General features: G+C 36.0%; 46 protein-coding genes, 2 tRNA genes, 2 rRNA genes and 1 riboswitch. Of the genes, 18 read left to right on the top strand and 32 right to left on the bottom strand.

All coding sequences use genetic code 11. The features are described 5' to 3' along the window. Positions 1-136: 136 nt before the first annotated feature. From J3U16_RS05050 to rrf, 4 genes are all read left to right on the top strand, one after another. Positions 137-213, top strand: a tRNA-Ile gene (locus J3U16_RS05050). A 48-nt stretch (positions 214-261) separates the two neighbouring features. Then, a tRNA-Ala gene (locus tag J3U16_RS05055) sits at positions 262-337 on the top strand. 210 nt (positions 338-547) lie between these two features. Continuing rightward, positions 548-3,446: ribosomal RNA gene (locus tag J3U16_RS05060) — 23S ribosomal RNA — on the top strand. Positions 3,447-3,597: 151 nt separating this feature from the next. After that, a 5S ribosomal RNA gene (gene rrf / locus J3U16_RS05065) occupies positions 3,598-3,713 on the top strand. Positions 3,714-4,255: 542 nt separating this feature from the next. Here rrf and J3U16_RS05070 read toward each other — a convergent pair. The 9 genes from J3U16_RS05070 to plsB form a co-directional block, all read right to left on the bottom strand. Continuing rightward, the gene (locus J3U16_RS05070) at positions 4,256-5,050 is read right to left on the bottom strand and encodes an ABC transporter ATP-binding protein (protein WP_065561755.1); all 795 of its coding nucleotides are present in this window, start codon (positions 5,048-5,050) and stop codon (positions 4,256-4,258) included. Positions 5,051-5,052: 2 nt separating this feature from the next. Next, a complete protein-coding gene (locus J3U16_RS05075; protein WP_065561756.1) occupies positions 5,053-5,997 on the bottom strand; it encodes an ABC transporter permease in 945 nt (314 codons plus the stop codon). 66 nt (positions 5,998-6,063) lie between these two features. Continuing rightward, entirely contained in the window at positions 6,064-7,041 is a 978-nt protein-coding gene (locus J3U16_RS05080) for an ABC transporter substrate-binding protein (RefSeq protein WP_065561757.1), read from the bottom strand. Between the two features lie 251 nt (positions 7,042-7,292). Continuing rightward, positions 7,293-8,258 (bottom strand): ABC transporter substrate-binding protein, encoded by a 966-nt coding sequence (locus tag J3U16_RS05085; protein WP_267330982.1) that lies wholly within the window; start codon positions 8,256-8,258, stop codon positions 7,293-7,295. An 85-nt stretch (positions 8,259-8,343) separates the two neighbouring features. Next, positions 8,344-9,237 (bottom strand): formate dehydrogenase accessory protein FdhE, encoded by an 894-nt coding sequence (gene fdhE, locus J3U16_RS05090; RefSeq protein ID WP_267342580.1) that lies wholly within the window; start codon positions 9,235-9,237, stop codon positions 8,344-8,346. 88 nt (positions 9,238-9,325) lie between these two features. Then, positions 9,326-10,024, bottom strand: a complete 699-nt coding sequence (locus J3U16_RS05095; RefSeq protein ID WP_065561760.1) for a formate dehydrogenase subunit gamma — start codon at positions 10,022-10,024, stop codon at positions 9,326-9,328. Next, the gene (fdxH, locus tag J3U16_RS05100) at positions 10,017-10,991 is read right to left on the bottom strand and encodes a formate dehydrogenase subunit beta (RefSeq protein WP_081303434.1); all 975 of its coding nucleotides are present in this window, start codon (positions 10,989-10,991) and stop codon (positions 10,017-10,019) included. The genes J3U16_RS05095 and fdxH overlap by 8 nt, the downstream gene beginning before the upstream one ends. A gap of 15 nt (positions 10,992-11,006) precedes the next feature. Next, positions 11,007-14,075 carry a formate dehydrogenase-N subunit alpha gene (gene fdnG / locus J3U16_RS05105; RefSeq protein ID WP_267342582.1) on the bottom strand — a complete coding sequence of 1,023 codons (3,069 nt, stop codon included), beginning with the start codon at positions 14,073-14,075 and terminating at the stop codon, positions 11,007-11,009. A 298-nt stretch (positions 14,076-14,373) separates the two neighbouring features. After that, positions 14,374-16,806 (bottom strand): glycerol-3-phosphate 1-O-acyltransferase PlsB, encoded by a 2,433-nt coding sequence (plsB, locus tag J3U16_RS05110; RefSeq protein WP_267342583.1) that lies wholly within the window; start codon positions 16,804-16,806, stop codon positions 14,374-14,376. A gap of 444 nt (positions 16,807-17,250) precedes the next feature. Here plsB and J3U16_RS05115 point away from each other — a divergent pair, with 444 nt between their 5' ends. Beyond that, positions 17,251-18,594 (top strand): Na+/H+ antiporter family protein, encoded by a 1,344-nt coding sequence (locus J3U16_RS05115; RefSeq protein WP_065561762.1) that lies wholly within the window; start codon positions 17,251-17,253, stop codon positions 18,592-18,594. Positions 18,595-18,629: 35 nt separating this feature from the next. Then, positions 18,630-19,916, top strand: coding sequence for a 16S rRNA (cytosine(967)-C(5))-methyltransferase RsmB (gene rsmB / locus J3U16_RS05120; protein WP_267342584.1), 1,287 nt, complete (start codon positions 18,630-18,632; stop codon positions 19,914-19,916). A gap of 54 nt (positions 19,917-19,970) precedes the next feature. Here rsmB and J3U16_RS05125 read toward each other — a convergent pair whose 3' ends face one another. Continuing rightward, positions 19,971-20,513 (bottom strand): NAD(P)H-dependent oxidoreductase, encoded by a 543-nt coding sequence (locus tag J3U16_RS05125; RefSeq protein WP_267342585.1) that lies wholly within the window; start codon positions 20,511-20,513, stop codon positions 19,971-19,973. Positions 20,514-20,618: 105 nt separating this feature from the next. Between J3U16_RS05125 and J3U16_RS05130 the strand changes: the two genes are divergently transcribed. From J3U16_RS05130 to radA, 3 genes are all read left to right on the top strand, one after another. Further along, positions 20,619-20,960 (top strand): winged helix-turn-helix transcriptional regulator, encoded by a 342-nt coding sequence (locus J3U16_RS05130; protein WP_065735253.1) that lies wholly within the window; start codon positions 20,619-20,621, stop codon positions 20,958-20,960. Between the two features lie 192 nt (positions 20,961-21,152). Further along, positions 21,153-22,127, top strand: a complete 975-nt coding sequence (serB, locus tag J3U16_RS05135) for a phosphoserine phosphatase (RefSeq protein WP_065561764.1) — start codon at positions 21,153-21,155, stop codon at positions 22,125-22,127. A gap of 9 nt (positions 22,128-22,136) precedes the next feature. Continuing rightward, positions 22,137-23,513, top strand: coding sequence for a DNA repair protein RadA (gene radA, locus J3U16_RS05140; RefSeq protein WP_065735252.1), 1,377 nt, complete (start codon positions 22,137-22,139; stop codon positions 23,511-23,513). Positions 23,514-23,586: 73 nt separating this feature from the next. Here radA and ppnN read toward each other — a convergent pair whose 3' ends face one another. Then, the gene (gene ppnN / locus J3U16_RS05145; RefSeq protein WP_220225506.1) at positions 23,587-24,963 is read right to left on the bottom strand and encodes a nucleotide 5'-monophosphate nucleosidase PpnN; all 1,377 of its coding nucleotides are present in this window, start codon (positions 24,961-24,963) and stop codon (positions 23,587-23,589) included. Between the two features lie 405 nt (positions 24,964-25,368). Here ppnN and J3U16_RS05150 point away from each other — a divergent pair, with 405 nt between their 5' ends. Beyond that, the gene (locus J3U16_RS05150; protein WP_267330988.1) at positions 25,369-26,376 is read left to right on the top strand and encodes a hypothetical protein; all 1,008 of its coding nucleotides are present in this window, start codon (positions 25,369-25,371) and stop codon (positions 26,374-26,376) included. A 22-nt stretch (positions 26,377-26,398) separates the two neighbouring features. Further along, positions 26,399-26,518: riboswitch (molybdenum cofactor riboswitch) on the top strand. Then, entirely contained in the window at positions 26,511-27,485 is a 975-nt protein-coding gene (gene moaA, locus J3U16_RS05155; RefSeq protein WP_220225508.1) for a GTP 3',8-cyclase MoaA, read from the top strand. It overlaps the preceding riboswitch by 8 nt. Here the strand turns inward: moaA and gluQRS are convergent. The 3 genes from gluQRS to folK all read right to left on the bottom strand — a co-directional run bounded on the left by gluQRS (position 27,465) and on the right by folK (position 29,458). Next, positions 27,465-28,346: a tRNA glutamyl-Q(34) synthetase GluQRS gene (gluQRS, locus tag J3U16_RS05160; protein WP_267342586.1), complete on the bottom strand. Its 882-nt coding sequence runs from the start codon at positions 28,344-28,346 to the stop codon at positions 27,465-27,467. The genes moaA and gluQRS overlap by 21 nt on opposite strands. A 35-nt stretch (positions 28,347-28,381) precedes the next feature. After that, a complete protein-coding gene (gene dksA / locus J3U16_RS05165; RefSeq protein ID WP_065561769.1) occupies positions 28,382-28,837 on the bottom strand; it encodes an RNA polymerase-binding protein DksA in 456 nt (151 codons plus the stop codon). Between the two features lie 135 nt (positions 28,838-28,972). Beyond that, on the bottom strand, positions 28,973-29,458 hold the full coding sequence (gene folK, locus J3U16_RS05170) for a 2-amino-4-hydroxy-6-hydroxymethyldihydropteridine diphosphokinase (protein WP_065561770.1): 486 nt from the start codon (positions 29,456-29,458) through the stop codon (positions 28,973-28,975). A 186-nt stretch (positions 29,459-29,644) separates the two neighbouring features. Between folK and J3U16_RS05175 the strand changes: the two genes are divergently transcribed. Then, positions 29,645-31,003 (top strand): MmgE/PrpD family protein, encoded by a 1,359-nt coding sequence (locus J3U16_RS05175; protein ID WP_267342587.1) that lies wholly within the window; start codon positions 29,645-29,647, stop codon positions 31,001-31,003. Positions 31,004-31,042: 39 nt separating this feature from the next. Here the strand turns inward: J3U16_RS05175 and J3U16_RS05180 are convergent, their stop codons facing one another. The 8 genes from J3U16_RS05180 to syd form a co-directional block, all read right to left on the bottom strand. Next, entirely contained in the window at positions 31,043-31,795 is a 753-nt protein-coding gene (locus J3U16_RS05180) for an amino acid ABC transporter ATP-binding protein (protein WP_065735247.1), read from the bottom strand. A gap of 10 nt (positions 31,796-31,805) precedes the next feature. After that, positions 31,806-32,477 carry an amino acid ABC transporter permease gene (locus J3U16_RS05185; RefSeq protein ID WP_065735246.1) on the bottom strand — a complete coding sequence of 224 codons (672 nt, stop codon included), beginning with the start codon at positions 32,475-32,477 and terminating at the stop codon, positions 31,806-31,808. Then, positions 32,474-33,250, bottom strand: a complete 777-nt coding sequence (locus tag J3U16_RS05190) for an amino acid ABC transporter substrate-binding protein (RefSeq protein WP_141673889.1) — start codon at positions 33,248-33,250, stop codon at positions 32,474-32,476. Before J3U16_RS05190 ends, J3U16_RS05185 begins: the two co-directional genes overlap by 4 nt. After that, the gene (locus J3U16_RS05195) at positions 33,250-33,771 is read right to left on the bottom strand and encodes a GNAT family N-acetyltransferase (RefSeq protein ID WP_267342588.1); all 522 of its coding nucleotides are present in this window, start codon (positions 33,769-33,771) and stop codon (positions 33,250-33,252) included. Before J3U16_RS05195 ends, J3U16_RS05190 begins: the two co-directional genes overlap by 1 nt. Then, positions 33,768-35,129, bottom strand: a complete 1,362-nt coding sequence (purB, locus tag J3U16_RS05200) for an adenylosuccinate lyase (RefSeq protein ID WP_267342589.1) — start codon at positions 35,127-35,129, stop codon at positions 33,768-33,770. The genes J3U16_RS05195 and purB overlap by 4 nt, the downstream gene beginning before the upstream one ends. 482 nt (positions 35,130-35,611) lie before the next feature. Continuing rightward, positions 35,612-36,199 carry a hypothetical protein gene (locus J3U16_RS05205; protein WP_267330995.1) on the bottom strand — a complete coding sequence of 196 codons (588 nt, stop codon included), beginning with the start codon at positions 36,197-36,199 and terminating at the stop codon, positions 35,612-35,614. Positions 36,200-36,298: 99 nt separating this feature from the next. Continuing rightward, positions 36,299-37,474: an aromatic amino acid transaminase gene (locus J3U16_RS05210; RefSeq protein WP_267337678.1), complete on the bottom strand. Its 1,176-nt coding sequence runs from the start codon at positions 37,472-37,474 to the stop codon at positions 36,299-36,301. Between the two features lie 128 nt (positions 37,475-37,602). Further along, the gene (gene syd / locus J3U16_RS05215) at positions 37,603-38,154 is read right to left on the bottom strand and encodes a SecY-interacting protein (protein ID WP_267337677.1); all 552 of its coding nucleotides are present in this window, start codon (positions 38,152-38,154) and stop codon (positions 37,603-37,605) included. A gap of 700 nt (positions 38,155-38,854) precedes the next feature. On the opposite strand from syd, the gene rne reads away from it, so the two are divergent. The 6 genes from rne to metA all read left to right on the top strand — a co-directional run bounded on the left by rne (position 38,855) and on the right by metA (position 46,297). After that, the gene (rne, locus tag J3U16_RS05220) at positions 38,855-41,491 is read left to right on the top strand and encodes a ribonuclease E (RefSeq protein ID WP_267342590.1); all 2,637 of its coding nucleotides are present in this window, start codon (positions 38,855-38,857) and stop codon (positions 41,489-41,491) included. Between the two features lie 62 nt (positions 41,492-41,553). Continuing rightward, positions 41,554-42,483, top strand: coding sequence for an ABC transporter permease subunit (locus tag J3U16_RS05225; protein ID WP_267342591.1), 930 nt, complete (start codon positions 41,554-41,556; stop codon positions 42,481-42,483). Positions 42,484-42,544: 61 nt separating this feature from the next. Next, on the top strand, positions 42,545-43,336 hold the full coding sequence (locus J3U16_RS05230; RefSeq protein ID WP_267342592.1) for an ABC transporter permease subunit: 792 nt from the start codon (positions 42,545-42,547) through the stop codon (positions 43,334-43,336). Positions 43,337-43,338: 2 nt separating this feature from the next. Then, positions 43,339-44,328 (top strand): putrescine export ABC transporter ATP-binding protein SapD, encoded by a 990-nt coding sequence (gene sapD / locus J3U16_RS05235; protein ID WP_065561781.1) that lies wholly within the window; start codon positions 43,339-43,341, stop codon positions 44,326-44,328. 15 nt (positions 44,329-44,343) lie between these two features. Further along, positions 44,344-45,156: an ATP-binding cassette domain-containing protein gene (locus J3U16_RS05240; RefSeq protein WP_065561782.1), complete on the top strand. Its 813-nt coding sequence runs from the start codon at positions 44,344-44,346 to the stop codon at positions 45,154-45,156. A gap of 208 nt (positions 45,157-45,364) precedes the next feature. Continuing rightward, positions 45,365-46,297 carry a homoserine O-acetyltransferase MetA gene (metA, locus tag J3U16_RS05245; RefSeq protein ID WP_065735239.1) on the top strand — a complete coding sequence of 311 codons (933 nt, stop codon included), beginning with the start codon at positions 45,365-45,367 and terminating at the stop codon, positions 46,295-46,297. A 626-nt stretch (positions 46,298-46,923) separates the two neighbouring features. Here the strand turns inward: metA and J3U16_RS05250 are convergent. From J3U16_RS05250 to J3U16_RS05295, 10 genes are all read right to left on the bottom strand, one after another. Continuing rightward, on the bottom strand, positions 46,924-47,124 hold the full coding sequence (locus tag J3U16_RS05250) for a hypothetical protein (RefSeq protein ID WP_065735238.1): 201 nt from the start codon (positions 47,122-47,124) through the stop codon (positions 46,924-46,926). A 46-nt stretch (positions 47,125-47,170) separates the two neighbouring features. Then, complete coding sequence (locus tag J3U16_RS05255; RefSeq protein ID WP_065735237.1) at positions 47,171-47,950, bottom strand: class I SAM-dependent methyltransferase; 780 nt, start codon at positions 47,948-47,950, stop codon at positions 47,171-47,173. A 15-nt stretch (positions 47,951-47,965) separates the two neighbouring features. Further along, a complete protein-coding gene (larB, locus tag J3U16_RS05260) occupies positions 47,966-48,643 on the bottom strand; it encodes a nickel pincer cofactor biosynthesis protein LarB (protein ID WP_065735236.1) in 678 nt (225 codons plus the stop codon). A 25-nt stretch (positions 48,644-48,668) separates the two neighbouring features. Then, on the bottom strand, positions 48,669-49,490 hold the full coding sequence (locus tag J3U16_RS05265) for a hypothetical protein (RefSeq protein WP_267331001.1): 822 nt from the start codon (positions 49,488-49,490) through the stop codon (positions 48,669-48,671). Beyond that, positions 49,487-50,806 (bottom strand): LarC family nickel insertion protein, encoded by a 1,320-nt coding sequence (locus J3U16_RS05270; RefSeq protein ID WP_267331002.1) that lies wholly within the window; start codon positions 50,804-50,806, stop codon positions 49,487-49,489. The genes J3U16_RS05265 and J3U16_RS05270 overlap by 4 nt, the downstream gene beginning before the upstream one ends. A 126-nt stretch (positions 50,807-50,932) precedes the next feature. Then, positions 50,933-52,210, bottom strand: a complete 1,278-nt coding sequence (locus tag J3U16_RS05275; RefSeq protein WP_065735234.1) for an MFS transporter — start codon at positions 52,208-52,210, stop codon at positions 50,933-50,935. Positions 52,211-52,289: 79 nt separating this feature from the next. Then, positions 52,290-53,588, bottom strand: coding sequence for a lactate racemase domain-containing protein (locus J3U16_RS05280; RefSeq protein WP_065735233.1), 1,299 nt, complete (start codon positions 53,586-53,588; stop codon positions 52,290-52,292). Positions 53,589-53,633: 45 nt separating this feature from the next. Continuing rightward, positions 53,634-55,151, bottom strand: a complete 1,518-nt coding sequence (locus J3U16_RS05285) for a UxaA family hydrolase (RefSeq protein ID WP_267331003.1) — start codon at positions 55,149-55,151, stop codon at positions 53,634-53,636. Positions 55,152-55,202: 51 nt separating this feature from the next. Further along, positions 55,203-56,723: a UxaA family hydrolase gene (locus J3U16_RS05290; protein ID WP_065735232.1), complete on the bottom strand. Its 1,521-nt coding sequence runs from the start codon at positions 56,721-56,723 to the stop codon at positions 55,203-55,205. 33 nt (positions 56,724-56,756) lie between these two features. Then, positions 56,757-57,662 (bottom strand): dihydrodipicolinate synthase family protein, encoded by a 906-nt coding sequence (locus tag J3U16_RS05295; RefSeq protein ID WP_065735231.1) that lies wholly within the window; start codon positions 57,660-57,662, stop codon positions 56,757-56,759. Between the last annotated feature and the right edge of the window lie 9 nt (positions 57,663-57,671).

Raw genomic sequence — 57,671 nt, forward strand, 5'->3', positions numbered from 1 at the left:
TTTACCACGGTGTGATTCATGACTGGGGTGAAGTCGTAACAAGGTAACCGTAGGGGAACCTGCGGTTGGATCACCTCCTTACGAAGTGCTCGTAAGTGTTCACACAGATTGTTTGTTTAGAAAGAGTCACTTTATTGGGTCTGTAGCTCAGGTGGTTAGAGCGCACCCCTGATAAGGGTGAGGTCGGTGGTTCAAGTCCACTCAGACCCACCAATTCGACAATTAAGCTAATGGCTTGATTAGTTGATGAAGTGAAACAATGGGGCTATAGCTCAGCTGGGAGAGCGCCTGCCTTGCACGCAGGAGGCCAGCGGTTCGATCCCGCTTAGCTCCACCATTAAAGATACCTCTTTTAAAAATCATAAAATTATTTTTGTATTTATTTGATATTCGAATGAATAGAAAGATAAAGCTCTTTAACAATTAGGAACAAGCTGAAAGAAACGAGTTCTCGTTTTTATGGAAGGCATTGATATGAAAGTATGAATGTGAAGAAGTAAAAAAGAGAAAAAAGCGTAATTGAAACCAAGACAACTGTGAGTTGTAAGGTTAAGAAATTAAGCGTACACGGTGGATGCCTAGGCAATCAGAGGCGATGAAGGACGTGTTAATCTGCGAAAAGCGACGGTGAGCCGATAAAAGGCGCTATAGCCGTTGATGTCCGAATGGGGAAACCCAGTGCAGGTGACTGCACTATCATCTGATGAATACATAGTCAGATGAGGCGAACCGGGAGAACTGAAACATCTAAGTACCCCGAGGAAAAGAAATCAACCGAGATTCCCAAAGTAGCGGCGAGCGAAATGGGAGTAGCCCAAGCGGGTAGCATAATGTATTAGTGGAAGCGTCTGGAAAGTCGCACGATAGAGGGTGAAAGTCCCGTACATGAAAGTGCATTATGTGGAAGCTTATAGAGTAGGGCGGGACACGTGATATCCTGTCTGAAGATGGGGGGACCATCCTCCAAGGCTAAATACTCCTGATTGACCGATAGTGAACCAGTACCGTGAGGGAAAGGCGAAAAGAACCCCGGGAGGGGAGTGAAATAGACCCTGAAACCGTGTACGTACAATCAGTGGGAGCATGTACCGTTGGGTATGTGTGACTGCGTACCTTTTGTATAATGGGTCAGCGACTTATATTCTGTAGCAAGGTTAACCGAATAGGGGAGCCGAAGGGAAACCGAGTATTAACTGTGCGTTAAGTTGCAGGGTATAGACCCGAAACCCGGTGATCTAGCCATGGGCAGGTTGAAGGTTGGTTAACACTAACTGGAGGACCGAACCGACTAATGTTGAAAAATTAGCGGATGACCTGTGGCTGGGGGTGAAAGGCCAATCAAACCGGGAGATAGCTGGTTCTCCCCGAAAGCTATTTAGGTAGCGCCTCATGTATAACTGTTGGGGGTAGAGCACTGTTTCGGCTAGGGGGCCATCCCGGCTTACCAACCCGATGCAAACTCCGAATACTGACAAGTTTAATCATGGGAGACACACGGCGGGTGCTAACGTTCGTCGTGAAGAGGGAAACAACCCAGACCGCCAGCTAAGGTCCCCAAGTCATAGTTAAGTGGGAAACGAAGTGGGAAGGCTTAGACAGCTAGGATGTTGGCTTAGAAGCAGCCATCATTTAAAGAAAGCGTAATAGCTCACTAGTCGAGTCGGCCTGCGCGGAAGATGTAACGGGGCTAAAACTATGCACCGAAGCTGCGGCAGTGCACGTAAGTGTATTGGGTAGGGGAGCGTTCTGTAAGCCGTAGAAGGTGTGTTGTGAGGCATGCTGGAGGTATCAGAAGTGCGAATGCTGACATAAGTAACGATAAAGCGGGTGAAAAGCCCGCTCGCCGGAAGACCAAGGGTTCCTGTCCAACGTTAATCGGGGCAGGGTGAGTCGACCCCTAAGGAGAGGCCGAAGGGCGTATCTGATGGGAAACGGGTTAATATTCCCGTACTGGCTATAACTGCGATGGGGGGACGAAGAAGGCTAGGTTTACCACCTATTGGATGGTGGGTTAAGCGTGTAGGGGTGTGATTAGGCAAATCCGGTCACTGAGACCCTGAGGCGTGATGACGAGCTACTAAGGTAGTGAAGTAATTGATGCCCTGCTTCCAGGAAAATCCTCTAAGCTTCAGGTTATAGTTAATCGTACCCGAAACCGACACAGGTGGTCAGGTAGAGAATACTCAGGCGCTTGAGAGAACTCGGGTGAAGGAACTAGGCAAAATGGTGCCGTAACTTCGGGAGAAGGCACGCTGACGGTAATTGAAGTCCCACGCGGATGGAGGTGAAATCAGTCGAAGATACCAGCTGGCTGCAACTGTTTAATAAAAACACAGCACTGTGCAAACACGAAAGTGGACGTATACGGTGTGACGCCTGCCCGGTGCTGGAAGGTTAATTGATGGGGTTATGCGTAAGCAGAAGCTCTTGATCGAAGCCCCAGTAAACGGCGGCCGTAACTATAACGGTCCTAAGGTAGCGAAATTCCTTGTCGGGTAAGTTCCGACCTGCACGAATGGCGTAATGATGGCCAGGCTGTCTCCACCCGAGACTCAGTGAAATTGAAATTGCCGTGAAGATGCGGTGTACCCGTGGCAAGACGGAAAGACCCCGTGAACCTTTACTATAGCTTGACAGTGAACATTGAGCCTTAATGTGTAGGATAGGTGGGAGACTTTGAAGTGTGTACGCCAGTATGCATGGAGTCGACCTTGAAATACCACCCTTTAATGTTTGATGTTCTAACCTATACTTCTGAATCGAGGTAAGGGACACTGTCTGGTGGGTAGTTTGACTGGGGCGGTCTCCTCCCAAAGAGTAACGGAGGAGCACGAAGGTTAGCTAATCCTGGTCGGACATCAGGAGGTTAGTGCAATGGCAAAAGCTAGCTTGACTGCGAGAGTGACGGCTCGAGCAGGTACGAAAGTAGGTCATAGTGATCCGGTGGTTCTGAATGGAAGGGCCATCGCTCAACGGATAAAAGGTACTCCGGGGATAACAGGCTGATACCGCCCAAGAGTTCATATCGACGGCGGTGTTTGGCACCTCGATGTCGGCTCATCACATCCTGGGGCTGAAGTAGGTCCCAAGGGTACGGCTGTTCGCCGTTTAAAGTGGTACGCGAGCTGGGTTTAGAACGTCGTGAGACAGTTCGGTCCCTATCTGCCATGGGCGTAGGAAAATTGAGAGGGTTTGCTTCTAGTACGAGAGGACCGAAGTGAACGCACCGCTGGTGTTCGGGTTGTGATGCCAATTGCATTGCCCGGTAGCTACGTGCGGAATAGATAAGTGCTGAAAGCATCTAAGCACGAAACTAGCCTCGAGATGAGTTTTCCCTGAAGAGATTCAGTAAGGTCCGTTTGAGACTAAGACGTAGATAGGTCAGGTGTGTAAGTGTAGTGATACATTGAGCTAACTGATACTAATGAACCGAGAGTCTTAACCTTACAACTCGGAGTTGTTTTGGGTTACGCGAAGTTGAGATTAAGAAATCATCGAAAGATGGTGAAAGATTAATAAAACAGTTTGTTCCGGATTGAGCGATTGGTGTAAAGATGAGATAATGTACATCAATTGAAAAAGAGAAGACAGAATATGTCTGGCGGTAATAGCGCGGTGGTCCCACCTGACCCCATGCCGAACTCAGAAGTGAAACGCCGTAGTGCCGATGGTAGTGTGGGTATTACCCATGTGAGAGTAGGGTGCCGCCAGACTTTTAAATTAGAGCGAAAGCCCAGCAGCAATGCTGGGCTTTTTTGCATTTAGGGATCAGTATTTTTAATACTATTGAGCAAATAAACTCCTATCTCTCTCTAATATTTTAAGCAACTTAATAATCAACGAAAATAAAAGAATAGAACAAAGCACTTTTTTTAAATGATTAATACGTTAAATGCTACTTGCCTATAACTTAAAAACATCATAATTTCTTTCATATTATCTTTAGTAACAAGATAATTTGGGGAAAAAGTAATTTTTTCTAAAATACTAAATACATCCAAATTAACAAAATTATTAAATTAATAATTGAAGGGTTTAATGACTTCATGATTGGATGAATAACGCTTAAATGAAACGAAAGTTAATTTAGTAGATAAAATATGGATTTTGAGATGAGAATGCTCACAAAATCAATAACCATTAATAGTGAGTGATAAAAGCTTGTTAGATTTTGTGTTAATGGAGATTGAATAAATGAACAATAGATTGAAAAAAGCAATATTCATTAAATAAATATTGCTTTAAATTTTTATTATTAGCCTAAAAGTAGGGCATCATCTGTTACTTTTTCACCGCGAGTTTTTTCGAACATCTCTAATAAATCATTGACGGTTAATTTATCTCGCTTTTCCCCTGAAACATCAAGCACCACTTGCCCTTGATGAAGCATGACTGTTCTTGTGCCGTATTCTAAAGCTTGTTTCATTGAATGGGTAACCATCATTGTGGTTAACTTATTTTTTAAAACAATTTCATTAGTGAGATCCAAAACGAATTGTGCTGTTTTGGGATCAAGTGCAGCAGTGTGTTCATCAAGTAATAAAATCTTAGATGGTTGTAATGTCGACATTAATAGACTTACTGCTTGTCTTTGTCCTCCTGATAATAATCCCATCATATCTGATAAGCGATTCTCAAGGCCTAAATTGAGTGTTGCTAGTTTTTCTTTAAATAAGGCCCTCAGCTTGCGATTTAATGCTGGTAGTAAAGTGAAACTATTACCTCGGTTATAAGCAATCGCTAAGTTTTCTTCAATAGTAAGATTTTCACATGTCCCTACCATAGGATCTTGGAATACTCGTGCAACCATACCGGCTCTTTTCCAAGCAGGCCAACGAGTCACATCTTTATTATTAATAATCACATGTCCCGAATCAGCAATCAAATCACCACTAATCACATTAAGTAAAGAACTCTTTCCTGCGCCATTACTACCGATTATAGTAACAAACTCACCTTCACTGATATTGAGATTTAAACCTCGTAATACATGATTTTCAATTGGTGTTCCTTGATTAAACGTCAATTGCAATTGCCCAACATTGATCATGCTTACTTCCCTCTTCTTTTTGAGTATTTTTTCAGTTGTTTTGGTAAGACTAAAGCTAAAACAACCAATATTGCCGTGATAAGATTTAAATCTTCTGTACCGACACCGATCTCTTGTAAAAATTCATTGCTAAGTGCAAAGGCAATAAATAAACGGTATAAGATAGCGCCGAAAATAACAGCAATCATAACCGCCCAAATGCGTTTTGTTGGGAAAATACTTTCACCTATAATGATTGATGCAAGGCCGATAACAATAGTCCCCACCCCAATAGTAATGTCAGCACCGCCTTGAGTTTGAACAAATAATGAACCACCAAGTGCGATTAATCCGTTTGAAATTGCCATACCTAAAATAGTGATACCACCTGTTGGAATTCCTTGGGATTTAGCCATTCGTTGGTTAGTACCAGTCGCTCTTAAAGCCAATCCGATTTGGGTATTTAAAAATAGGTTAAGTAGCAACCAAAATACAACAACAAAAGCTAAAACCATAAGTGGTTGTACTAAATATTGATTACTATAATCTTCATTAATAAATGGAGAGAAAATAGTTTTTGCATCGAGTAAAGATAGATTAGGCGAACCAGCCATTCTTGGTGTTTCATCCATGAGATAAGGTCCTAAACCTAAAATTCTTAGATTAATTGAATAAAGGCCTATCATCACGATAATACTTGATAGTAATTGTAATATGTTAAGTTTAACATATAACAGTCCAGTCATTGCACCGGCAATACAACCTGCAAACATACCTAGAAAAGTTGCAATCCATGGATCAATACCGACATACATACACAAACCACATACTGCCCCACCAAGTGGGAAACTCGCATCAGCGGTTAGATCGGGGAAGTCAAGTAGTCGAAACGATATAAACACGCCTAAGCTAACTAATGCGTAAATAAGTCCTATTCCAACTGAGCCTAATAAAAATTCAAATGACATGAAAATATCCACTAAAAAAAGCAACCGCCAAAGTAGGCGGTTTAGTTATTAAAACGGTTTAATAAATTATTTTTCAACAATTTTTGCTGCTGATTTTAAAACCTCTTCAGATAGAGTGACACCTTGGCGTTCAGCAGCCTTTTTATTAATAGTTAATTGTGTGATGTTACCAACTTGTGGTGGAATATCACCTGGTTTTTCACCATTAAGAATTCGAATAACAATTTTACCTGCTTGGCGACCAAGGTCATAATAACTCATTCCCAAAGCAGCAATTGCACCTCGTTCAGCTGAATCAGGATCTGATGCAAGAAGAGGAATTTTGTTTTCATTGGCAACCTTCGCTAATGCTTCATAAGCTGAAACGACGTTATTATCGGTTGTTGTGTAGATCAGATCAACTTTTCCTTTTAAACTTATTGCGGCGGTTGAAATATCAGATGTTCGTTGTGCTGGTGCAGCAATAATTTTCATGCCACGTTTTCCAAGTGCAACTTGTAATTCTTTAAGCACAATTGTGGAATTTACTTCACTTGGGCTATAAACATAACCAATATTTTTTGCATCAGGTTTAATTTTTAACATCATATCGATTTGTGATTCTAAAGATAATGCATCTGATACACCAGTTACATTGGTTTTAGAAGCTTCCCAACTAGGTGTTAATTTAGCAGCAACGGGATCAGTGACAGCAGTGAATACAATAGGAATCGTTTTGGTTGTTGCCACTAAAGCTTGGGTGCTAGGTGTTGCAATACCAACGATAACATTGGGCTTATTAGCAACAAATTGTTTTGCTATTTGGGCTGCATTAGCGCTACTACCTTGAGCACTAGCAAACTGTAATTTTAAATTTTGACCAACAATATAGCCATTATCTTTTAATTCATCTTCAACACCTTTGCGAACATTATCTAATGCAGGATGTTCTACAATTGCTGTTATCGCGACATATTTTTGCTCAGATTTATTATCTGCTAATGAAAAAAATGTTACTACAGACAAACTAAGTAACATAAAAAGCTTGATGATTAAATTCCGCATGTGGTGCTCCTGTAATATTTATTTTACAACCAACCTAAATATACGTTTACTATAAAGCAAAAACAGATAATTTTCTAGATTTAATAAAAAGTATATGTGTAAATATTTTAATACACCTTATTGCAAGGAATTATGAATAGAATAGACTTATCAATAATACTTTAAAAAATTTTGAGGTGAGGAACGGGGTTTTTGAACATTCTTTGCCCATTAAAATGGACAAAGAATTGATTTTATTTAGATATATGATTTTATTTTTGACCAATAACTTTATAGGCAGACTCGATAACGTCAGGAGGTAAAGAGATTCCTTGTTTTTTGGCTGCATCAGTATTGACTACAAGGCGTAATGTTTGTCCGATTTCGGGTTTAATATTGCCAGGATCTTCTCCATTTAAAACTCTTACCACCAGCTTACCTGATTGACGACCTACATCGTAATAGCTCATTCCATAAGCAGCAACAGCTCCTCGCTCAATGGCATCAGGAAACGATGCTAACAGTGGGATTTTATTTTCATTGGCAAATTTAACTAATGATTCATAAGCTGAAACAACGTTGTTATCTGTTGTGGTGTAGATCAGATCAACTTTTCCTTTCAATGTATTGGCTGCTGTTGAAATATCCGCTGTACGTTGGGCAGGCACCGCCACCAATGAAATATTTTGTTGGCTAAGTTCATTTTGAAGATTTTTTAACACTACAGTGGAATTAATTTCGCTAGGACTATAAATATAACCAACAGATTTTACATTAGGCACAACTTTTTTCATAAATTCAATTTGAGGGCCTATTTCTTGATAGTCTGAAACGCCAGTGACATTGTTATGAGAGGGATTCCAATCTTTAATTAATTTTGCTGCAATTGGATCAGTAATTCCTGCAAAAACAACGGGTATTTGTTTAGTTGCGGCAACTGTTGCTTGAGCACTTGGTGTTGCAATTGCAACGATGACGTCTGGTTTAGCTGCAACGAACTGTCTGGCAATTTGTGCGGCTGTTGCACTACTACCTTGGGCACTTCGATATTGGACATTTAAATTATCGTTTAACTTAAATCCATTTGCTGTTAACTCATCTTTTACTCCATCACGGATTTGGTCTAATGAAGGGTGTTCAACAATTGCTGTTATCGCAACATTTTTTACCGCATTAGCCAAACAGAAAAATGGCGTAATTACTAACATCAATATTAAAATTATAGCGCGTTTCATCATAAAGAACTCGTAAACTAGTACAGTGATATGATTCTAATCTCAATATTACAAAATGTTAAGTAATATTTTTAACTTTTGTAATTTCTTATTGGGCAAAGACAAAAGGATTTAACCCACTTTTTGCAAATCCTTCTTCTTCAGTCTTGATATCCAATATTAATGAGGCAATATCATCAGCAATGATTTCGATATGAGGATCTTTATCTTGGTCTAAGATTTTCAAATAGCTATGGCAAGCATCACAGCACTCGGTTTTTATTGCAGCTAATTCTTTATCCAAAGAGAAGTATTGAATATCTTGCATATTATCACAACAAGTACATTTCACTCGTGGTACATACCATTCGCTTTCACATAAGCTACAATGAAGGTATCTTAATCCATTATTTGCACCAAGCTGAATAATACTCGCAGCTGGCATACTATTACACACTGGGCATAGCCAGCTTTCATTGGTATTTTCAGCGACGGCTTTGCCTTTAATTTGACTAGCTAGTTGGCAATAATAGACTGATAAAGCTGACCAAATAAATATGGATTCATTACCATCAACTAAATTAAATTTACCATTGAGTAAGTTGCGTGCTTTCTCTTGAAGTTGATTGGAATCGTTTTGTTTTAATTGTTCAATAACAGATTGAATTTGATAGGTTGTATTTGAAAATGAATTTAATAATGTTAATAAATAATCTTGCCAAATATCATTTAATGGTAAGTTTTCCAAACTTAATGGCGGAAAATCATTATTAAGTGATGGAGATATATCAATAGGTTTTTTGATTAAAATAGCCTGTTGCTCGACAATCTTAGCGCAGAAATTTAAATAATCGCTTAAAGAATTATTTCGTGCTAGCGTTTTTAAACGCTCGGCGCGATGAATATAAAGTGTTTTCGGTGATGGATAAAAGAGTAAGGGAATCTGTCTAATTACGGTGTTTTGTTGTTCAAGCTGCTCTCGTGGGATGATTTTTATACTCATTCTTGATTACCAATTTTGTTATTTTTTCCATCATTAATCTAATAGGCTAAGAATTCCGCTGATTTATATCAGCGGAGATTAATTATTCTTATAAAGCAGGTTTTTGTTCTGTTTGAGATGATGGCTCAATATCGTTCTTTTGATTGTCTTTAAGTTCTTGCTGATAGACTTTTTTCATTTCTTCTTCGTACCATGAGGAGTGGTTTTTAAATGCCCACGCTCGTGATACATATCCAGTTATCATTCCTTTTATAGACCCTTTAACCCAAATTGCCATATAAGCATGACCAATAGCCAGTAAAATAAGACAAATAGCAGCAAAAGAGTGGAAAAATATTGCGATTCGGACTATTTGAATAGGAAAATAATCAGATACATATCGGCGCCACATTATCAAGCCCGTAACGAATAGCACAAAGATTAAGCTCATAATGCACCAGAATAAAAACTTTTGGCCAACATTATATTTACCAATTGGGATACCTTCTTCTTTTCCCATAATCACGTTTTTAAAGTTTTTAATCCATAAAAGGTCATTTTTATTTGGAATATTGTGATGAGCTAATTTGATAAACATGAACATTAATAAAATGAATACCACACAACCAATTATAGGATGTAAAGCTCTCACCAATTGTGGTGTGCCAAGAAATAATCCAAATAACTTGATTGATGGAAAAAATAAAGATAAACCTGATAACGCGGTTAATATAAACAAACAGACCATACACCAATGACAGAAGCGTACAATAAGTGGTGTTCTTAATATCATTCCTTTCTTATTCATGACGAGCCTCCGATTGTGTTGAATTAGGACTATTTTTTCGACCTAAAATAGGTAATCCTAAACGTTTTCTTGCTTGTTTGTCCGCTTCTTTTTCGTGTTCAATATCTTCGTCATCGACTTCAACTGCACCTACTCCCATGTAGTGGAAGAGTAATCCGCCGAAAGTAGCAACAAAAGCAGCAGCTGATAGTGGTTTCCATGCGCCTTTCCAGAATTTAACGATTTCGCTAATTTGAGGATCTTTAGGTAATCCATGGTAAAGTTCAGGTTGATCAGCATGATGTAGTACATACATAACATGAGTACCGCCGACACCTTCTGGATTGTAGAGTCCTGCGTTTTCAAATCCACGTTTTTTTAAATCAACAATTCGGTGTTCGGCATGGCGAATCATATCTTGTTTGGTGCCAAAATGAATTGCTCCAGTAGGGCAGGTTTTTACGCAAGCAGGTTCTTGACCAACAGCAACTCGATCAACACATAATGTGCATTTATAAGAGTGGTTATCTTCTTTGCTAACACGTGGAATATTAAATGGACATCCTGCGACGCAATAACCACATCCAATACAGTGTTCTGATTGGAAATCGACAATCCCATTAGCATATTGAATGATTGCTCCTTCAGATGGGCACGCTTTTAAGCAACCAGGATCTGCACAATGCATACAACCATCTTTACGTATAAGCCATTCGAATTTGCCATTGATTTCAACTTCTGAATAACGCATTACGGTCCATGCTTTTGGTTCTAAGTCAGCTGGATTATCATAAACGCCGACGGTATTTCCTACTTCTGCTCGCAGATCATTCCATTCGCTACAAGCTACCTGACAAGCTTTACAACCGATACAGGTGGTCACGTCAATTAATTTAGCTACTTCCTGCTGATAATCTCTTGCCCTAGGTGCAGGTGTTAGGGCATTAGTTGCTGAGCGGCGAATAATATCTTGAGTTTGTAATGACATAATCTATCCTCCTTCTTATGCCGCTGTGGTAACTTTTTCGATGTTGACTAAGAAGGACTTGTATTCTGGGGTTTGTGAATTAGCATCACCTAAATGCGGAGTTAATTCATTAACCAAAAAGCCTTTTTTAGTTTGACCTGTGAATCCCCAAACAATTGGAATTCCTATGGTTTCGATCTCTTTACCATCAACTGTCAAAGTAGGTAAACGTTTTGTCACAACTGCTTTGGCTTTGATATAACCTCGATATGAAGTTACTTTCACTGTATCGCCCAATTTTATGCCTTTTTTATTCGCAAGATTTTCACTGAGCTCAATAAATTGTTCTGGTTGTGTTATTGAAGCTAATCTTGCATGTTGCGTCCAAAAGTGGAAGTGCTCAGTAATACTGTATGTTGTACCAACATAAGGAAATTCATCTGCTTTACCTAAGCGAGCTAAATCTTCTTTAAATGCTCGAGCTACTGGACTATTTATTTGTTTAGGGTGCATTGGGTTATTTGAAATTGGTGTTTCAAATGGTTCATAATGTTCAGGAAATGGTCCATCAACTAAACGATTCAAACAGAACAGCCCACCTAATCCATCATTGTTCATGATGAAGGCTCCCGCTCCAGAATCAGGTGATAACGTGGCAGTAAAATCTGGTACGTCATTGCCGACCCAACTTGTTCCGTTCCATTTGATTAACATCCGATTTGGATCCCATGGTTTTCCATTTTCATCAGTAGAAGCACGATTATAGAGTACACGTCGATTCATCGGCCAAGCCCAAGCCCAGCCAGCATGAATACCCTTACCTGATGGGTCACTAGGATCTCGGCGAGCCATTTGGTTACCTTGTTCAGTCCAAGAACCACAAAATATCCAAATTCCAGATGAGGTCGTTCCGTCGGCTTTTAATTGAGAAAAACCACTTAATAGTTGGCCTTTTTTAAGGATGATGTTGCCATTAGTGTCCGTTATGTCAGCCAATGCTCGACCATTACACTCTTTTGCTAACTCTTCGGCTGCCGGACCTTCAGGATCTTGATAATCCCAAGTTAAATTATTAATTGGTTCGTGATAAGCGCCGCCTTCTTCTTCATAAAGCTCTTTAATTCTTAAATAGATTCGCGCAATAATCTCTGGGTCGTAAAGTGATTCATAAGGTGGTCTAGCTGCTGCCCAATGCCATTGTAATAAACGTGATGAGTTAACAATTGTCCCATTTTCCTCTGCAAAACAGTTGGCCGGAAGTCTAAAGACTTCTGTTTGTATTTTACTTGGATCAACATCATTTGATTCACCATGATTTTTCCAAAACTCGGCTGTTTCAGTTGGCAATGGATCGATATTTACCAAGAATTTGAGTTTGGATAATCCCTCACGAATACTATTTTTATCAGGTAAGGCAGCCAGTGGGTTAAACCCTTGGCAAATAAAACCATTAGCTTGTCCGTCACGCATCATTTTACTAAAACGTAAAATATCATAGGTTTTATCCCATTTTGGTAACCAATCAAATCCCCAATTATTATCCCCAGTTGCCTTATCACCATACATTGCTTTCATAAAACTAATAAAGAATTTAGGGTAATTACCCCAAAAATTAACCTCATTTGGACCAAGAGGTTTTGGTGTTTTTTCTGCTAAGTATTGTTCAAGCGATGTTTGAGAATCTTTTGGTAGATCAAGATAAGCAGGTAATCGATTAGACAGTAAACCTACATCAGTTAATCCTTGAATATTTGAGTGACCACGCAAAGCATTTATACCACCACCCATGACACCAATATTACCAAGAATCAGTTGAATCATTGCTGCAGTACGGATGATTTGTGTACCATAAGTATGTTGAGTCCAACCTAATGCATATAGGAAAGTTGCCGCACGATCATTGGTTTTAGTACTGGCGAGTGAACGACAAACATGTAAAAAGCCATCTACAGGACTACCCGTTATTTTATTTACAATTTCTGGCGTATAGCGACTAACATGTTGTTTTAGTAAATTCCAAACACAGCGCGGATGACTTAATGTTTTATCTCTTAATGCAAAACCATTTTCATCTTTTTGATATGCCCAACTGGTTTGATCGTATTGACGGTTTTCTGCATCGTAACCACTAAACAATCCACTATTATTATCAAAGTTGAAATCGTCACGCACAATTAAGCTAGCATTAGAGTGTGTTATAAGATATTCAAAGTTGACTTCGTTATTAGTGATAAGGTAATTAATGATACCAAGTAGAAAAGCGATATCTGAACCTGCACGAATAGGTACATAATGATCAGCTACCGAAGCGGTTCGATGAAAGCGTGGATCAATCGCTATGAGTTCTGCACCGTTAGTAATTTTGGCTTCAATTGCCCATTTAAAACCAACTGGATGGGCTTCAGCTGCGTTACCCCCCATAACAATAACCACATTAGCATTTTTAATATCGTTCCAGTTATTGGTCATGGCGCCTCGACCAAAGGTAGCACCTAAACTAGATACTGAGGGCCCATGGCAAACTCTAGCTTGAGTTTCAAGGCTTAGCATTCCTAAAGAACGGGCAACTTTAAATGCTAACCAACCCGTTTCATTACTCGCAGCAGAAGTCACTAGCCAGCCAGTAGTTGTCCAGCGGTTAACCGTCGTTCCTTGTTCATTTTTTTCTTGAAAATTTTTATCACGGTCAGCTTTCATTAAGCGAGCTATGCGGTCAATTGCTTCATCCCAGCTGATTCGTTGCCATTTGTCAGAACCTGGCGCACGATACTCAGGGTATTTAACTCGTTGTTCGCTTTTAATATAGTCGAGTACGCCAGCACCTTTCGGACAAAGTGAACCACGACTAACAGGATGGTCAGGATCGCCTTCGATATGAAAAATAGACGATTCGGCATTCTTAGCGCCATCTCCTCGGCTATAAAGGAGCATTCCACATCCAACAGAACAGTAAGTACAATTATTTCGCGTTTCTTTTGATTTTAACAATTTATATTGGCGAGTTTGTGCAAGCGCTACATTCGGCATTAATCCTAAAGTAGCGACAGTTGTTCCTGCCATGCCACCAGCACAGATCTTAAAGAACTGTCTACGGTTAAATAGCATATGAACTCCTTAAAAAGCTGACATTACATTTTATTATCTAATTTTTTCGATGTTATAAACATCCTTACTAATTGTAATGATAATATTTAATTGAATGGAAATAAAGGTATACTTTCACAAAAGTTTGACATATGTCAAAAAAACAATAGTGCTATTTATTAAATTTGTTAATGAAGATTATAAAGAATAAAATTATTTAGAAAACAGTGATAAAGCATAAAAAAAGATACTTTATTTAATGATTGAAGTTTATTCGGCTTACCCAAAATAATCAAGTAAGCCCAAGATAATTTAATTTTTAAGGATTGATTTCATCAATTGTTTGCATTACACGGTTAGTAATTAATGGTTTAAGTATATTATTCATAGTTTCGATTTTCGGTAAATTTGCATCACCTTTATCATCTAAATAACCTTGTTCCCGAAGCGAAGCAACTAGTGTTGAAAAAACACCTTTATCAAAAAATTCAGGGGCATTTATACCATGTAATATTGAAAGCCGTTCTGCAATTAAACGTCCTTCTTTTTCTAAGGTTGCACGACTAATTGTCGGATCTTTTTGCAACAATGAAAATGCAATGACATAGCGTTGTAATGTATCTCTTGATGATGACGCTAACAACTGTAATCCTGACATTTTTAAGTAGTTCAATGTTAATTTATCAGGTGAATAACTTATTAGATTCAAATCAGCATAAGTTGCAATAATTTTATTAACATATTCAGTTAATTGATCTTCATTATGATATAAAAATAGCTCTGATTTTATTAAAGGGAAGAGCAATTTAACCTGCATAAGTACTTCATCAATTGAAATGCGATTATGTTTAAGTAAAATTCTAGCCACAATTGCTGGTATAATCAGTAAATGCTGAATATTATTGCGATAATAGGTCATCAATACTGCTTGTTCGGTCGTTAACCCCACCATTTCACCAACTTCATCAGTAGTAATGACAAATTTACCCATTTCTTTGGCATGTTCAAACATCTCTTCGGCAGTTTGATCGGGAATGGTAATCAAATCAGAGTAAGGAATGTTTTTCAATAATTTTAAAAGATAATCTAAATGCTCTAATAATTTTACTTTTGTTAATGTGCATTGATCAGCGGCTAATAATATTGAACAACATAAATTCATAGCATTAATCGCAGCCGAAGAATTGATGTGCTCCATAATTTGTTTCGCAAGCAAATTAGTTGTTGGTGTTAACCAATTAGGGCGCTGTGTTCCTGTAGGATCAATAGCATCTCGCCATTCAGGTATATGCTGATTTAAAAATTGATTTAAAGGTATTGGGCTACCAAAGTTAACGTAGCCAAAGCCTAGTTTTTTTAATTTGAAGAAGGCTTTAATTGTGCTCCACAAGCTTTCTTTTTCTTTTTTAGCGCCACGCAGCTCGTTAGCATAAGTGGCAACTTCTAAAACATGTTCATAACCAATATAGACCGGGACAATTGTGATTGGGCGTGTATCACCCCGTAATAAAGTTTGGATTGTCATCAACAACATTCCGGTTTTAGGGTCGAGTAGTCTTCCTGTGCGTGAGCGCCCACCTTCAATGAAATATTCGACGGCATAACCGCGGATAAATAACTCTGCTAAATACTCTCTAAATACGGCGGTATAGAGTTTGTTACCTTTAAATGAACGGCGGATAAAAAATGCCCCTAAGCGCCTAAAGATAGGGCCTGCTGGCCAGAAATTTAAATTGATACCAGCTGCAATATGTGGTGGAACTAATCCTTGCCGATAAAGTACATAAGACAATAACAAATAGTCCATATGACTTCGATGACATGGTGCATAAACGATTTCGTGTCCATTTTCAGCAAGCTCTCGAACTGGATCAGCGTTTGTTACTTTTAAACCTTGATAAAGTCTGTTCCAAGCCCAAGTAAGAACAAAGTCAGTCACTCTTAGCATGCGGTAAGAAAAATTAGCCGCGATTTCATTTAGAAGTGATAAAGCATTTTTCTTGGCTTTATCCAGCCCAATATGTTTACTTTTAGCTTCTTCTTGTATTGCTTCAGCAAGAGCTGGGTTAGTTAATAATTTATTAAGCATTTCCTGTCTAACAGGCAATTTAGGACCAACAGAAGCCGCTCTTTGTTTAGCAAAGTGAATACGTGCTACACGTGCAAGCTTATGAGCTAAAACAGAAATATCTTGTTTATCGTCAACTTTAATATCTTTAAAAGATACGGTCCGAGAAAATCGAGTATAGCAGTCACGACCAGAAATTAAGATTTTATAAAGTTTATAGGTAGCACCTAACACTTGCAGTGAAGGCATTTTTTTGCCTTCTTTATCTGGTTTACGACCAAACATGACAGATACAGGCAACATTTGAACATCAAGTTCATCATTTTGTTGATGCGCTGAAATGTATTCCCTTAAAATTTCGATAGATTTATTTTTTTGTTTACTTGAAGCAAAAATTCCTGGCCCTTTATCGATATAAATATAAGCAGGTACAGTTTTATCATTAATATCAATTCCTAATAAAGGATCTGGTAAATGATATTTTAGACAAAGCGACCTAACTACCATTAAATCAATTTGAGAGTTATAAGGAAGCACATACAAAATTGGACGATGGATATCGAGGTCCAGTTCAGTAATGGGATCGGTAGGAATTGGTTTACTTTTAACAAAAAGTTTAACAGGAATTTGAATTAGTGAAAAATAAATTTTTGTCCACCAAGAAAACATAAAAATAAACCTCATACTTTGTTGCTAACTATATACTTAAATCATTTTAAGTTATTTATTTACCAACCTAATAATGAATGTTTAAGCTGTAAATTGATATGATACTCTAATATAAAAAACATTAATCCAAGTATATATGCGTTACAGTATAGCAAATTTGCATAATCTTGTAGTGATTACATTATGATAATGACAACGTATTATAAAGGTTTATTTCTATCAGCACCATATCAGCATGAATTGAATATTACCGTTAATTAAAGCAAGTTATTCACACAATTTTCATTAAGGATACAAATCGGTTATTCTTTATTTGCAATGTTAGCATTAAATTTATTATAAGTTTTCTTTAGTCTTACCTAAAAAATAATTTACGCTAGTAAGCGTATACTAACAATTGCACTTTATATATCTATCGCCTAGAATAACTATCTTTATTTTGCTACGAAGAATCTATTTATGAATACTATTCTTGAGCTGTTTTCCTCGGTAAATGCAGTGGTTGTTGCAGTTATTTTAATGTTAGTCCTTTCGCTTTGCCGTGTTCATGTGGTGATTAGCTTAATCATTGGTGCTTTTGTCGGTGGTTTATGTAGCCATTTAACATTAAAAGAAACAATTGACGCTTTTAATACTGGGATTAGCAACGGGGCTAATATTGCGCTTTCTTATGCTATGCTTGGTGCGTTTGCAGTAGCAATTTCAAAATCAGGATTACCAGAATTGTTAGCTGACAAAGCCATTAAGCAGTTAACGACTAATGATGCTAAAACTCGAATTAAATGGTTGTTAATTATCATAATCGGGTTAGTTAGTATTTCCTCACAAAATATCATCCCAATTCATATTGCTTTTATACCGTTGTTAATTCCGCCACTATTATATGTAATGTCGAGATTGCAACTAGATAGACGAATGATTGCTTGTATCATGACATTTGGTTTGATTACACCATATATGTTTTTACCTGTCGGATTCGGTAATATTTTCTTAAATCAAATCTTATTAAAAAATATTATTTCATCGGGGATGGATGTTAGCCATGTTAATGTTATGCATGCTATGGCTATTCCGGCTTTTGGTATGTTTGTTGGTCTACTTTGGGCTATTTTCGTTAGTTATCGTAAACCGAGACAATATAAACTGATTCATGAAGAAAGCCATGCCGAAGAGTTTAGTAATGTAAGTACTCGTTCACTTGTCGTCTCATTATTAGCAATTATTCTCTCTTTTACAGTGCAACTTTACACAGGATCGATGATTTTAGGTGCTTTAATTGGCTTTATCTGCTTTATTGCTTCAGGCTCAATTAAATGGGGTGAGGCAGACGGAATCTTTACCGATGGTATCAAAATGATGGCGATGATCGGCTTTGTGATGATATCAGCTCAAGGCTTTGCTGAAGTATTAAAACAGACTCATGAAATAGAACCATTAGTTGTTAATAGTGCCTCATTATTTGCGGGGAATAAAGTAGTTGCATCTTTTATGATGATGTTAGTTGGCTTGATCATTACACTTGGTATTGGTTCATCTTTCTCTACTGTACCAATTATTGCAGCTATCTATGTTCCTTTATGTGTTCAGTTGGGCTTTTCACCAATAGCAACCGTTTGCTTAATTGGTGCGTCAGGAGCGATTGGCGATGCAGGTTCACCTCCTTCAGATACTATTTTAGCAACATCTGCTGGTTTAAACAGTGATGGTCAGCATGATCATATAAGAGATAGTGTTATTCCAACCTTTACCCATTTTAATATTCCATTGTTTATAGCTGGTTGGGTGGGATCATTAATTTTATAAATATTTAGATTGATGAGTTAAGGTCATTATTGGTTATGAATAAAAAGTCACACTCAAATATTCGAGCTATTTGTGCTCAAGCGATTTTTAACGTACTTGAAGAGGGGCAATCGCTTAGTACGGCCTTAACGTTATTTAGCCATAAAGTAGCAGAAAAAGATCGCGCGCTAATGCAAGAAATCTGTTTTGGTGTGATGCGTGTTTTACCTGAACTTAATTTTTATATTCATACTTTGATGAATAAAGTTCTTACCGGGAAAAATCGAGTTCTACACTATTTATTGTTAGTGGGTATTTACCAAATTTTATATACCAGAATACCTGAACATGCAGCTGTAGGCGAAACAGTTAATGCAGTAAATGATTTAAAAAAATCAGCGCTCAAAGGATTAGTAAATGGCGTATTGCGTGAATTTTTACGCCAACAAGAATCATTACAACGAAAATTTGTACAGGATGATAAAGCACCTCAAACCTTGCATCCAAGTTGGTTAGTTAATCGTCTTAAGCAAGCTTACCCCGAGAAATGGCAAGCAATCATTTCTGCCAATAACCAAAAACCACCAATGTGGTTACGCGTTAATCTTAATCACTATTCTGTTAGTGAGTATCAACAATTGTTAACTGAACGGCAAATTGAATCAGAAGCTTTTGCTGATTTGCCTTGTGCTATCAGGTTATTGTCGCCTGTAAATGTAACGAAATTACCTTATTTTGCTGAAGGAGCCGTTACCGTACAGGACTTATCTGCTCAATATGCTGCATATTTGTTAGAACCCCAAAATGGTGAGCAAATTTTGGATATGTGTGCCGCTCCAGGTGGAAAAACAACCCATATCTTAGAAATTGCACCTAAAGCAAATTTATTAGCGGTAGATGTTGATGCAGGTCGTGCTAAACGTATTGAAGAAAATCTGGCTCGCCTAAAACAAGTAGCAGAAGTTAAAGTGGGTGATGGTCTTACACCTGAAAAATGGTGCTCGGGTAAACAATTTGACCGAATTTTGCTTGACGCACCATGCTCGGCAACAGGCGTAATTCGTCGCCATCCTGATATCAAGTGGTTACGGCGAGATAGTGATATTGCGCAACTCACTGAATTGCAACATGGGATCTTAACCAATATTTGGTCTTATTTAAAAACAGGTGGCACTTTAGTCTATGCTACCTGTTCAATCCTACCTGATGAAAATAGATTACAAATTGAGCGGTTTTTACAAGAAAACAGCAATGCCCAACTTGTGGGTGATACGAAACAATTTTTACCAACTGTACACGGTGGTGATGGTTTTTTCTATGCTGTTTTAAAAAAAAGTAGTTAGTACATTTTTACAATGCCAGCTCTGTTTAAAAATGATTAATGTATTAACATTGCGCTACTTACTGTAATTTTCAATCAATTGAACTAATTGCTGACTATGCTTTAATGCTTTTGCTTTTATTGTCGTTTTTTCTCCCTCAATAACAGGCGACACGCCATATAAAATGGCAGGGGAAAGGTATTTCATTTGCGCGTAGAGTGCTGAAGTTTTTACGGATTGAAGTAAATGATTCATTAATTCAGGGGAATATTTTTGAAAATTTTGCTCTGTTTGTCCTACAGTTAAACTTTGCAATAACTTTTTATCTTTTAATTTATCGCCTTTCGAGCCATAAGCAAATTGATAGGTTAATACCTCATCAAACCATATTTTTAGTATTGCTGGCATGTTGAACCAATACATAGGGTATTGTAGAACGATAAGATCATGTCTAAGTAAAGCAGCTTGTTCTTCTTGTACATTGATTTTGTAATCTGGATAAAGTTGGTGAATATTACGAATTTCAATATCCTTTACTTTATCTTGTAATGTTTCAATAATCGTTTTATTGGCAATTGATTGTTCAATATTAGGGTGACCTAAAATAATTAATGGCATAATTGTTCCTTTGTTTTTATACTATAAAAAATTTAGTTACTCTCTTTAGTTTAGTGATTAATATTTTTTCAGCAATATCTATCTAATTTGATAGTAGGAATGTGTATGCAAAGCAGTGAACATCGATCATCAATACGATATAAGAATAAAATTTATTATTGCCCAATAAGTTTAGCTATGGATTTAATCGGTGGAAAATGGAAAGGTGTTATCCTTTATTATTTGCTTTCTGGTGAAAAACGATTTAGTGAGTTAAAAGTGGTGATCCCTGAAATCACTGATATGACGCTGAGCATCCAGCTTAAAAAGTTGGAGGAAGATGAACTTATCACTCGTAGTGTATATGGTGAAAAACCACCACTTAAAGTGTTATACAAATTAACCCCTTTGGGTGAAAAAATTGGCCCAGCACTTGAACAGCTTTGTATGTGGGGACTATCTGTTTAGTCTTCTTTCTTCATTTCTAAACTGAAGCTAATTACTATTGATTAACAATGAAATTTCTTGCAAAAAAAGTTGAGGAACGGGGTTTTTGAGCCGTAAAATTTAAGAAATAACTTCTTATAATCCTTACTTGGACAATCTTTAGTAGATATGGTAAATTCCGAATCTGTTTTACATTTTTAAGACTTTCGATATATGGCTTATACATTAACCTATAATGATCTCCCAGAAAATATTCAATACTGGCAAGGTTTACCTTTGTCTTTAAATGGTTGTGAAGTTGTTCCATTGGATTACAATGCTGGTAAAACGGGTTGGATTATTTATGGGAAAAAGTTAAATAAAACACTGCTTTCAAAATTTCAAAGACAACTTGCAATGCCAATGGTTGTGGTTTCATCTTGGAAAATTAAAACCTATCAAATAGTACGTATTGCAGGCGTAATGCCGAAAAAAGCCAAATCGATTTCGCTAACATTAGGTATTGATGTTTCACCAATTGATAATTTACCCACATTGCATTCCCCAGGTTTATTAGTAATGGATATGGACTCGACCGCAATTGGTATTGAGTGTATTGATGAACTAGCAAAATTACACGGTGTCGGTGAACAAGTTGCTGCAGTGACTGAGCTTGCTATGCGTGGTGAACTTGATTTTGCTACCAGCTTACGTAAACGAGTTGCTACATTAAAAGGCGCACAGCAAGATATTTTAGAACAAGTAAAAGAGAGTCTACCATTAACACCAGGATTAACTTATTTAGTTAAAGAGTTGCATAAAAAAAATTGGCATGTTGCCATTGTTTCGGGTGGATTTACCTATTTTGCAAATCATTTAAAACAGAAGTTAAAACTAATTGATGCTCACGCTAATGAATTAGAAATTAAAAACGGTAAGCTGACAGGTAAAGTTAATGGGCAAATTGTTGATGCTAAATATAAAGCGCGGATGTTACAACAATTAGCCACCTCTTTAGATATTCCTATTGAGCAAACTGTTGCGATTGGTGATGGGGCAAATGATTTAATGATGATTAGAATAGCGGGGCTTGGTGTTGCTTATCATGGAAAGCCTAAAGTCGTTGAAAAAGCAAGAATCAGCATCAATTATGCTGATTTAACCGGTTTATGGTGCATCTTATCTACCAGTTTATTAAGTGAAGGCTAGGAGAAGAATTTGGCAAAAACAGTAAAGCGCGCTTATGTCTGTAATGATTGTGGTGCTGACTATCCTCGTTGGCAAGGTCAATGTAGCGCTTGTCATGCATGGAATACTATTACTGAAGTTAGGTTAGCTAGTAGTTCATCACGCAATGACCGATTAACCGGCTATGCCGGTGGTGCAGGGCAAACTAAAATCCAAAAATTATCTGAAATTAGTCTGGAAGCCTTACCCAGATTTTCAACTGGATTTTCTGAATTTGACCGTGTGCTTGGTGGTGGTGTAGTACCAGGTAGTGCTATCTTAATTGGTGGTAACCCCGGTGCAGGTAAAAGTACTTTGCTACTGCAAACCATGAGTAAACTGTCAGCACAAATGAATACGCTTTATGTTACTGGTGAGGAATCATTACAACAAGTAGCGATGCGTGCACATCGTTTAGGTTTACCGACGGATAATATTAATATGTTGTCTGAAACCAGTATTGAGCAGATCTGTTTACTTGCTGAGCAGTCACAGCCAAAGTTAATGGTTATTGATTCAATTCAAGTTATGCATCTTGCTGATATTCAATCTTCGCCAGGTAGTGTGGCTCAAGTTCGTGAAACTGCAGCTTATTTAACGCGTTTTGCGAAAACCAAAGGCATAGCCATTATTATGGTTGGCCATGTGACTAAAGATGGGTCACTAGCTGGCCCTAAAGTACTTGAACACTGTATTGATTGCTCAATTTTACTTGATGGTGATGCTGACTCTCGATTTCGAACTTTACGTAGCCATAAAAATCGTTTTGGCGCAGTCAATGAGTTAGGTGTGTTTGCTATGACTGAACAAGGATTGAAAGAAGTCAGTAATCCATCTGCAATCTTTTTAAGTCGTGGTGAAGAGATGTTATCGGGCAGTTCGGTAATGGTGTTATGGGAAGGTACTCGTCCATTACTGGTTGAAATTCAAGCGTTAGTTGATCATTCTGTATATGGCAATCCAAGGCGAGTGACTGTCGGGCTTGATCAAAATCGGCTGGCACTTTTACTCGCGGTTTTGCATCGCCATGGTGGTTTACAAATGGCTGATCAGGATATTTTTGTTAACGTTGTTGGCGGGGTAAAAGTGACCGAAACTAGTGTCGATTTAGCATTGATTGCGGCATTGGTATCCAGTTTTCGAAATCGCCCTTTACCACAAGATGTGGTTATTTTTGGTGAAATAGGTCTAGGAGGAGAAATACGACCAGTACCAAGTGGTCAAGAGCGTATTTCTGAAGCCGCTAAACATGGTTTCAAAAAGGCAATAGTGCCTATAGCTAATATGCCAAAGAAAAAGCCAGAAAATATGCAGATCTTTGCTGTTAAGAAAGTGTCGGAAGCGTTAGATATTTTAAGTGATCTTTAGAGTGTTCAAATATTGCTAAATACTCCGCCGATTTTTGTATCGGCGAAGTATAACTGGCTAATATTAAAGTTAATTAATAACAAATTTCATAACAAGGTTGATAGGCACTACCTCCAGGAAGCTTCATGCGATCTTGTTTTACATAGCTAAGCAGTAAATTATCTAATTGCTTCATGATTTCAGGATCACCTTGCAATTTATAGCGACCATGTTCAGCAATTTGCTTCATACCAAACTCTTTAACATTACCAGCAACAATTCCAGAAAAAGCACGGCGTAAATCAGCAGCTAATAATTCAACTGGCTGATCTTTATGTAGATTAAGTGATGCCATGTTTTCATGGGTTGGTTCAAATGGGTGCTGTAATGCTTCATCAATTTTGAGTAACCAGTTAAAACCATAAGCATCACCAGTTGCTAACCGTGATGATTTAACCTGTTTTACCCCATGTTTCATTATGCGAGCAACTTGTTCAGGTGAATCAATGATAATTTCATACAATTTAGTCGCTTCTTCGCCTAAAGTATTACGAATAAATTGATCAATCGCGTCAAAATAATCTTCACACTCTTTTGGGCCTGTTAAAATAATTGGTAAAGTCTGATTTTTATTAGCAGGATTGAGCATAATCCCCAAAATATAAAGTAATTCTTCAGCAGTACCAGGTCCGCCAGGAAAGATAACTATACCATGCGCCATTCGAACAAACGCTTCAAGTCGTTTTTCGATATCTGGCATAATGATAAGTTCATTAACTAACGCATTTGGTGGTTCGGCTGCAATTATCGATGGCTCAGTCATACCAATAAAGCGACTATCTTTTATACGTTGTTGTGCATGACCAACAGCGGCGCCTTTCATTGGTGCTTCCATTATTCCCGGACCGCAGCCTGTACAGATATTAAGTTCTCGTAATCCAAGTTGCATACCAACTTGACGAGCATAATAATATTCACTTTCGTTAATTGAGTGTCCACCCCAACAAACAATTAGATTAGGCTCTTCGCCAACGTGTAGGGCATTGGCATTACGCAGAATAGAAAAAACAAGATTGGTGATGTAATAGGAGTGCTCTTTTTCAAGCTTCTCGTTAGGTACCAAGTGTTTAATTGCCGTAATTTGGCCATTTAAAAAAAGAATATCACGTAAAACCGCAAACAGATTGGCTTGTATGGAGCGAATAATGCGTTTGTCGACAAAAGCACTTTCAGGTGCATCAATAAGCTCTAATTTAACTCCACGCTCTTTACTGATAACGTTAATTTCGAACGATTTAAATCTATCTAGTAATTCTTTAGTGTTATCCGTTTTACTACCCGCATTAAGGGTAGCTAATGAGCAATTTCTAAATAATTGATAAAGTTCGCTATTTGCTGATTTTTTTAAAATATCAACTTCAGCCTGCGCAAGTAAATCCATTGATCCTAACGGGCTTATATGGGTAATCATCACAACCTCCATTTGACGGTTTTATCGACAAGGAAATCATTATATACTGAAATATGATGAATACTAAGCAAAGCTGAAAATAAGCTTAAATATAAACCAATTAGGTGAGTAAAAAATTATCTCTAGAGGCAGAATAATAATTACTCTATAATAAAAAATGTTAAAAAATTAACATGTTAAATAGACTGGATTTTATGGTTAGTGAGTTATCAATGAGAAAGGATTTTTATTTACTTATTAAAAATTATATCTTGCAGGTACGAGTGACATATTTAATGATCCGCAGACGCCGAATTTAAACTGTTAGCACAATATAAAGGCGTATTATTGTAAAAAGCCAACATTGCCTAACTGACTACCAATTATTGATTAGATAGCATCAACGCGCAATAGAGAAGGAATTTTATGAAACCTTGCACGACAACCTCGATTGAACATTATCAAATTATCACTGGTTATATCACCGATTTAGCAGTCTATCCATCACGAGAGACTTTTATTCAAGCCCGTAAATTAGCTGGGTGTGCTGATATTGATTTAAACTCAATCGGTTATCTCGCTGTGGTGTATAAAATCAATCAAATGATTGCTGCACAGGATTCATCCGGCAAGAATGATACGCCAAATATTGAACAATATTACCGATTTAAATTAGGTGATAAACTAATTGAAGGGGTTTGTAGTCGTGTTGCTTTTGCTGACGGTGATTATGTTGAGGTAGTGGTTGACCCAATTGATGGTGGCAGCTATTTTGCCTATGCGCTACGTCGACCTGCTGATCATATAATATGGATGCATCCTTATGTTATAGAGGGTACAGAAGCGAGCATTGAAAATCCTAAAACTCGCAAATCACTGATTGTAAAGGCCTTGGAGATGATCGGCATTTCAAGTTGTATTTGGGGCTTGATACAGCTCTATTTGCAAATCTCATTGGTGCCGACATTGTATCTCTTTATTTTTGGGATAATATTGTTGCCCCCTTTAAATATATTTTCTCGCAAAAAAAAACAAGTCAACACAGGTTCACCGATCGCAGACAGGATTTATACCACTTTAGGCTATCATAATCCTAAGCAGTTTAATATTGAAAAAGAGCAAGCATTATTCTTAAAGAAATTAGAGCAGTTAAGTGCAAATTATATAGCAAATTATAAAGGTCCATTAACCGATGGTGAGGAAATAATAAAAGAATTTCTTGATCAATATAAAGATCAACAATCGCCTAGCGATACTGAAAGTGACAAATTAATTAAGCATTACATAAAAATTGAACAAAATGGAATGCAGTGGGTCTATCTTTATCGCTGTGCGCCGACGATACCTAATTACATTACCGTTATTCATACTGAAAGGAATAATGATGAAATTGAATCATCTAATCAATCATCGAATAGTGATAATTGTCCGTAGTCAATAAATAGTGTCTATGCTAGACTTAAACAAACTCTGAAGCTTTTTCACCTAAGTGAGTTTCATATGGTGGACTAGCCGCGGTATAGCACAGAAATGGCTATGCTTCCCGATTTGGATAAGGTGTTTGTGATATGCAATTAATGGATAATTTTCAGCGTCGATTTCAATATCTACGCTTGTCGATTACCGAGCAGTGTAATTTTCAGTGCCAATACTGTTTACCTAATGGTTATCGACCTAATAAAGATCATCGCTTTTTATCGTTAAATGAAATTGACAATGTTGTGTCAACGTTTACTGAACTTGGTGTACATAAAATTCGGCTAACGGGCGGTGAACCGACTTTGCGTCGAGACTTTATAGATATTTTGTCAATAATTTCTGCTTATCCCAGCATCAAACAACTCGCTATCACAACCAATGGTTCACGGTTATTAAAAAATGTGCATTATTGGCAACAAGCAGGACTTAATGCTATTAATATTAGTATTGACAGTTTTTCTCCTTACATTTTTAAACAAATAACAGGCCAAGATAAATTACGTGAGCTGATTCAAGGCGTTGAAAAATCATTAGAAGTAGGTATTAGGAAAGTTAAAATTAATACCGTTTTGATGAAAAATATGAACGACCATCTGGCTGATTATTTAACTTGGATTAAAGATCGTTCAGTTGAGTTACGTTTTATAGAATTGATGGAAACAACAGAAAGCCGTGAATTATTTAATCGTTATCATTTAGCTGGTCATGTGATGGAATCACAACTTATTGAACAAGGTTGGCAATTACAGTCAAAAGAGGCGTTCTCTGGACCTGCTAAAGTTTATGCGCATAGTGATTATCGAGGTAAGATTGGTCTGATTATGCCGTATTCAAAGGATTTTTGTAAAAGTTGCAATCGATTACGTGTCTCGTCGATCGGTAAATTACATTATTGCTTGTTTGGTGATGCAGCGGTTGATTTACGGGATTTACTACAAAGCTCTGAGCAAAAAGCGCAACTTAAAGCTAGAATTTTATCTTCACTATTAATAAAACCTGAAAAACATTTATTACATACCCACCATTTAGGTATCACACCTAATTTATCTTATATTGGTGGTTAACATACAGTCTTGTTTGGGAATATGATTAATGTCCCAGTGTGATATCGCCCAATCTAATAACGCTTTCTGTGTGGCATCTTGCCAATTTTCGGGTATTTGTTGACCTAAAAATTGTAATGCTTGCACCGTTAATAATTTGGTTTTTTTTATATCAATTGGAGAGGCATGATTTTGCTTCGAGAGTTTATTACCATGACTATCTAAAGCTAATGGTAAGTGGCAGTAATTTGGGATTGTAAAATTAAATAATTGATAAAGTGAAATCTGTTTAGCGGTCACAGGTAATAGATCTGCACCACGAACAATTTCGGTTATTCCTTGATAATTATCATCTAATACAACAACTAGATTATAAGCAAATAATCCATCTTTTCGATGAATAATAAAATCTTCTAGTGCATTGATATGATCAATGCTTTGTTGACCTCGAATTTTATCATCAAAAGAGAAAATCGGATGATTCTGCTTTAAACGAATAGCAACGTTATTTAATGTTAAATATCGCTCACGACAAAATCCATCATAAATATTGTTTTTAAGGCTATGGATCCGTTGTCTGGTACAATCACAATAGTAAGCTTTTTGCTCAGAAATTAATGATGCTAACACTGAGCGATAACGTTCACTACAGTTAGACTGATATAAAACTTGATCATCCCAATAGAGATTAAAAGCTTCTAATGTTTTTAATATTAAAGATGATGCGCCTTTGACTTCCCTTGGAGGATCAATATCTTCAATACGAACAAGCCATTTACCATTGCTGGCCTTGGCTTGTAAGTAGCTACCGAGAGCTGTCACCAACGAACCAAAATGTAATGGTCCAGAAGGTGACGGAGCAAAACGACCAATATATTGCATGGGCGTATAGGATAGAAAGAATAGTTAAATGAGAATCACATACCCATTTGTTTTTCACGAAGTTCAGCTAATGTTTTACAATCGATACATAAATCAGCGGTAGGTCTTGCTTCTAAACGACGGATACCAATTTCAACACCACATGATTCACAATAGCCAAAATCATCGGTTTCAATTTTCTTTAATGTTTTTTCAATTTTTTTGATAAGTTTGCGTTCTCTATCACGCGCTCTTAGTTCTAAACTGAACTCTTCTTCTTGAGTTGCGCGGTCGGCTGGATCTGGGAAATTAGCAGCCTCATCTTGCATATGAGAGACAGTTTTACCCATTTCACCTTGTAATTGTGAAAGCCACGCTTCTAAGATTAGTTTAAAATGTTTCAATTGCTTAGGATTCATATACTCCTCACCTTTCGCCTCTTTATAAGGCTCAAGCCCAGCAATTGATAGCAGACTAAGAGAAGATGTATTTACTTTTTGTTCCTTTTTCACAGCAATCCCCTTAAATACACATTATTTTCAAGCGCTAAACTATAGCAATAAATTAGCCTTTGGCAAATTTTTTTTACTATTTTTTTTGTGCTAAAAGTGCAGAATATTACAACTATATGTTATTAATAAGATTAATTATTCATCCCATTTTTTTAAATTATTCAAAGGACATTTTTTAATTAAATCAAACAGCTTATCGTTATCAGGTAAGATGAGTTCTGGTGAAATATCAAATAAAGGATAGAGTACAAATTCTCTATTTTTCATATGATAATGAGGAATTGTTAGTCTATCGTTGTCTATTATTAAGTCATCGTATAATAATATATCTAAGTCTAATGTCCTTGCTCCCCATCGATTATCTTTGCGTACCCGACCTTGTGATTTTTCTATTGCTTGTAGTTCATCTAATAAAGCTATAGGTTTAAGTGAGGTGGTTAACTTTATAACTGCATTGAGGTAATCATTTTGATCTTGTGGACCGAGCGGTTTACTGCGATAAAATGGTGAAATGTCAGTAACTACGGTATTGGGTAATTGTTTTAGGGCTGCAATAGCTTGATTAGCTTGAGCTAATGGATCGTTAAGATTACTGCCTAAGGCGATATAACATATTGACATAATTGGATGTATTTTTTCGTGATGTTTAAGCATAGAGATATTTTAGCACATATAAAGTGTTATCAAGCTAGATTGCTAAATAATGATTATTTCTAGTTATTAAGATATAGCGATATAATCTTTTAAACGCATATGTAGCATCCACTATTTGCTCAATATTTATTGAGATTTGTATGAGAGTTTATAATGCATTTAGGTCAACAATTGAGTTTGTTAATAAAAAATACGCCAATTATTGAACAACAATCAGTCCTTGAATGTGCAATTAATGGTGTTATTGATTATTTTGCGAGTAGCTTACAGGCATCTAATGGAACTAATGTTCAGCAATTACTGGCCTGGATAAATGATGAAGGTGGCAACAATCGAGCTTGGCTAATTGGTCAAAAAACGTTAGCAACTAGCCGGCAAGCAGCATTATTTAATGGTTTTCAAGCACATTGTTTAGATTATGATGATGTACATATTGATGTACGTGGTCATCCATCAGCGGTTATCTTATCAGCCTTATTTGCTAGTATCCGCTTAGATGATTCATTAACGCGTTTAGATGGTCGTCGTTTTTTAACTGCCTATGTAATAGGTATTGAAGTTATGGCCTTATTGGGACGATGTGTCAATCCTGAACATTATGAAAAAGGTTGGCATACAACAATCACTTTAGGTGGTATTGCCGCAACAGCTGCTATTTGTTATTTATATGATGAACCATTTCTTGCTCAAGCATTAACTTTAGCTGCGACGCAAGCGTCAGGTCTGCGATTAATGATGGGGACACCAATAAAATTTTTGCATGCGGGATTGGCTGCACAACATGCTATACAATCGGTTGAATGGTTAAGAGCTGGGATTTCAGCAGATAAGGATTTTCTTGATGATAACCTCGGTTTTTTATCAATATATGGACAAGGCAATGATAATTTAGATTTAACTGTCTGGGCTAAGCCATGGAAGATTGTTGAACCAGGGTTATGGTTTAAGACTTATTCATATTGTTCTGCCGCTTCATATATTGCTGATGCGGGTAAGTTAATTTATAAGCATCCTAAGTTTAATGTAGATAATATTGATTATATTACTCTTTTCTTTGCTCCAATTAATAGTGATGCAGCACTGATCTATAAAAAGCCATTATTAGCTGAGCAAGGACGTTTTTCAGCAGAATATATTTTAGCATTGATTTTACTCGGTATACCTATCGATTTTGAACAATTTGCTTCAAAGCCAATAGCTGACAATATCCTACAATTAATCCAAAAAATGCAGCGTAGTTATGATATACAATTAACCCCTCATCCTGATGCATATAATAAGCGCTATGTCGTTATTGAAATAGTATTAAATGATGGACAAAAAATTAGCCAACGAGTGGATATTCCTCAAGGATCACCTAAAAATCCTTATAGCCAACAAGAATTGGCCGCTAAGTTATTTGGAGCATTGCAAAATAAAATTAAAGCACAACAATTATTGTCTGATATCTATGCTCTAGCCAATGGTATGGATATTAAACAATTACTCATATCGCATTGGAAAATGCTTTGATATCTACTATAAACAGTTAATTATTTTATAAATATAAGCTTAAATTTCAAAATCAATATCATCATTGAGTTGCCGTAAAAAGCGTTGAGTTAACTCGTGTTGTGGGTTATCAATTAATGATTTTGCTGGCCCTTCCTCAACAATAATACCATTAGCCATAAAGATGATGCGGTCGGCCACATACTTTGCAAACTCCATTTCATGGGTTACGATTAGCATAGTTATCTTTTCTTTGGCTAGTTTCAGCATCACTTGTAAAACTTCATGAACTCTCTCAGGATCTAACGCAGAAGTTGGTTCATCAAATAATAATACTTTTGGTCTTACAGCTAATGCCCTAGCAATTGCAACACGTTGTTGTTGCCCTCCCGATAATGTTACAGGATATTGATCAGCATAAGCTAACATTCCAACTCGCTCTAACAATGATATTCCGTACTGTTGTGCCTCACTTTTCTTCATTTTCTGTGCAACAATTAATGGATAAGTAATGTTTTCTAAAGCTGTTTTATTTCTAAATAAATTGTAGTGTTGAAAAACCATTGCTGATTGTTTGCGTAAATTGGTCTCTTGCTTATGGTTGTAATGTTCACTATTGAGTATTACTTTATCAATACGAATCGTTCCTGTATTAGGTTTTTCAAGTAAATTAAGACAACGCAATAAGGTTGATTTTCCCGATCCGGAAGGTCCAATAATGGCAACTACTTCACCTTCTTTGATATTAAGATTTATTTCTTTTAAAACTTCATTATTTCCAAATCGTTTTGATAAATGAGATACACTAATCATCATGCTCTCCTTAACGATGATATGGTTTAGTTAGTTTACGTTCTAACTGCTTTTGTAACCATGAATAGGCGACAACAGTTAGCCAGTAAACAATACCGACGGCTAAGTAAGTTTCAAAATAGAGAAAAGAATTAGCAGTTAACATTTTTCCTGCTGCTAATAATTCTTGTACCCCGACAAAAAATGCTACAGAAGAGTCTTTGAGTAGTGAAATAAACATATTCCCCGCATTCGGTAAAGCATTAATCATCGCTTGAGGTAATATAATTCCTCGATAAACCTGAATTGTACTTAATCCTGAGGTTAATCCTGCTTCTTTTTGTCCAAGATCAACCGAAGTTAAGCCAGCACGAAATATCTCGGCTAAATAAGCTGAATATTTTAAACTAAAACAGATAATAGCCGCCGTGGTTGCGCCTACCTGTTTCATAATTGGAAATATTTGTGGTAGGCCATAATAAATAATAAACAGTAAAACGACAGATGGAATTCCACGAAATAAAGAAATAAACAGCGCCAAAAAAGAATCAATTACAATAATTTTATTGTTTCTAATCAAAGCAATAGCAAGCCCTAATATAGTGGCAAACACAAATGATATAATGGCAATAAAAAGTGTAACTGGCAGATAAGGTAATATCTGCGGGAATACACTAAAGAAATAGTTTATATTAAAATTCATGAGGTAATATCTTCACCAAAATATTTAATTGAAAGATTTTTCAATGTTCCATTAACACGTAATTTTTCGATGGCTTGGTTAAATTTTTCTCGTAAAGCTTTACCTTTTTCATCCTTACTAAATGGGAAGGCAACTTGTTCAATAGTAATTGGTTCGCCCACTAATTTGAATGGTAGATTTTTTCGTTTAATTTCTGCCAATAAAATTGGTTTTGAATTGACATAACCATCGACTCTTTGAAATTCTGTATCATGCATTGCTCCATCTCGAGTTTCATAGGTTTTGATCGTAATTTCGTTATTAGGAAATGCTTTTTTAAGATTATTAATATGGTTTGAACCAAGTACCCCTGCAATAGTTTTACCATTAAAATCAGTTAACTGATTAATATTGTTATTATCTTTGTGTGTAACAATTTGACTACCATAAAAACTATACGGCTGAGAAAAATCATATTTAGCTTGACGAGTTGGTGTAACTGCCACTGCATTTGCTACCGTATCTAAACGACCTGAGTCAAATTGGCCCATTAATCCACCAAATTCAGCAATTACCCATTCAACTTTAAAACCTAACTCATTGGCAATTGCTTCTGTGACTTCGACATCAAATCCAACTAACTTTCCATCTTGTTTATAACCATTCGGGTAACTTTGACCGGTTGAGCCTACTTTTATAATGTTTTGTTCCGCCGCCTGATTGTTTGATTGATTATCACAACCACTCAGGGTAATTAATAAAATAGCAGAAAACCATGTTATTATTTTTTTCATTATTGATGACTCCTCTTTTTCCATTCGGAATAGTTTTTGTGATTTAATATTTTTTCAAAATAAAGGGTAGTGTGATCACTGGTTAAATTTACTTGCCCTATTTGTTGATATCCTTTTTTGCGATATATATTGGCTAACCATGGATGATTGGCTGCTGTACCTAAAGTTACGGCGGGAAGCTTAAGTTGGTTAATTAAAACTTCTTTTTCAACCCAATCCCATAAAGCATTACCATAGCCTTTTCCTTTATAAATTGGATCTGTTGCAAACCAGCCTAAATGTGGTAATCCATAAGGTCCTGGGTTATTTCCCCATGGAAAACGTATGCTTAAGGTTGATATTAATTTATTGTCCTTTTCTATTATATAAACTGCATTCGAATCAATATGATGAACTATTTCTTCAGGTTCGACAGTAGCTGCTGCAAAATGAATGCCTAACTGTGACGTAGCTTGATATGCTCGGTGCAATAATTGTTGATATGCTGGAATATCGGAACAGCTGATTAAGCGAAAATTCATAATAATACTCCGCTTTGTTCCGCATATTTGATTACTTGGTCGACTTTTTGTGGTGCAGACCCAAGATAATTAATTGGATTTAACCAATTATCAAGTTCAGACTCGGTAAATTGTTCACTTAAACGTGGATCATCCAATAGGAGTGATTTAAATGGTCGGTTTTGTTCAAATGCTTGCATAGCATTTTCATAAATTAAATGGTGAGCAGTTTGTTTTCCTAATCGCTTGCCAATTTCGAACATAATTTTTTCTGATAACAGTAAGCCATTTTGTTTTTTTAAATTAGCTAACATTTGATCAGCATTGACTTTTAGTCCTTTTAAAACAGCTAAAGCGGTTTGAAGTTGTGCTGAAATATAAAGATTAATTTCTGGCAGGGCAATCCATTCTGCCCGCCAGCTCATGGCATCGCGTTCATGTTCAACTTTCATTGATTCATGAATAAGTGCTACACTTTTTAATAGAGGTGCGGTAAGACTAGCTAAACCTTCTAAGGCGGCTGGATTACGCTTATGAGGCATGGTAGTTGAGCCAATTTTACCATCTGAAAAGGGTTCTTCGACTTCGTTAATTTCTGTTCGCATAAGGTTGTAAAATTCGTTACCAATTTTGCCAAGCGAACCGCTAATAAGAGCAATAACTGACGCGTATTCAGAAAAACGATCTCGTGCAGATTGCCAACCAATATTGGGTGTATTTAGTCCAAGTGAAGTTAATGCACGATTTTCCACTTGTGGACCCAATTCACCCATTGATGCATAAGTACAAATAGCTCCGCTAATATTGCCGACTAAAACTCTTTGTTTTATTTCAGATAAACGTTGTAAATGACGAACAAACTCGTCTAACCAAACCGCTAATTTAAAACCAAATGTTGTCGGTAATGCTTGCATACCATGGGTACGACCTACCATAGGTAAAAATTGATATTTTTTTGCTAACAGTTTGAGTTCATTCGCGATCAGTTTGGTATCACGTTCAATTATTGCAAATGATTGTTTTAGTTGTAAGACTGTCGCCGTATCAACAATATCTTGGGTCGTTGCACCATAATGAATAAATTGACCCGCTTCACCCACTTGTTTTTGCAGTGCATTAATGGTTGACATTAAGGAGTGTTTGGCTTTCGCTGCTTCATCGGCTATTTGTTCAATAGATAGTTGAGAGGCATTGGCTTTTTCAATAATTGCATCGGCAACCTCGCGTGGAATCACACCTAGTTCACCTTGTGCTTGCGCTAGGGCAACCTCAACTTGTATTTGTTTTTCTAAACGATGTTGTTCTGACCAAATGGCGCGCATTTCACTCGTGCCAAAATTATTACCTAAAATCAAAAAATCTATAACGTGTGATGCCACTAAATCACCCTCAATAATTATTCTCTACTCTGTTTAATAATTATTCATAATAATTCAATCATCGTCTAATAATCAGTTTGTCTATTGATATAACAAAATGGAATAAAAACGTTGAGTTTTAGCTCATTTTGGTTTCAACCGAACCATTATTGCCAATTATTGATGAACTGATTGGATTTTGGGTTGATACTCCATATCAATTTATATATTTGCTATCAGACGACTACTTAAGTGGGGATTTATAAAAGTGAATAAAAATAAGAATTAGACTTTATATAATTAAAAGATAATCGATAATTATTTGTGTTAGCTCAGTATGTTTAACTTCATTTTGTTACACTTATTTATCTTTGCATTAAAATAATTTAGCACGGATAATATTCAGGCTACTGCTTGATGAATCGGTAAATAGTATGATTCACTGTTTTTGATGATGATTCTTGACAGCAATAGAATAGACGATATTGCTGTCATACTTAGTTCTATGGTGCAATATGCAATTCTAATTTTGCTTTCCAGTTTCTGGCATCATTGCCATTTTTTATCGGAATTGAAATTCTTGGCATATTAAAATCATTGGTAAAAAGTATTAAACTATAATATTCTTTTTCTTTATAATGCGTTTTTGCTGAATTTCTATTACCCTCTGTTTTAGCTACCGTTTTTGTCGTTACTTCCAGTTCAACATTTCTGAAAAAATCATGAGGAACGCTAGCATATATATTTGCAACTGGATTCACAAAATAAAAAGTCTTACTATTGGGATAATATATAACAGAAGTTGCATTTATTTTTCCTATAGTAAGATCAGGCGTCCAACTCATATTTAAATTTTTTGCTAAAAATTTTATTTTATTTGAGTTTTTTAGATTTATATAAATACTAAGTATGAAAGTCACGACAAAAATCACAAAGAAAAGATAACCGATATTCCTTAGTATATTTGAACTAACAAAGAGATTAACGAATAATATAATTAGAGAGATAAAAAAATAAAAAAATTTTGCGTTAATTAAACCAATAATTATCGAACCCGCATTTAAAACTGAGCGTAAATCTTTACTAATCATTTTACAATCCTTGATGCTTTAAATAAAAAATGCCTATATATCATGATACAGCCCTTACAACTACAAATTAAATCGTCCAAAATTTTGCTAATAATATTTTTATAACACTTCAACTATTGATTCACAAAGTCTAGACATATTATCGATAGTCATTCCCGCAACATTGATACGACCTGAATTGACCATATAGATGCCATACTCATCACGCAATTTTATTACCTGTTCTTCACTTAAACCACTAAATGAGAACATACCATTTTGTTTAGCAATAAAGCTGAAGTCTTGGTTAGCACTTTTATCTTGTAGTGTTTTTACAAATAACTGTCGCATACGATGAATGCGTTGGCGCATACTGGTTAATTCGTCAATCCACTCTTCTTTTAGCTCATCATTATTTAAAATATAAGAGACAATTTTGGCACCATGTGCGGGTGGATTAGAGTAATTGGCTCTAATAATAGTTTTTACTTGACTAAATGCTCGATCGGCAATTTCGCTATCAGCAGCAATTAAAGTAAATGCCCCAACACGTTCATTATAAAGTCCAAAGTTTTTTGAGTAAGAACTAGCAATTAGGAGTTCTGGTTGGTTATTGGCAAATAGTCTAAGTCCATATACATCTTCTTCTATTCCTTGTCCAAATCCTTGATAAGCTAAGTCGAATAGTGGTAACCAACCGTTTTTTAACGCTAATTCCGAAATAGCTTGCCATTGTTCAGGCGTTGGATCGATACCAGTTGGGTTGTGGCAGCAGCCATGAAATAGTACCGCATCACCAGCGACAACTTGACTTAAATCAGTCATTAAACCATCAAAATCTAGGTCTCGCGTTAATGGATTGTAGTAACGATATTCACGAACTTCTAAGCCTGCGGTTTGAAATACGCTACGATGATTAGGCCAAGATGGATTACTTATCCATACTCGTTTTACTTTGGTACGTCGAGATAAAAAATCAGCCATAATTCGTAATGCACCAGTGCCTCCAGGTGCTTGAGCTGTTCTAGCTCGTTGATTTTCAGTACCAAATAGTAGAATTTGGGTAGCATTATTAAATGAGTTAAGACCATCAATTGGTAAATAACTTTTTGTGATTTCATCATTTAAAATCAGATGCTCAGCTTTTTTTACACTTTCTAAAATAGGTGTTTTGGTCGTCTCGTCTTTATAAACACCAACACTTAAATTGATTTTGTTAGTGCGTTCGTCCTTGTTATAAAGATCCGCTAAACCTAAAATGGGATCTGCAGGCGCTGCTAATAAATATTCAAACATAATATACCTATTTCTTTTTTTGAGCTTCAATGCATTATATACACATTGTTTGGCAAGTTACAATTTCGTTAACAATCAGGCTTCGAAGCAATAATTTTACCACTATGGGTGTTTTCAAATACAAATTGTTAACTTTCAATTTCAAGTTTTTCAAGAAATGATTTTAAATCAGGTGCCAATGTGATTAATTGTCCTGTTATTAAATCTTCTTTAACAATTTCAGCAGTTAAATTATTTATTGCAATAATTTCAGTGTCCTTATTAGTTGAGCCAATAAAAAGAGTCGGATGGCGTTTTAATTTTTTTTGCTGTGATAAATGCGCAATTAAATTCTGCTCTAAATTAGAGAAGTCGTCATCACTCCATGGTTGAAGTAAAATTACATCAATATCGGCAAACTTTGCAGCCATATTAGCCGCATATTGTGTGCCATAATAAATATGAGCGCTTTGATGTATTTTTATATTAATTACTTGTTCAACGATGGTTAAATTTCTTGGTGGAATAAGTAAATAAGGCTGCCAATAAACAGTAAGATTTTCGGTTTTTGTAATACAAGGAGAAGGTAATGAATGTAACTCTTCACTTTTGGGTGCACCATCAAATTGAGCAATCCAACGATGGGTAAAATCAATTAAGGCAATTTTTTCAGGTAATTCCATAGATAAATATTCGTTCATTTTGTAAGCAAATCTAAATTATATTATACGGATAAAATTGGGATATGCACCTGTGTTAATGTTAGGTTTGTAAATTACTAAAATAGGTCATAAAACTATCAGTAATGATGTAGAAAATTTAGACAAAATCAAATTTAGAAAACTAGCGACTAATGCTGCATTTTATTATACTTTTAGCCTATTTTATTGAGCGTTTAAAATTAATACTTAATTGTTTATAAAATAATCACTTTAATTTACTTGCTATCCTCTGCTGAAACGTGAATAATAGACAAGGATAATTTATCCTTGTAATGCAGCAATGGCGTTAGACATTACAGTTTGTCAAAATAAAATAGCGTAAGTAGAATTATTATAATTAATTAATATGTTTATTTTAAACAATCATATAAAGATTTAGTGGTTTGTTAAATTGTAGAAATTTGCAAACTCATCATTGAAATAATATCAATAATTGTATGTTTAGTGGTGTTCAAAAAGTATATAAGTGTTTTGAATGTAATATTACCTCTAAAAATGTATTGATGTTGTATATACGGATTTCACATAAAATAATAACAAAAATAACATAAATAAAATAATGAAATACTGTATACAAAATATTAAGTTAAGTACTATTGTTTATCATTGTTAAAATAAGCATTTATTAATAATAAGATTCTACCTACAGTTAATTTAGATTAATGAAGAGTGTAGAATAATGAAAAGAATGCTAATCAATGCAACCCAGCAAGAAGAGCTGCGAGTTGCCCTTGTTGATGGCCAACGCTTGTATGATTTAGATATCGAAAGCCTTGGTCACGAACAAAAAAAAGCCAATATTTATAAAGGCAAAATCACTAAAATCAACCCTAGTTTAGAAGCCGCTTTTGTTTCATATGGTGGTGAGCGAGATGGTTTTTTACCATTAAAAGAGATCGCAGAAAGCTATTTCCCTTCAAATATTTCTGGTCGGCGTAGTATTAAACATCTGCAAGAAGGCCAAGAAGTTCTTATCCAAATTGAAAAAGAGATTCGTGGTAAAAAAGGTGCTGCTTTAACGACTTATATCAGTTTAGCCGGTAGCTATTTAGTATTAATGCCAAATGACCCAAGAGCAGGTGGGGTTTCGCGCCGTATTGAGGGAGAAGAGCGTGCAGATCTAAAAAGAGTTATCGATGCGCTAGAAAAACCAAAGGGCATGGGTGTAATAGCTAGAACAGCGGGTGTGGGTAAAAGCCAAGAAGAGTTACAACAGGATTTAAATGCGTTAGTTAATTATTGGACAGCGATTCAAAATGAGTCAAAAAATCATCCAGCACCAAGCTTAATTCATAAAGAAAGTGACATTATTACTCGAGCATTTCGTGATTATTTACGTGATGATGTGGGTGATATTCTTATTGATAATCCTAAAGTACTGGAAATTGCAAAAAAACGATTAGCTGATTTAGGTCGTGTTGAGTATGTTAGTCGTCTTAAACTTTATGAAGGTGATGTACCATTATTTAATCATTTTCAAATCGAAGGTCAGATTGAATCGGCATTCCAACGGGAAGTTCGCTTACCATCTGGTGGTTCGATTGTTATTGATGCAACTGAAGCATTAACTGCGATCGATATTAACTCAGCTAAATCTATTCGTGGTAGCGATATTGAAGAGACTGCATTTAATACTAATCTTGAAGCGGCAGAAGAGATTGCTCGCCAATTGCGGTTACGTGATTTAGGTGGCTTGATTGTCATCGACTTTATTGATATGACGCCAATTCGTAATCAACGTGAAGTGGAAAATCGCTTAAAAGAAGCGATGAAAACCGATCGAGCAAGAATCCAAACCACTCGTATTTCCCGTTTTGGTTTGCTTGAAATGTCCCGTCAACGTTTAAGCCCATCTCTACGTGAAGCAACTCATCATATATGTCCTCGTTGTCAAGGAACGGGTACAGTTCGTGATAATAATTCATTATCACTTTCAATTCTTCGCTTAATTCAAGAAGAGGCGATGAAAGATAATACGGTTCAAATTGATGTGATTGTGCCAGTACCAATTGCTAGCTATTTGCTTAACGAAAAGCGTCGTGCGATTAATAATATCGAAAGAATGCATCCGGATGTTAAAATCGTCATTGCTGGCGATGAAGAAATGGAAACACCACTTTATAAAGTGATTCGTAAACGTAGTGGTGAAGAGACAGATGTATTAAGCTACAATTTACCTAAACTAATCCGTGAGCTTGAAGAGGAAGAAGAAGATCAAGTCGCTGAATTAGTGGTAGAGCAAGCTGTATTATCAGGTCCTAAAGTAGAAGCGAGTAAAGCATCTAAAGCGAAAAGTGAACCGAAAAAAGTTGAAAAATCTAGTGGCTTATTTGGTGGTTTATTTAAGAAAATTCGTCAGTTATTTGTTTCCGAAAAGGTAGAACCTAAACCAGAAGTTAAGCCTCAATCAAATAAAAAACGAGATAATCAACGCTCAAATAATAGACGTCAGCGTAATAATCGTAACAATTCAGCTGCAAATAATAATGTTGCAACTGATGAAGTTAAAGAGACTACACGCTCTAATCGTCGTACAAAACAAAATAATAATTCATCTAATGCTGCGAATAATATAAAAGCTGATAAAGTCGTTAATGAGGTGGCACAACCACCTAAGCAAAAAGAAGCGAAACCAAGACGTCAACAGCGTGCATTAACGAAGAGTGTTCGTGTTAAAAATAGTGATGTACCTGCTCAAGCTGAAAAAGTGTGTATCCCTACTTTATTATTGCCGGTTATTGTTCCTGAAACAGGCGATAATGCTGTAACTAACGATTCACAACCGAAGCGTCAACGAAGAACATCTCGTCATTTGCGTATGAATACACCACGGACTAAACGACGCGGTAAAAATAGCGAATTAAAACAGTCTGCAATGCCATTGCAATTTGCTGCTGCGTCATTAGAGCTTGCATTAGGCCGTGTATCGGTTGATTATAGTCAAGTTAGCCATGATGAATCGCTTAATGCTGGTCCAGTGATCCCTTCACTTTTATTACCAATCGTAATTAAAGATGATGTAGACATCGCTAAAAACGTAGTTGCTAGTGAATCTCAATCAAATATCACAACTCAAGCAAATATTGAGAAATCACCTACAACTCAGGTAACAACAGAATCTACAGCAGATCCTGCAGCGGGTTATTCATCATCAATAATGACTAAGGCTCCAGCTCCGGACTATGTGGAATCTGATAGTGGAATAAAAACACGAGAAGAGTTGGATTATCGTTATGACGGTAAAGGTAATGCTGGTGGATTAAGTGCTCAAGATCATGCTTATGCCGCAGCAAGTAAACCGGTCATACCTGAATAGCAGATAACTAAAACAACAGTGATGGATATCACTGTTGTTTTTACTCATAATAAAGATAAACAATGATTATCTATATTTTAAAAAAAATAGTGACGTTTTCATTTATTATCTGCGTACTTGCTCAGATCAGCTTTTGTCTGGTCTATTTTGATCCTCAATCTATTTTTAGTGATTTAACTTTTGTTGATGCCTATAATGCTTTTTTTAAACAATTACTACAAGGTCAATTTAGGTTAGTATCAGGTGAAACTTTACCATTTTTAGATACCTTATTAACAACGTTTGAACTTTGTATTTTAGCATTGCTTGTAGCTTTACTTATTGGATTACCTTTGGGTATTTTTCTAGGTTTAAGTAATATAAATTGGTTGAATACTACCATTCGTTTAGGCTGTTTAATCTTTTATTCTTGCCCGATTGTTATGCTCGCAACAATTGTAATGTTTTATCTTTCCTCGACAATGCCGATTTCAATGAACTTTGATATCGCACCATCAGTAACCGGTAGTTCTTTGCTAGATATTTTAATTTCATCAAGGCCAGATAAATTCACTGCATTGTTAGATCAGCTTCACTATTTATTTTTGCCAACAATTATTTTAGCTATTCAACCAAGTATTATGACCATTCAACTAGTCAGTGAAAATGTCAAAAATACTTCAAGACAAAATTATATTAAAATGGCAATTATCCGTGAACGTTCACCGTTTAAAGTGTTACGTCGACATTTATTACCAAATTCAATTCCGGCAACAATTCCACAATTGACATATAACACCACGACTTTATTATTTTTAACTATGGTTATTGAAATTTTATTCAATCGAGTTGGTTTAGGCCAATGGGTGATGATGGCTTATCGTAACCATAATTATTTTATTATTGCGATAGCAATTCTTGCGTGTGGAACAGTAATTAGTTTATTAACTTTATTAGGTGAGATAACAGCTATCGCTATTTATCCATTACGTCATAAGGAACATAATGTCTAGGATAATTTTGTTAGGTAAGCGAATAAATTCATGTTTCCAAAGACTTCATAGCAATTTATACATGATCATAAGTTTTTATGGGGTTTTAGCAATTGCTTTTATTGCATTATCAACCAAATGGCTTTTTCATGCTCACTTGAACCCTATCTATGCAACTTCATTGCCTCCTGCTTGGTGGCCTAATGGAGATATTAATCATATATTAGGAACAACTGATCAAGGGCAAGATATTTTTGATTACTTATTAATTGGTTATCGGTCAACCATTTCAATGACTTTAAAAGCGGTTTTTTATGTCATCATAATCGGTGGAGTGATTAACTATTTAATGTTTTTTGTTTCATTTATTAGGCCTTTTATTTTATTTATTTTTAGATTTTTTATGGTCGTTCCGCCATTACTTGGTGTAATTGTTATTAGCTTGTTATTGGAAGATGATATTACCAATATTTTAATTGTGATTGGTTTATCCTATTCACCGCGCTTCATTTATAATATCCATCAACGTGTTATTAAGGAATGGAATAAAACCTATATTACTGCGTATCGACTCGATGGATTATCCTCATTTTCTATCTTAAATCATTATATTATCCCTAATATTTTACCCGTTTATTTGGCTGAAATTGTTTCATTATTTGGTTCAGTTATTTTAGCGATAACAACAATTACCTTTTTGGGTTTTGCTAATGATTTTTCTCGGCCAGATTTAGGCATGATGATGTTTAAGATGAAAGATATGATGGATGTTAATTTGCTTGCTTTTTTAGCTCCGGGTATTGCTGTGTCTACTACAATTACTTTGGTTTATTTATTCAATTTTGGATTATTTGGCCAGCGAGTAGGACATTAATTATGGCATTATTAGACATTCGTAATTTAACTATTGAGTTTATTACTCCAGATGGCCTTTTACGCGCAATTGATCGCGTGAATTTGAAGCTGTCTGAAGGCGAAATTCGAGGTCTAGTTGGCGAGTCTGGTTCTGGTAAAAGCCTTATTGCTAAAGCTATATTGGGTGTGACAAATCATAATTGGAAAATATCTGCTGATCGTTTTCATTTTAATGATATCGATTTACTTAAATTGACACCAAAGCAACGTCGAAAAGTCATCAGTGACCATATTTCGATGATTTTCCAAGAACCGCAGTCTTGCTTGGATCCCTCAATGAAAATAGGGCAACAGTTAATCGAGGCTATCCCACGAAGAACCTTTAAAGGACATTGGTGGCAGCGTCTATTTTGGCGTAAACATCGAGCTGTTGAATTATTACATCGCGTTGGAATTAAAGATCATAAAGAAATCCTTAAATCATATCCTTTTGAATTAACGGAAGGTGAATGTCAAAAAGTGATGATTGCAATTGCATTAGCAAACCAACCTAAGTTACTTATTGCAGATGAACCAACTAATGCTATGGAAGCAACAACTGAAGCGCAAATCTTCAGGTTATTAGCGAGTATGAATCAGAATATGGGGACGACTATTTTACTTATTAGTCATGATTTACAAATGGTTACTCGCTGGACAGATCGTATCAATGTCCTTTATTGTGGACAAACCGTTGAGGTTGCGGATAGTGAAGATTTAATAAAATCGCCTTATCATCCTTATACTCAGGCATTGATTTATGCTATACCTGATTTTGGTAAAGCCATGCCACATAAAAGTCCATTGAACACGTTACCAGGGGTTATCCCTTCATTGGAGCATTTACCTATTGGTTGTCGATTAGGGCCACGTTGTCCTTATGCTCAAAAAAAATGTATTCAAGCACCTGAACTTATTCTGATAAAGGATCATTCTGTGGCTTGCCATTTTCCATTAAATACTGATGAGTAAATATAGGAATAGTTAATGAACCCAATATTAAAAGTCCGAAATTTATCAAAACGATTTAAAATTCCTAAAGGGCTCTTTGGTCATTTACAAATTGATGCCGTTAAACCATTGTCGTTCTCGCTCAACGAAGGTAAAACACTCGCCATTATAGGACAAAATGGTTCAGGAAAATCGACACTAGCTAAAATGCTGGTGGGTATGATAAAACCAGATAGTGGGGATATTTGGATTGACGGTAATAAAGTTGAATATGGTGATTTTGTCCATCGGTCACAACTTATTAGAATGATATTTCAACATGTTGAAAGCTCTTTTGACCCAAGACTTCGTATTGGTCAATTACTTGAAATTCCACTTAAACGCAATAGCAATTATAGCGCTCTTGAACGTGAAAAATTGATTAGTGATGTTTTAAAACAAGTAGGCTTACTGCCTGAACATGCTTCTTATTATCCATCAGTGATGGCAGCGGGGCAAAAGCAACGCGTCGCATTGGCTAGGGCCTTAATTCTGAAACCCAAAGTTATTATTCTCGATGAAGCTTTAGCTGCGTTAGATATTTCAATGCGTTCACAGATTGTTAATTTGATGTTGTCTTTACAAGAAGAACAGAATATTTCTTATGTCTATGTAACACAAGATATTGGTATGATGAAACATATCAGTGACCAAATTTTAGTTATGCATAATGGTGATTTAGTTGAATATGGTAATACTGCTGAAGTCTTAGCTTCGCCATTAAGCGAAATCACACAAAAACTGATTAATAGCTATTTTGGTGAGGCTTTAACCGCAGATACTTGGCGGACCGATACTCGAATCATTTAAATTCTATTTTTACTATTTATATAACTATCATCACACTTATTTGTTAATTCATATAATCTGCTATTGTTCTGATTTTGTTTAAAATATTATATCTATTTTTTCTAACAAAACGCTCGACAATCTTTCTAAAAAACACTATATTTAGCTATATGGATTTCTAGACGTCTATTTGAAATGTTATAAAAAGTAATTAATAGGAGCTTTTAATATGCCTATATGTATTCCAGATTCATTACCGGCAGTAGATGTGTTACGTAATGAAAATGTATTTGTGATGACTTCAACTCGTGCTAATACTCAAGAAATTCGTCCACTAAAGCTTCTCTTCTTAAATTTAATGCCTAAAAAGATCGAAACTGAAAATCAGTTTTTACGTTTGCTCTCCAATTCATCTTTACAAGTCAATATTCAACTCTTGCGTATTGATCAACGTGAATCCAAAAATACCCCTGTAGAGCATTTAAATAGCTTTTATTGTGATTTTGAAGATATTCGTGAGCAGAATTTTGATGGTCTTATCATAACTGGCGCACCATTAGGTAAAGTCGCATTTTCAGATGTAGTGTATTGGCCAAAATTAGCTGAAATAATTACTTGGGCAAAAGATCATGTTACTTCAACAATGTTTGTTTGCTGGGCTGTACAAGCTGCATTAAATGTACTCTATGATATGCCAAAATTTACTCGCTCACAAAAATTGTCAGGCGTCTATCAACATCAAATCATACAACCTAATGCACTTTTAACTCGAGGTTTTGACGATACTTTTTTAGCGCCACATTCACGTAATGCTGATTTTCCAATAGATAAAATTAAAAGTTATACTGATTTGACGATTTTAGCTGAATCAGATTTAACCGGTCCATATTTGATGGCAACTGCGGATAAACGTATGGCTTTTGTAACAGGGCATCCAGAATATGACTCCTTCACCTTAGCTAATGAATATAATCGAGATTTGAAAGCTGGAATAAATCCGGAAATTCCTTACAACTATTTTCCTGAAAATAACCCAAATTTAACGCCAAAAGCCACATGGCGAAGCCATGCTTATTTATTATTTAGTAACTGGCTCAATTATTATGTTTATCAATTAACACCATTTGATTTAACAACTCGCAATTTGACAATTGATGATTAAATGATGGGATAATTGACTTAGTAAATCTCCAAATTGAGTTTGAGTACCAAATTTATCTTTTATATTGAAATTATGTTAACCGTTACAAGCCTACTAAAATAGTGTGTTAAAATTCATTGAGTAGGCTTTTAGTATAATCACTGGTACTTGTGATAGTTGCGTTGTAGGGATTTGTTTAATCAGCTCGTCTTGATATAAAAAGCAATAGATTGACTAAGATAAGTTACAGCGTGTAGATCATGCGAGAGAAATAACTCAGTCAAAACTCTTGTAGTAGTGATTTCAGTAGATCTAAGCTCTTGAGTTGATGAACAACATCAAAGGAGCGGATAGGTTCATAAAGAACAATTAATGATGGATAGCTGTTAAATTCTACACCATTTAATTGTTTATTAAATAATACGTTAATTATTGTATATAAACCACTTCGTTTGCTAGCATGGTTAATACCTGTTTATATGATTGTTAGTGTAAATTATCATCTGGCGTAATGAATAAAGTTGAAATCCATTTATCCAACTTTTTTGGGGTAATCCAAGTTGGACATGATAATCAGCATGAGTAGGTACTCAAAATGGTGAAACATAAGATTGAGGGTCTCAAGGTTTACTTCAAGATACAATATATTAAATATCAAAACCACTGGCGCGTTGCAAATCTAAGTAAATCTGTTTTTCTTCACCTTGTAATATAAGCTCAGCACCAATGGCTTTTAAATCAGTTTGTATTGCTTGAGACAAGGTTTTATTAATCGCATTTTTAATAATAAAATTAAGTGTAATTTGTAGTCTTTGTCCGTTTTTTTCGCTATAAAGAGTATGAAGCATTTTATATAGTATGAATTAATAAAAATTTTCATAGTTATTATGCCTATTACTCTTTTTCTGCTCTGATCATAAACATTGGGGTAGAATGATAATTGATCTGCTCAATTTTATCCCAAACATTTTTTGATATATCAGTATCAATAAAGACTTTTTTATAACCAATTGACAGTAAGGTATTAACATCCCATTGCGGTCTAATCTCTTGGCTTAATGGTAGTAATCTTGCAATGCGTTCCATCTCTTCGGTATCTGTTTGTACATAATGATCGTCTATATCTTGATTAGCCGTATTACGTCTGTCTCGTTTATATTGAAAATAGCGGTATTTATCAAACAAAAATAGATACCAGTTCGCATCAAAATTAAGTAATCGACCTCCTGAATTTAATACCCGATACCACTCTTGATAAGCTAATGTAGGGTTATTTAAGTTCCATGTGACATTCCGTAATACAATTAAATCAAAACTATTATCCTCGAATGGCAAGCATTGTACATCAGATAACACAAAATTAACCTCCACGCCATATTGTGTGGCGTTGTTTTGTGCTTGAACTAACATAGCTTCAGTCACATCAACTGCCGTTACATTATGATCGGCTAACGCTAGTATGATAGCCAAAAAACCAGGACCGGTTCCTACATCTAAAATGCGTAATTTTTCTTTTTTAGGGGCATGAGTTAAAATTAAATTTTGCCAAATAGTTCTTTTTTGTGTTGCCAGTTCTTCTTGATTAGTTTGACTATATCCTAGGGCTCGATTGGTCCAATAAATGATAAGATCTTTTACAATGTCCTCATCGCTATTGTTATATGGTTGTAACACTCGCTTTTCTCGCTTCTATATATTGTTTTTAATTATTTTTTTGTAAATTTTGATTGCTGCACAAGCAGCACCATATCCATTATCGATATTCATTGTCATAATTCCTCCGGTACAACTTGATAAACAAGCGTTAAGAGCAACATGACCTCCTGCGGCAACACCATAACCAATAGAGGTAGGAACGGCAATAATAGGGGTATCAATTAAACCAGCTAAAACAGTAGGTAAAGCTGCTTCCATACCTGCAATAGCAATAATTATATTGTAGGTTTGTAATTGGGGTAATTGTTGTTGCAGGCGCCATAATCCCGCAACACCAATATCTTGAAATAGATCGACTTTTATTCCGTGATAATTTAACGTCAGTTTTGTTTCTTCACAAATTGGGGCATCAGATGAGCCGGCAGAAACAATGGCAATATGGGTTGATTCCTCTTCAATTAATGGTTTTGGTGAACCAAATACAGCACATTGACAATTTTCATGATAATTGATTTTTGCTTGCCAATTGGGTTTTAAACGCTGATATTTTTGACTCGTTAAACGAGTAAACAGTAATGATTGTTGATTTTGCTTAGCAAGTGATAATATCGTTTCGAGTTGTTCAACTGTTTTATACTGGCAAAATACAGCTTCTGAGATGCCACATCGTTGAGGACGCTCAAAGTCCATGATAATATCCGGTGTTTTCATTTTTTATTGCTTCCTTTAATAATTATTAGATATTTTTTACCCCGATAAAAGCACTACCTTTTTTATAGGTTGAAATTTGAACATTATGAGAGATAGCTAGAGGTTCTATAATCAGTTTTATTTTGTTAACCAGTGAATCTTTTTGATGATCGGATAACTGATTAAAAAGGAGGGGTTCTAGCTCAAGTTCAACTTTATCATTACGTATTCTAAAACGAACAAGATCGGTTTTTAGTTCTGAACGAACAAAGTTTTCAACGTGATCGACCGCTTGTAGATAATCCGGGTAGATTTTAATCCCTGTCTCAATTCGGCTTGATAGGCACGGGGATGCTGGAATATCTTTTAAATCATTGAGTTGTAGATGCTCAACCATCTTACGTATCATTATTTTATCAATCTTGAGTTCAACATAAGGTTGTCTTACATTTTGTTCTTTAGCAGCAATTAATCCCGGTCGATAATCACCTAAATCGTCTTGATTGGTTCCAGTGATTAGCACTCCATGATGTAACTTTTTAAGCCGATCAAACAAACAACTTTTACAGTAATAACACCGATTCACCGGATTGTTTTGGTAAGATTCATTATCTAGCTCTCCTGCTTTTATAAATTCGATATGCCAACGATATTTTTGTGCATAATTTCTAACTCGTTTAGCATCTAATGTTGGAACCGAAAGCGAAGTTGAATGTGCAATAAGTGCATTTTGTCCCAATGTATTGTGAGCAATATAAGCAAGTAACATACTATCTATACCACCACTGGTCGCAATGGTACATTTTTTTATTTTTTTAAACCATGATGTAAGAATTAAAATAGTTTCTTGAATATCTTGATTAGTCATGATTTGATATCCTTCTCATTCGGCTTTTCATGATGACTTAATTGCTTGGTATAGGTATTTAGCGCAGATTGTTCAAATTTATATTTTATATTTTGACGCTCGGCATAGGATGTTTCTAGTAATTGAATACAGTCAGACTCTAATTTTGCAGTGAAGTTATGATTGGGTCGGACAGCAATTTTAATCGGCCAGGATTGTTGATCTGCATTTATCGTGATTTGTTCTCTTGGTAGTTTAGAACGCTTAACTTGCCAATATCTTACACCTAGAGTTGTTGTTTCAGTAAATAGTTGAAGACATATATCAGTTAATTTATCTGGCTGGCACAGTATTTCTATTCTGCTCATCCAACGTCCTTTTTTGCCTTTTATTTGTTGACTGACTAAATCAAGCACCCCCGATGATAATCTTAATTTATCTTCAGATATTGCCAGGCTTTCAGCGGTCATATCATCAATATCACACTGAATAATATAGACACTATCATGTTCTAAATTTGTTTGGGGGTTAGTGGTAAAAACGTTTGCCCGCATTATATTAGGTTTTTGTTTAAAAGACCGATTACCACAACCATAACCACTTTTAATGAACGTACCATTTATAGGGCCAGGACAATGTTGCATAATCCAAGCTAGAATAGCAGCCCCAGTTGGTGTAATTCGTTCACCGATTTCATCATCATAAGTCCACTGAAAATTGGTGAGTATCTTTAAAGTTGCTGGCGCGGGTACAGGTAAAGTGCCATGTGAGCACTTTATTGTGCCTTGTCCCCAAGGTAGGGCAGAGCAAGACCAACTCGATACGTTGCTCTGAGTGATCAGAAATGCCGCTGCAATAATATCGATAATAGCATCATCCGCGCCGACTTCATGTAATCCTATATTTTCTAGTGTAATGCCGTGTACTTCGCTTTCAGCTTTAGCCAAAATGGTATAAATTGCTTTAGTGCATTGGTAAATCTTATCATTATCTTTAATTTGATCTAATTTTGTTAAAATCTCTTGCCAGCTATAATGTTCATGCTGATCGTTCATTAATAATCTATTTTTTATTACTGAGTGAGATTGATCGTTTAATGGCTTCAAAATGAGATGTTGGGTATCCTCGATTGCTTGTTGATTTTTCAAGATAATAAATTGTTTACCCAAGATCTCTTTTTGTCGTGTTGCCTTTATTTCGAGTTGATATTTTTTAAAAATAGCTAATGAAGATAAAAATGTACGTAATGGGGTTTCCAGTTCAGGAAATGCATCTAGCATTGCTGAACAGAACATATCTCCAGCTATACCGCCCACTATGTCTAGATGAATATGCATTATGTAACCTTTCAGATTTTTCTAAAATACAATGTACTTAACATTAATTCTAAATACATTGTATTAGTTATACTAGTTACTTCGATCGTATATTAATTAATTTATTGATTATTTTACTAATAGTTTCTACTCACTTGTACCCACATTTTTCGGTAAAATGAAAATCAGGATTGAACCAATTACCACAACTAGACCGATTGACAATAAACCAGCTGCAGGAGTACCTACAACATTTTCAGAGTGTTGTCTTAAAATAGGGGCTCCAAAACTAAACAGTGCACCAAACATATTGACAAATCCAATACCAGCAGCTAACGCGTTACCAGTTAAAATTGATGAAGGCATGATCCAGAAAATAGGTTGGCAGGCAAAATAAGCCGTACCGGCAATGCATAAGGCAATAATGGCTGGTATAGGGCCAACGTAAGCAGATAAACCTAATGCAACTCCGCCTACTAATAATGTGACTGCACAGGTATTACGTCTCTCTTGAACTCTATCTGAGTATCGAGGTATAAAAAATGTCCCTAATAATGCACATAACCATGGTAGTGAAGTGACGAGAGAAGTCATAAAGTTAACTTTACTTGACATAATACTGGCCACTTGGCTTGGTAAAAAGAAGATAAGTCCATATACACCACATTGAATACAACCATAAATAATAGCAAAGTGCCATATTCTTGGGTTTTTCAATGCATCCATAAGTTTAGCTGACGCTGCTTTTTTATTGTTCTCTTCTGATAGCATTTGATTAGCTAGTAAGGTTTTTTCTTCTTTAGAGAGGAATCTAGCGGTTGCAGGAGTGTCATCTAAATAGAAGAATGTCCAAATACCTGCAATAAATGCTAATGCACCTTCAATTACAAACATCCAAAACCATCCCGGATGACCAAGGAAACCATGTAATTCTAAAAGAGCACCAGAAAGCGGTGAACCAAATGCCATTGCCAAAGGCGCTCCCATATAAAACAATCCCATTACTGCTGCACGATTGGCTTGCGGGAACCATTGTGATGTTAAATAGATCATACCAGGAAAGAAACCAGCCTCGGTGATACCTAATAAAATACGAATGGTTAAGAATTTCGCTTCACTGTCGGCAAATCCCATACCAGCAGATAAAAGCCCCCAAGCTAAGGTTGTTGCACCGATCCAGTATCTGGCGCCAAACTTTTTTAAACATAAATTAGCTGGTGCACCTAAAAATGCGTATACTACGAAGAATAATCCAGCACCTAAAGCATAAGCTTCATTGCTTAAACCAATGTCAATTTGATAACTCTCTTTGGCGAAGCCGATATTTGAACGATCCAAAAATGCTAAGACGTAAAGTATTAACATAAAAGGAATTAAGCGAAGTTTTGTCTTTTTTATTACCGACAATAATGTAATATTACTCATAAGGGGACTCCCTAGCCTCGTTATATAGACTATATTAATTTTGTTATAATTGATTGTTAAGCTGTTAGAAATTACATATCTATAAGTTAATTCCTATATCAGTTACATTGTTATTTTCATCAAATGCAATATATTCAGGCTCACTTAAAATCTCGATTTGTGCATTTGCTTTTGCATCTTCAAGCATATTTTCTGAGATATATAATTCATCGATATGTAAAGTGTTGGCAATCCTGATAATACGTGCTTCTTTTCGTCCATCTAAAATAATGCAGGTTTTAACAGCAGCTTGTATGGCTTGCTTATCATTAGCTAGTATCACCGGAACGTAACCGTCCTGGCTTAAGCGTGATGTAAGTACATTTGGGTATGTTTCAGGAAAATCGACTTTATCAAGTAAACGTTTTGTAGAGAAATCAGCAAATCCCATACCGGTTGCATTGCCGCCGCTTTTTTCATGAAGATCGAGTACCACTATTCTATCTGGGCGTATTGAGGCAATGGGTTGCATAAATGGTGTACAGGCTCTGCCTGTAACATGGCAATCCATACCTCCACCAGAGTAAATTTTACCCATTAAATCAACAATACAGATATCAACGTTATCAAACATTACTTTAGGAAAGTAAGTTTTTGATTTTGCCAGTAAGGCTTTTTCGCGTTCTTCAAGTTTATTAGCGGGGATAGCTTCAATGTCAACGACCTGATCAAAGGCATTTTCAATAGTGCCAATACCAAACAGGAAAGGAGTATTAGCGACTTTAATTCTTGCCATATTGACGATATTTTGCGCCATACAGCCAAAACCATAAGTGTGGCAGGAATCAGCACCTTTTTGTTTCGCAAATCCAATAGATAGCATTTTGATAATGCCACTTTCAATAGGTGCAGTAAATGCGTTGTGAGCTTTGATTCGGTTGATACAAATAATGCCATCAGCTTGCATCGCATTTTTATCCATTAATACTTCTAACCCGTTAGGTAGCTCTCCTACTTTTACTGTTTCCATCGAGGAACGTATTTCACAACCAAGAAACTCTTCTGTCATGCCTAATTTTTCTAAAACATGGATTTGTCCTTCAGCAGTGGCTCCTCCATGACTTCCCATTGCTGGTACACCATAAGGTTTAGCCCCTAAGGCTTTTAATTCATTAATTACAGCTCTTGCAATTAAGTCTATTTTAGCAACACCACGGCTACCTAAACCCACTGCAATCACCATATCTTTTTTTATTGTATTTTTTATTTCTGGTTTAGAAAATTCAATGTGAATTTTTTCATCAATATCCTGAATTTCAGCAGGCGATTCGAAGCGCTGTCTGATCCTTACCATTCTTGGTAGTTTTATATCATTGAGTAGTTCATCAACAAATGACATAGTTTTCTCCTAACTTGGAATATCATTAAAATTTAAAGCAATACATTACATAAAAGCGCCCATTTGCCATGGCACAAATTCCAAACTTCCATAACCAAATTTTTCACTTTTACTTTTTTCCCCTGATGCAAATTCAAGGAGCATTGAATATAGGCGTTCTCCTGCCTGAGCAATTGATTCATTTCCTTCGATAATATCTCCGCAATTCATATCCATATCTTCCTGTTGTCTGTTCCATAAGAAATTATTTGAAGCGACTTTTAGGGTGGGTGTTGGAGATGAACCTAGTGCTGAGCCTCGTCCAGTTGTAAAACAAAGAATATTAGCTCCACCTGCAATTTGGCCCGTTACAGCCATAGGATCAAATCCGGGCGTGTCCATAAACACTAATCCTTTACTTGTGACAGGTTCTGCATATTCATAAACAGCGACTAAATTTGATGTTCCTCCTTTTGTGATTGCTCCAAGTGATTTTTCTAAAATTGTGGTCAAACCACCGGCTTTATTTCCTACAGAAGGATTATTGTTAATTTCACTTTTATTTTGTTTACAATGCTCTTCCCACCATTTGATTCGTTGAATCAGTTTTTCACCAACTTGTTGAGATACGGCTCGTCGGGTGAGTAGATGCTCTGCGCCGTATATTTCGGGAGTTTCAGATAAAATAGCCGTTCCACCTTGTTGAATAATTTTATCTGCTACATAACCCAAAGTAGGGTTGGCTGATATACCCGAATAACCATCAGAACCACCACACTCTAAAGCGAGGATAAGTTCTGATACAGGGGTTTCTTGGCGTTGAACTTGATTGGCTATAGGTAACATTTCCTCAATAATTGATATAATTTTATCAATTGTTTTTTTGGAACCGCCTGTTTCTTGGATAGTTAGTGTGTGTAAATTTTCATTTTCAGTTAAATGAGCAAAATTCATCATATCTTTTATTTGTGATGATTCGCATCCGAGGCCAACAATAATCATACCTGCAAAATTAGGATGTGTTGCGTAACCTGATAAAGTTCTTCTCATATTCGTCATGGAAGGTCCGTCTTGTCCAATACCGCAACCAAAACTTTGAGGTAAAGCGATGACACCATCAACATTGGGGTAATTGACTAGTCCAACTTTGTTATAGTAAATTTCAACTGCCTTAGCTACAGTTGCACTACAATTTACTGACGACATTACCCCAATATAATTACGGGTAGCGATTTTGCCATTTTTTCTTCTGATACCTAAAAAAGTATCAATTTTATCTGTAGGGGGGAGTGTATGTACGTCTTTACCAAACGCATAGTCTTTATCAAAATTACCTACGCCAACGTTGTGAACATGGACATGTTCGCCTTTTAGAATCGGTTTTGTTGCAAATCCAAAGGTTTGTCCATAACGTTTGATTTGTGCTCCTTGTTCAATATTGCGAATAGCAATTTTATGACCTTCGGGTATGTTATTTAATACTACAAGTTCATTGGATAAACACGTTCCTTTGCTAATAGGAATTCTGGCTATAACAACGTCATCTTTCTCATTTAATTTAATTATAGGACTTATATTGCTCATTCATTACTTCTCTTTAATATGCACTGCTAATAGAGGTAAGATTATTCATATTTACATAATTGCACCCGGTTGCCATGGGACAAATTCAAGTGATCCATATCCAAATTTTTCACTTTTTGTTTTCTCACCAGAAGCGACAGCTAATATCTTTTCAAAAATACGTTTACCTGCTTGCTCCAATGTTTCTTGTCCTTCGGCTACATCACCACAATTAATATCCATATCTTCTTCTTGGCGCCGCCATAAAAAATTATTAGATGCAATTTTTATACACGGTGTCGGTTTTGAACCATAGGCTGACCCCCTCCCTGTGGTAAAACACATAATGTTTGCACCACCAGCAATTTGACCTGTACATGCAAATGCGTCATATCCTGGAGTGTCCATAAATACTAAACCTTTTGCGGTTACTGGTTCTGCATATTCATATACATCCATAAGATTTGTACTTCCTGCTTTACAAATAGCACCAAGCGATTTTTCAAGAATAGTTGTAAGTCCACCTTCTTTATTGCCTGCGGATGGATTGTTATTTAATTCTGCGTGGCATCTTTTGGCATAATCCTCCCACCATAAGATTCGATTAATAAGTTTTTCACCTACTTCTTTCGAGTCTGCTCGGCGAGTAAGGATATATTCAGCACCATAAATTTCAGGAGTTTCGGCGAGTATTGCTGTTCCACCTTGTTGTACAAGTAAATCAACAGCTACGCCAAGGGCTGGATTAGCAGAAATACCTGAGTAACTATCAGAACCACCACATTCAAGGGCTAAGACTAATTCCGATGCAGGCACCTCCTCTCTGGTGTATTGGTTTGCTTCATTTAACATGCTTTCAATAATAGAAATTCCCTTATCGAAAGTTTTTTGTGAACCACCAGTTTCTTGAATAGTCATGTGTTGTAACATAGGACCTTCATTCAATTCTTTTACTTGGATAAGATCTTTGATTTGATTAGATTCACATCCAAGCCCAATTATTAAAATGCCAGCGAAATTTGGATGATTTGCATAACCACTCATTGTGCGTTGCATAATCTTCATCAAATCACCTTTCATATCCATGGCACAGCCAAAACTTTGTGGAAGCGCTACGATGCCATCTATATTTGGATAATCGTCTAATCCTTTTGCTTTAAAGTGATCTTCAAGGCGGCGTGCAACTGTTGCACTGCAGTTAACCGATGTCAATATGCCGATATAGTTACGAGTTGCTACTTTTCCATTTTTACGCTTATAGCCCATGAAAGTCCTTTTTTCACTGGCTTTTGGGGTTTCATTCTTATCTGCACAAAAGTCATATTCATGTCCATAATCACCCATTTTTAGATTATGTAAATGTATGTGTTCTCCTGCTTGGATATTGCAAATTGCATAACCTATAATTTGATTATAGCGTTTGATTGGTTGATTTTTTTCAATATTGTGTAGTGCTATTTTATGGCCTTCTTTAATATCAGCTAATACTGAAATATTTTTTTCTTGAATTACATACCCTTTGGTTACCGGAAAACGAGCTATGGCAACATCATCATTAGGATGAAGTATAATTACTTTAGATACTTCGCTCATAATTTGCTCCTAAAACTAATTAATAATAAATTCTTATAAAATTTTTGAATCAGATAATAATTTTTTAAGTATTTTCTTTTTATCGGAAGTTAATGGCATTACTGGAGCTAAAACTTCAGTTGATATATTCACACCTGTTAGTTTGATTGCTTGTTTAATCACACCAAAGAAAGGGGTTTCAATGGCATAGATAGGCATCAATTTTGCTAATTGACGTTGTAATTTAAATGCTGTTTCATAATCTTTTTGTATGAACGCTTTATAAATTCCCTTAGTAATTTTAGGTGCAAAATTAAACGTTGCCGGAATACCACCATGACCACCTAAAATCAGCGTGTCTAGCATATATTCGTCAAAACCACTAAAGATGATAAAATCGGGTCGGAAAGAATGGACTTTGTTGATCACTTCTCGTGTATGGCTAATGTTATCAATAGTATCTTTTAGCCCGATGATATTTGGCAGATCCTTTGCCAACCGGGTAATTACATCAATACCAATGTCTTGACCAGTTAGTGCAGGAAAATTGTAAAGTAGGATCGGTATACTAATATTTTCAGCGACAGTTTTATAATGGTGATAAATTGCATCACTATTCAATAAGGCATAGTAAGGATTCACAACTAAAACAGCGTCCGCACCTATTTGAGCAGCATGTTGACCATATTCAATCGTTTCTTTGGTACTTGGGCTTGATATTCCAATCATAACGGGAATACGTTTATTGATATGCCTCACCGCAAATTCAGCGACTTCGAGCCTTAGTTTAGGTGGCATATGACAAAACTCACCACCGCTACCTAAAATCAAAACGCCATCCGCTTCATTTTTAATAAGATGATCTAATAGGTTGGCCATTCCTTTTTTATCTAGTTTTCCTTGTTTATTTACGATTGTCGGAACGGGAGGGAATATCCCTTTAAATTTTTCTATATTCATCTCTTCTCC

The organism is Gilliamella sp. B3023 (assembly GCF_026536845.1).
Taxonomy (GTDB): domain Bacteria; phylum Pseudomonadota; class Gammaproteobacteria; order Enterobacterales; family Orbaceae; genus Gilliamella; species Gilliamella apicola_E.

What these genes read in the sequence shown, in the direction of transcription:
- J3U16_RS05070 (WP_065561755.1), bottom strand. Translation starts at nt 5,050, where the DNA reads ATGATCAATGTTGGGCAATTGCAATTGACGTTTAATCAAGGAACACCA.
- J3U16_RS05075 (WP_065561756.1), bottom strand. Translation starts at nt 5,997, where the DNA reads ATGTCATTTGAATTTTTATTAGGCTCAGTTGGAATAGGACTTATTTAC.
- J3U16_RS05080 (WP_065561757.1), bottom strand. Translation starts at nt 7,041, where the DNA reads ATGCGGAATTTAATCATCAAGCTTTTTATGTTACTTAGTTTGTCTGTA.
- J3U16_RS05085 (WP_267330982.1), bottom strand. Translation starts at nt 8,258, where the DNA reads ATGATGAAACGCGCTATAATTTTAATATTGATGTTAGTAATTACGCCA.
- fdhE (WP_267342580.1), bottom strand. Translation starts at nt 9,237, where the DNA reads ATGAGTATAAAAATCATCCCACGAGAGCAGCTTGAACAACAAAACACC.
- J3U16_RS05095 (WP_065561760.1), bottom strand. Translation starts at nt 10,024, where the DNA reads ATGAATAAGAAAGGAATGATATTAAGAACACCACTTATTGTACGCTTC.
- fdxH (WP_081303434.1), bottom strand. Translation starts at nt 10,991, where the DNA reads ATGTCATTACAAACTCAAGATATTATTCGCCGCTCAGCAACTAATGCC.
- fdnG (WP_267342582.1), bottom strand. Translation starts at nt 14,075, where the DNA reads ATGCTATTTAACCGTAGACAGTTCTTTAAGATCTGTGCTGGTGGCATG.
- plsB (WP_267342583.1), bottom strand. Translation starts at nt 16,806, where the DNA reads ATGAGGTTTATTTTTATGTTTTCTTGGTGGACAAAAATTTATTTTTCA.
- J3U16_RS05115 (WP_065561762.1), top strand. Translation starts at nt 17,251, where the DNA reads ATGAATACTATTCTTGAGCTGTTTTCCTCGGTAAATGCAGTGGTTGTT.
- rsmB (WP_267342584.1), top strand. Translation starts at nt 18,630, where the DNA reads ATGAATAAAAAGTCACACTCAAATATTCGAGCTATTTGTGCTCAAGCG.
- J3U16_RS05125 (WP_267342585.1), bottom strand. Translation starts at nt 20,513, where the DNA reads ATGCCATTAATTATTTTAGGTCACCCTAATATTGAACAATCAATTGCC.
- J3U16_RS05130 (WP_065735253.1), top strand. Translation starts at nt 20,619, where the DNA reads ATGCAAAGCAGTGAACATCGATCATCAATACGATATAAGAATAAAATT.
- serB (WP_065561764.1), top strand. Translation starts at nt 21,153, where the DNA reads ATGGCTTATACATTAACCTATAATGATCTCCCAGAAAATATTCAATAC.
- ppnN (WP_220225506.1), bottom strand. Translation starts at nt 24,963, where the DNA reads ATGATTACCCATATAAGCCCGTTAGGATCAATGGATTTACTTGCGCAG.
- J3U16_RS05150 (WP_267330988.1), top strand. Translation starts at nt 25,369, where the DNA reads ATGAAACCTTGCACGACAACCTCGATTGAACATTATCAAATTATCACT.
- moaA (WP_220225508.1), top strand. Translation starts at nt 26,511, where the DNA reads ATGCAATTAATGGATAATTTTCAGCGTCGATTTCAATATCTACGCTTG.
- gluQRS (WP_267342586.1), bottom strand. Translation starts at nt 28,346, where the DNA reads ATGCAATATATTGGTCGTTTTGCTCCGTCACCTTCTGGACCATTACAT.
- folK (WP_065561770.1), bottom strand. Translation starts at nt 29,458, where the DNA reads ATGTCAATATGTTATATCGCCTTAGGCAGTAATCTTAACGATCCATTA.
- J3U16_RS05175 (WP_267342587.1), top strand. Translation starts at nt 29,645, where the DNA reads ATGCATTTAGGTCAACAATTGAGTTTGTTAATAAAAAATACGCCAATT.
- J3U16_RS05180 (WP_065735247.1), bottom strand. Translation starts at nt 31,795, where the DNA reads ATGATTAGTGTATCTCATTTATCAAAACGATTTGGAAATAATGAAGTT.
- J3U16_RS05185 (WP_065735246.1), bottom strand. Translation starts at nt 32,477, where the DNA reads ATGAATTTTAATATAAACTATTTCTTTAGTGTATTCCCGCAGATATTA.
- J3U16_RS05190 (WP_141673889.1), bottom strand. Translation starts at nt 33,250, where the DNA reads ATGAAAAAAATAATAACATGGTTTTCTGCTATTTTATTAATTACCCTG.
- J3U16_RS05195 (WP_267342588.1), bottom strand. Translation starts at nt 33,771, where the DNA reads ATGAATTTTCGCTTAATCAGCTGTTCCGATATTCCAGCATATCAACAA.
- J3U16_RS05205 (WP_267330995.1), bottom strand. Translation starts at nt 36,199, where the DNA reads ATGATTAGTAAAGATTTACGCTCAGTTTTAAATGCGGGTTCGATAATT.
- J3U16_RS05210 (WP_267337678.1), bottom strand. Translation starts at nt 37,474, where the DNA reads ATGTTTGAATATTTATTAGCAGCGCCTGCAGATCCCATTTTAGGTTTA.
- syd (WP_267337677.1), bottom strand. Translation starts at nt 38,154, where the DNA reads ATGAACGAATATTTATCTATGGAATTACCTGAAAAAATTGCCTTAATT.
- rne (WP_267342590.1), top strand. Translation starts at nt 38,855, where the DNA reads ATGAAAAGAATGCTAATCAATGCAACCCAGCAAGAAGAGCTGCGAGTT.
- J3U16_RS05225 (WP_267342591.1), top strand. Translation starts at nt 41,554, where the DNA reads ATGATTATCTATATTTTAAAAAAAATAGTGACGTTTTCATTTATTATC.
- J3U16_RS05230 (WP_267342592.1), top strand. Translation starts at nt 42,545, where the DNA reads ATGATCATAAGTTTTTATGGGGTTTTAGCAATTGCTTTTATTGCATTA.
- sapD (WP_065561781.1), top strand. Translation starts at nt 43,339, where the DNA reads ATGGCATTATTAGACATTCGTAATTTAACTATTGAGTTTATTACTCCA.
- J3U16_RS05240 (WP_065561782.1), top strand. Translation starts at nt 44,344, where the DNA reads ATGAACCCAATATTAAAAGTCCGAAATTTATCAAAACGATTTAAAATT.
- metA (WP_065735239.1), top strand. Translation starts at nt 45,365, where the DNA reads ATGCCTATATGTATTCCAGATTCATTACCGGCAGTAGATGTGTTACGT.
- J3U16_RS05250 (WP_065735238.1), bottom strand. Translation starts at nt 47,124, where the DNA reads ATGCTTCATACTCTTTATAGCGAAAAAAACGGACAAAGACTACAAATT.
- larB (WP_065735236.1), bottom strand. Translation starts at nt 48,643, where the DNA reads ATGAAAACACCGGATATTATCATGGACTTTGAGCGTCCTCAACGATGT.
- J3U16_RS05265 (WP_267331001.1), bottom strand. Translation starts at nt 49,490, where the DNA reads ATGACTAATCAAGATATTCAAGAAACTATTTTAATTCTTACATCATGG.
- J3U16_RS05270 (WP_267331002.1), bottom strand. Translation starts at nt 50,806, where the DNA reads ATGCATATTCATCTAGACATAGTGGGCGGTATAGCTGGAGATATGTTC.
- J3U16_RS05275 (WP_065735234.1), bottom strand. Translation starts at nt 52,210, where the DNA reads ATGAGTAATATTACATTATTGTCGGTAATAAAAAAGACAAAACTTCGC.
- J3U16_RS05280 (WP_065735233.1), bottom strand. Translation starts at nt 53,588, where the DNA reads ATGTCATTTGTTGATGAACTACTCAATGATATAAAACTACCAAGAATG.
- J3U16_RS05285 (WP_267331003.1), bottom strand. Translation starts at nt 55,151, where the DNA reads ATGAGCAATATAAGTCCTATAATTAAATTAAATGAGAAAGATGACGTT.
- J3U16_RS05290 (WP_065735232.1), bottom strand. Translation starts at nt 56,723, where the DNA reads ATGAGCGAAGTATCTAAAGTAATTATACTTCATCCTAATGATGATGTT.
- J3U16_RS05295 (WP_065735231.1), bottom strand. Translation starts at nt 57,662, where the DNA reads ATGAATATAGAAAAATTTAAAGGGATATTCCCTCCCGTTCCGACAATC.